The sequence below is a fragment of the Enterococcus sp. DJ147D b genome (assembly GCF_058216655.1).
In genome coordinates, this window is the sequence record NZ_CM177104.1 from 1,845,488 (window position 1) to 1,903,158 (window position 57,671).

Genomic DNA, 57,671 nt, shown 5'->3' on the forward strand with positions numbered 1-57,671 from the left:
AATTTTTTACTCAATTGTTTGCCTTTTGCTGTGAAAAAGTCAGCTAGTCAATAATTCGTTGATTTTATTTAAGGTTTTTCAATTACGGACAGTGAAGGACTCATCGAGTTTTATCAATTTTGTTTCTAATTTAGAATTCCGACTACTCTGCGCGCTCAAAAAAATAAATTTCTCTTTTTCCAACAAAAACTTTATCTTCCGCTAGAAACTCCTCAGCCAGTTTTTCTACAACAGATACATCGACTTCGTTATTGCCATGAAAATACACGTGCTCGACCGCTGGCAACTGCTTACTCACTGTCTGGATTTCAACTGCTGTAAATGGAAAATCAGCTAAAATAGTCGCTAATTCCTCAGCTATCCGTAAAACAATGTTGCTCTTCAAACCAAATCGTTCAACAAAAGCTTGGATAAGTTCAATCTTAAACATTGTTTCTTGTTTATTTGAGTACTCCTTCTTACTCATTCTCCCTCTGTTTAACCAAATGAAGGATGGGATAATTTTTTCCAAAACCATCTGTTTCATCTTCTGAAGCAATTGTAAATCCATGTTTCAAATAAAATGCTTTGGCGTTTTTATTTTGTGCATTTACGTCTATTTTTTGAATATTTTTATTTTCTAGTAACCAACTCAACACTTTACTGCCAAATTTTTTTCCAATAAATTCTGGATCGAGAAATAGCATCACTAACTCTTCATCCTGTGTACCGCTGAATCCTATCAACTGTTCATCCTCGTACCACAATAGTAATTCCACAGCATCCAAGTAATTTGGAATAGCTGCTTTATAAAATTCAAGATCTTTTTGTGATAAAAAATCATGTGTTTTTTTTACTGATTTTTCCCAAACTTCTAACACTTTAGTGTAATCATCTGGCACAGCTTTTTTATACTTCAACATATTTTTTCTCCTTATTTTAATAATATTTTTTGGTATTCTGAATGGATTATTTTTGTATCTATTTTCTCAAAGACATCTAGCTATTTGTTAATAATACGAATTATTTTCCGCTAAATTCTTATCTATTTTGAAGTATCAAATAAACATATAAAAAAAGCTAGCTAACCCAACTTTTTCTAACTTTAACTGAGTAAAAATTTTTTTGCCACAAGTTTGGCACAACAATAAAGAAAAACCGTTAGAAACAAACGTTTCTAACGGTTTTTCTACGTCACAGGAGGGATTCGAACCCCCGACCGTCCGCTTAGAAGGCGGATGCTCTATCCAGCTGAGCTACTATGACCTCACATGTTCATTACATGAATTAGCGCAACAAGGTAATTATAGAGAAACAAAAAGATTCTGTCAATAAGAATTCAGTTATTTAATTACAAAAATTTTTTTTTTAAAATTAACGAAATCATAAAACCCAAATTAAACTTTTTTTCTACCGATCTTTTTATGAAGAATCACATTCGAGAATTAGCTAAACTATTTTCATAAAAAGGCTGGGAATTCAACTGCCCAGCCAAGTAATTCTTTTATTTTAACACCAACAGTTTCTTAACTTTTATCGCTTATTCACCTTTGGTTAAGAAGACATCATCGGATTCTTTAGTAATCAGAATTACCCCATCACCCAATGGCAAGATGCTCGATGTTAGTTCCGGATGATTCATGACGACTTTTAGAAACTCATTTAACTTACGATGAATTGCCCGTTTTCCTCTTGGAATTTCTTCATCAGGTAGTAAAATTGTGCCACCTTGAAAAATATCATCTACCATCAGAACACCACCTTTTCTTAATAGACGCAAGCATTCCGGAAGAAATTCAATATATTTTGACTTTGCACTATCCATAAAAATGAAATCGTATGGACCCGTCAATGTTGGTAGAATTTCGGCTGCTTGTCCCTCAAGCAACGTTACTTTTTCCGTCAAACCAAGACGTTCATAATTTTTTTTTGCTTTTTCAATCATCACATCAAAACGATCAATCGTTGTGACATGGCCTACTTCACTAATAGAAGTTGCCATCAAACTAGATGAGAAGCCAATGGCAGCACCAATTTCTAATATATTTTCTGGTTTCATTTGACCAAGGAAAAATTTCAAAAAGAGTACCGTTTCATGAGGAATAACAGGAACGCCTGCCTCATGCGCCTCTTCTTCAAGCTGTCCTAACTCACCAGGTAATTTTTTTTGTTGTGTTCGCATAAAATCCAGTAATTCTTCCTTGATAACTGGACGATGCATCATTTCATTGCGCATACTTCTCCTCCTCTTTCCAACATTATACTTAGAACAAATTTATTGTACAAGTTACTAAAAGTTTTCTAGGCAAAAAAAGTTCGACAGAAATTCTGTCGAACGAAGTTCTTTATCAAATGATTCTACAATTTTTCTTTTTTCGAAATTCATCTATCGTGTTCCATGTCGTAGCTGCAGTTAAACAAATTGCCACGCCCCAAAATAAAAAATTCATTTTTGAGAAACTGTCTTTAGACAATAAAGCACCTATATAAGGAATTTGAAAAACTGGTTTTCCGATCACACTCCGTGGTTTTATCCTGCCTGATTCGACTTGTGTTTGTGTATCTGCTTTTGTATAAAAATATTCTTGGTTATCACCTACCGCAATCACACGCCGAGTTTTCACTCGCTCACCAGAATTTTCATAATAAGTGATCACATCACCAACTAAAATATCTTCCGCATTTTGTGGTCGCACATAGACGACGCTTCCATTTGAATACAACGGAGCCATATCTTTATCATTGATGATTTGTGGCGTCAAACCAAATAAATGTGGCAATAAAACAACGCACAAGATAATGGCTAAAAATAGAATCAATATGGTCGAGCCAACAAGAGTTATTTTTTTGTTAAAAGGCACCGTTTTCCACCTCATTTTTCTAATTTACTTAAGCAACAATATAATAACATAAAATTTAATCTATTTTTCTTTTTTATTAGAAAAATGATATTTAAAGCTTATAATTTTCCTTATTTTCTTAATTAAATATCGATTTATGTGTTATAAAAGCATTGACTACAAATAAAAAAAAGTTTAACCTAAATGTACTTCAATCAGAAAGGACCGCTACATATGATTCCTTTAAATAACACATATAATAAAAAAGATTTTTTTCAACAAAAATGAAATGGTTTTCCATAATAATATTATCCTTGTTATTTTTGTTTAGCATTAGCTATTTCTTCTATTTTATCCTTTCGCCAGCAGATAGTGATAAAACAAAAGAAATCCAACAAGCTTGGGATTTTTATTCAAAAGATGACCCTGAAACCCGCTACAATAGTGATTATTTGGAGAAAGTCCCACAAGTTTCTAAAAATGAAACGTTCGTGATGGAGACTACCTTAACAAGAAAACTCGACCAAGCGAATATTTTGTTAAAAGGAAATCATCAATGGATCAAAGTTCAATTAGATCAACAAGTTCTTTATGAACGAGCGGGCGACGCGACTAGCAAAAACCCTGGTTTATCATTAGCGGTCATTGATTTACCCGATAATTATGCTGGAAAGAAATTATCCATTGAAGTTACCTCTCCTTACGTAAATTTTGCGGGAATCCCACCAAAGGTTTATATTGGCACAGCCTCTTCAATGGTCACTTTCATCTTTTCTAAATCAGTCCCACAATTTTTGACTATGATTATTGCAATTTTATTAGCAGTTGGAACATTGATTATGGCGATTTATATCATGTACAAGCAGCAGCGGCTTGATCTTTCTTTGATCTTTTTAAGTTGCTTTGCATTAGTTGTTGGCTTTAGCGCAATGTCTGAAGATATTTTGAGTGGGTTGTTATTTGATCCAATCGTTCACTCTACTCTTTCGCATCTTTTTACCGTTATAAGTGCATTACTCCTGATTTCTTATTATGCGTTGCGCATGGAACGTTATCAACGACTGTTTGGCATTTGGTGCCTTCTTCAGATTTTCTTCTCTTTCTTGCCAATTTTATATGCGCTCTTCACACCAGAAGAGCTTCCTGAGATGATGCAATGGATCAGTATCATTCGAGTTTTCAGCACATTGGTAACTTCACTTGCCTGTATTGGTGAAGCATATCATGGAAATCGCTTTTTCGTTTCCTGTACGCCTTGGATCATTCTGATTGCAATTAGTCACTGCTACTTATTTATTCAAAGTACTTTGGGGAATTATGTCAGCACACTTAACTGGTCGACAATCCTTTACATGATTATTTTGTTAGTCATTGTGATTGACAATATTTCAGAACATATTCGTGCCGTAGATCAAAATATTCGAGAAGCGAATTTTTTGAAAACCAAAACAGATCTTCTTGAAGCACACTATGAATCTTTACGCACACATATGAAAGAAATCAGTACCCTTCGTTTAGACTTTTTAGATCGAATGACAACGATTCAAGCGATGCTACAAACCAGTCAACCAGAACAAGCAGAAAATTATCTGAATGAACTACTTGATGAAGCACAAAAGTTTGAAATCATGACTTCCCTATCGGGACATTCATTGACAAATTTGATTTTGGCACGTTACCAAGAAATCGCAAACAAACAAAGTATTGAGATCCACTTTAATGCCGAACTTCCAAGTGATCTATTTGTTCACGATGACGATTTGACCCAGTTATTGATTCATATCTTGGAGCATTCTTTCAGAGAATCGCATGCAATCGAAAATCCATTACAACGAAAGATTTTTCTTTCGATGCGTGTCAATGATGATGATTTAATTATTCATTGTGAACACAACGCACATTATGATACAAATATTTTTGACCGTGGAATAACAACTGAATTAGAAAGTCAAGAACGCTTTGATTTAATGATGATAAAACTTGTTACTGATAAGTATTCTGGTAAATTGACTCAAGAAAAAGATGAAATTTTTGATCGAGTGACGATTCAACTTTCTCGCATTTAAAAAATGCTAAAAAAAGCTTCCGGAAACAGGTTCCGGAAGCTTTTTTCTTATCGATTTGATCACTCTTTTAATAAAGTAATGAAAGCAAGTCTTCTGACTCGATTGCCCCAAAGTATTTTTTGACGTCGATTGCATCGACTGTTTTTTCTAATGAAGATTTCTCATATTTTTGACCAATCAACGCATGTTCAACATCAGCGATATTCCCTAAACCAAAAAAATCACCATAGATTTTTGCATCATCAATCAATCCATCAGCAACATCCAGATGAACTTCAATTGAACCAATTGGAAAACGTTTTTGACGTGAAAAATTGAAATCAGGTGATTTACCGTAGTTCCAATTCCAATTTCTGTAATAGTCTTCAGAAATTTGATTGATTTTTTCCCAATCTGCTTCGGTTAATTGATATTCTTTAATGTCGGCTTCAGACTCCACACCAAAAATTTTCAACAAGATTTCTTGACGAAACTCTTCTGTAGTCATTCCTTGTTTCTCTTTTGGCAAGAATGGTTTGATATTTGTTACGCGTGAACGAATAGATTTGATTCCTTTTGATTCAATTTTGTCTTTTTTCACTTTCAAAGCATTAACAACTTCATTGATATCAGAGTCAAACATAATCGTCCCATGGGCGAACATTCTACCACTTGTTGCATACATTGCGTTCCCAGAAAATTTCATTCCATCAATCACTAAGTCATTTCGTCCTTTTAACTCGGCGCCTGTAACACCTAATTCATGAAGTGCTTGAATGATCGGTTGTGTAACTTTTGCAAAATCGCGGAAAGAATTTCCATCATCAGGCATGATAAAACTAAAATTCAAATTACCAAGATCGTGATAGACAGCTCCTCCTCCACTTAATCGGCGAACCACATGGATTCCCTGTTCTTCAACATAGTCCCGATTGATTTCTTCAATCGTATTTTGATTGCGTCCGATAATGATCGAAGGTTCATTGATATAAAAAAGTAGAATCGGTTCATCCAATGGCATTTCTTGTAATAAAAATTGTTCAATTGCTAAATTTACTCTTGGGTCGTGGTTTTCATTCGGTACAAAAATCATGGTCGTCCTCCTAGATTTCAAATACTTTATCAACAGCTGCCAATTCAACGATCACATCTGGACCAGCAGCTTTTTGTGCTTCATTTCTTAGTTGTTCCAAATCGCCAAATTGAGGTAAATGTGTCAAAACAAGTTTTTTCACTTGTGCTGCTTGTGCCAATTCGCCAGACTCTTTTGACGTAAAATGCGCATGATGCCGTTCATTTCCTTCAAATAAATAAGTGTCTGCTAAAAATAAATCAGCTTCTCGTGCAAACGGAATAAAACTTTCCAAATAACCAGAGTCCCCAGTGAACACGAATACTTTTCCAGTAGCTTCCTCTACGATTCGCATCGCATAGCATGGAACTGGATGGATCGTCTTCATAAAAGTAATGAGAAACGGTCCCACTTTTAATTCTTCTGGTTCATAATAAGCCATTCCTTTTGAGACATTTGGCATACTTAATTCGGCAAAATGAAAAGCATCTTCTGTATGACCATAAATCGGTAATACTGCCTCTGGGTCTTTTTCAGGATGAAGTTGCCAATAGTACTGCAACACACCTAAATCTGCAATATGATCATGATGATAATGACTCAAGATCACCGCATCCAACTCCAGCGGTTCAAGATGTTCTTCCAGTTTGACTAACGTTGCACTTCCTGCATCAATTAGTAAATGGAACTTGTCAGATTGTAATAAATAACCGGTTGTTCCTTGATTTTGATAAGGATAGGCACCTAAACAGCCCAAAACCGTTAGTTTCATCGTACATTCCTCCTCAAAAACTTATCCTACCACAAAAGTAATCTTTTCGATGAATAAACTGCTTACACCTGTGCAAAATATTCTGCAGGCGTGCCTTTTTCATTTCTTGCATGATCATAAAATCCAGCGGCAGTTACGTTAACATAAGCAATGACCCATAATAATCCAAAGACCAAAGCCAACGCCCCTAAAATATACCAACCAACGAATGACAACTGCAATAAAATATAAGTGATCCAACGATCCTTCATCAAATACCAAGCATATCGAAGAGCTTGCATCACCGTTAATTCTGGATAATCAAATTTTGCCCAGACAGCAAACTGAAATAAGCCACCCACGATGTTCATTACGATAACTGAGACAAAAAGTAACAGTAACATGCCAAGAATGACACCAAAATCAAAAAAACCATTCTCCGTCACACTAACTGCTACTGTTCCAGATGAATTTAAAATCAGATTGGCATATGAACGAACACCAGACATTAAGATTGTCGGTAAAAAAATCAATGAATTAATCAACCAATTGACTACAGTATTCAATAAATGGATCAGCAACAATGGTACAAAGTATTCCTTTTGAAAAACAACTAATAATAGATTGATTTTTGCCTTCCCACCACGCATCACAAACAAAGCAATATACAAAAGCGAATAAGTAAATGCAAATAGTAAAAAATTATCTAGCAAAAAGCCGAGAATATTTTCTTGCGAACTCTCAGGAGCAAAAGAAGTAATATTCCCAAAAATCATATCAATGATACCTGAGATCAAGCCAGCCAAGAAGATTAACCCAGCATTAATGCCCCACTGTTCTTTTAACGCTGTACGCGCCTGCGCACGATAGTCTGAGATACTTACTGTTTTATCCATCAATTAATAGCTCCGAATCTTTTCAACAGTTTCATGATCGAGACGTTTGACTAATTCAGTCACCAATTTGACTGTATTTAAATAGTCATCTTCATGAATAACTGACGTATGGGAATGTAAATAGCGAACCGGAACAGTGATTGCAACGGAAGGAACACCATCTCTTGTTAAATGCATTTGACCTGCATCTGTTCCACCACCAGTAATGACTGTATATTGGAAAGGGATTTCCAGTTCTTCTGCCACATCGATCACAAAGTTCAATAATTTTTTATGTGGAATCATTGACGCATCAAAAATCAAGATTTGTGGTCCTTTTCCTAAAATAGAATCTGCTTCTTTCGGTGTCATTCCTGGTGTATCACCAGCTGTTCCCGTGTCTAATGCAAAAGCAATATCTGGATTCACCAAATGAGTACTTGTTCGTGCACCACGTAAGCCAACTTCTTCTTGAACATCACTCCCCGCAAATAAAACATTCGGATGCCCTTCTTTAGCTAAGTTCTCTAAAACACGTAAAGAAACAGCTGTGCCGATTCGGTTATCCCAAGCTTTAGCTAATAAAAATTTGCCACCATTCAATCGTTTATATTCAATATAAGGTGTAATCATATCTCCAGGTCGAATGCCCCACTCTTTGGCTTCCTTGTCACTGGTTGCACCAATATCAATAAACATATCTTTGATGTCATATGGTTTATTTCTAACTGCGGGGGTTAAAACGTGGGGCGGTTTTGAACCAATCACACCGTGGATCACATCCCCTGCTTGCGTTTTGATTTCAACTTGTTGTGCAAGCATGACTTGTCCCCACCAGCCACCAAGTGTTTGAAACTCTAGGAACCCTTTTTCTGTAATTTTTGTAACCATGAACCCTACTTCATCCATATGACCAGAAATAAATACTTTTGGCCCCCCACCAGCACCATGTTTTGCAATGACACTTCCTAAGCCGTCAAAGAAAATATCATCTGCAAATGATTGCGCGTATTCTTTGAAGACTTCACGCACTTCTTCTCCATTTCCAGGGACACCTTTAGCAGATGTCAATTTAATTAGTAATTCTTCTTCCTTTTTATCCAAATTCGTTCCCTCTTTTCTTATTTAGTAAACTAAATTATACCATTTCTCTATAAGAATGGAGAAAAAGGTTTTCAAGAAAATCGTACAAAAAAGAAAAAGGGGCATGACAATAGTCTTGTCAAACCTCCTTTTTTGTTCAAGAAGTAACTCCTTCAAAATAAATCTGAATTTCACAAAAAAATTGAGAAGCAAACTTCGAAAATCCATTCTTGTTTATTGAAGCTAGGCACTTCGTTCGCCACCTTACTCATGGTGTTATACAAACAACCTCTTCAACAACAAGTATTTTTTTCTAAACACGAGTAGCAATTTTTAGAAAAAGCATTTCTTGTTGCTTGGAGCTGAACGCTTGGTGCCACAACCTTTTTATAATACTTAATAATGAAACTCCATTAGTTTAACTTATCTGGTTCTTTTTGTTGCCACTCTTTACTATAAAAAGCATTATCCAACTTGTAATGGGTTGGCGCTTGCTTTTCTGCTAAAAACGGTGCAATTTTTTGGTCGGCAGCTAGCCAACCTTGCCAACCTAAATGAATCGTGTCTTCCATAAAGTAGGGTGTATTTGCTTGTTTGGTTAGATCAACAATTTGTCTAAATCCTTGACTGGTTAATTGGAATTTCACTTTTTTCGCAAATTGTTGTAACATCTCTTGAGACAATCCAGTGTAAGCACTCCATTTTTCATTCACCGGTGGAATGATAAACAGCACTTGCATTTTTTGTTTAGCAAGTTGTTCCAAGACTAACTGAAAATCAGAAAATTCTGGTGAATAACAATAATCCCAATTTGTCTGTGACTGCTTTAATTTTTCAATTTCTGGACGCACTCGACGCGTATAAAATTCATTTTTTAGTCCATATGGATTATTGTTCGTTGATTTTTTTCCAATTTTAGTGGCTAATTTTTTCAATTGTGCATCTTGATACACTTCTGGTAATTGTCCAGTTGCCTGATCAATTCGTTTTTGTTTTCCAACTAGACCAATTGGACTAAATAATTCATCTTCTCTTTTCAATAGTTGCCAAGCAGGATAAAGTTTCTTACGATTTTTCTCAGTAGGTAGCCGACCTGCTTTGATTTCTTGGAGCAATTCTGTCAGCGTTTGATTTTCTGTTACTTTAGGAAAGCTTAACAATCGACGAGCGACATAGCGATCAGCTGGTGTCACCTTTTTCAATCCAAAAAGCCAATCATAGGTTTGTAACTCTGAATAATACATATTGAAGTAATCTTTACTTACACCATTCTTAACAAACCATTGAGGAGAGATAATAAAAACTGCTTTCTTCCCTTTCAAACGACTTCCGGCAGATTGCATCAACATAAATTGACTAAATGATTGGGTACCTGGTGCGCCTAATAAAAAGGGCTCATAGTCACGATGATATTTTTTTGCTAAAACACTAGGATGAAAAGGACTGATTCGACTCAATTCACTTGAACCAAAAAAGGGGACATATTTTTCTTCGGCTAACGCTTCGTTTTTGATAGCGTCTCCCTTCAATAAATTACCAGACATTGAACTAGCTGCTTCATGAATAACTTTTGGATCATGTACATTCACACGAAAGGGCGAGATAAATAAGAAAACTAATAATGCGATTGCCAAAACAACTGGTCCAAATATAGCAAAAAGTTTCTTTTTCATCATTAATCCTTTAAGTTTTCTACTTGTGCAATAATCTTATTTGGAGTCGCCCACTCTTCCCGTACAAATTCAGAAACGGGTACTTGAATTCCTAACTCGCCATCTAATTCTACTAATAGCTGAACAGTTGCAAGTGAGTCAAGTAATCCTTCATCAAATAAATTCATATCACGATTGTTTCGAACCTCATCTGTCCCTGTAATATCTGTTAAAATTGTTAAAATTTGTTCTCCCATGTTTATTCTCTCCTTTTAATAAATGTCATTTTCATTTTTTCAATCAAAGATCAAGCAAAAAGTAAGGTATTTAAAATTCCTGAAAAAATCAATAAACCAAAACAGATTGCCTGAAATGTCAAGAAGACTGCAAATGCGTGTGTCATCTTGTTTGCAGGTAACTGACCTTTGTGCTTGCGCTTGAAACGAATCCACGCGTCGGTCAGGCAAATCAAAGTTGCATGGTAAATCCCATAAGCAATGTAAAACCAAGTTAACCCATGCCAGACACCCATGATTAGAAATAGCACAAAGTATCCAACATTAGAGGCGACGATTTTACTTTTAAAAACTTTATTCTTCATCAAGAAAAACATCAGGCGCATATAAATATAATCTCTAAACCAAAAAGATAACGTCATGTGCCAACGATTCCAAAACTCTTTGATATTCCAAGATAAAAACGGTTTGTTAAAGTTGATTGGTGTTTCATAGCCCATAAGATAACTCGTACCAATCGCAAACAAACTGTACCCAGCAAAATCAAAGAATAGGTACAAACTATAGACATACATGTAACCAAGTAACGCCCACGAAATCCCGCCATTATGAATCACCATATGTTTCAACTCTGGTTCGAGGATTTGCCCTAAGTAATACCCAATAATAAATTTGTAAAGAAAACCAACAAAAATGTTTTGGACACCTTTTCCTAACAGTTCAACATACTTTTCAACATTTGGTGCTTGCAATTCGTCTTTTTCAAACCGACGATAGCGGTCGATTGGTCCTGATGAAATAGTTGGAAAAAAAAGCAAAAATTGAATATAACGTAGCGGATGATACTCTTTGATCATGCCATCGCGAATCTCCATAATCATCTGAACGGATTTAAAAGTTAGATATGAAATCCCTAAAAATCCGATGAATGAAATTGGTTTGTTTGTCAGTAATGGCATGATTTTAGTAATCGTCAAAGGTGCAATTGCCAAAAATACTGCCAAGTAAAACCAACCTGTTTCATTCTTTTTCTGTCGATAGTTGAAATAAAGCCACACTAAAACGACTTGCCAGATAACATACCCAAACAAAGCCACTCCTTGCCGCCAATCTGCCCCACCAAAGCTAATGAATAAGAAAAAGAAAGTGACAATTGCTTGATAAATCGGTAATCGCTTGTTCCGCACGAGTAAAGAAAAAATGATCGGTGCTAATGCCACCAACAATAGCAAAAAGTAGAGTGGTTGCGCATAAGGAATCATGTGAGGGATCGTCATGTTGGATTCACCTCAGCAAGTAATTTCTTACGATCGATTTTATCGTTTGGCGTTTGTGGCAATTGTTCAAGATAGTTGATTTTTTGTGGAATCATGTACTCCATCACCGATTTTCCTAGCTCTTGCTTGATAGCTTTCGTCAACTGAAACGATGGCTCGATTTCTTGTTCTAAAACGATGAACGCTACCAACTGCTGAACCTTGGCTCCTTGATATTTAGGTACCACTACTGCTTGTTTAATAGTTGGATTCATTCCTAAATAATGTTCAATGTCACCAAGTTCAATTCGATAACCATGTAACTTGACTTGAAAATCCAAACGGCCTTCATATAAAAGCATGCCATCTGCAGTCAAACTTCCTGCATCGCCTGTTCGGTAGCTTGCCTGATTTTCATATTCAAAGAATGCTGCTTCCGTTTTTTCTGGGTTATTCAAATAACCTTTTGAAACGCTCGGCCCTGAAATAATGATTTCACCTGTTTCTCCAACTGTACAAGGCTGATCTTCTGCAAAAATCGTAACTTTTGTATCTGATTTCACTTTTCCAATTGGAATCCGTTCATACATATCCAACACCGCTTGCGTAACTTGAACACTGGAAATCGCAACTGTAGCTTCAGTTGGACCATAGGTGTTGTAAATTGCTGCGCTTGGGAATCGTTTCAATAACTCTTGCGCTGTTTTTTTCGTCAGCTCTTCTCCACAAAAAATAAATTGCTTCAACTCAGGAACATGCTGTTCATCAAATTGCGGTTCCATCAAACAAATATCCATGAAGGAGGGTGTCGAAACCCATGTTTCCAATTTTAACTGTGGCAAAGTCTGGAATAATTGCTTGAAATCTTGAATAATTGCTTTTGCCAATGGAACAAGTATTCCGCCAGAAACCAATGCAGGATAAATGGAGAAGACTGATAAATCAAATGAAAAGGGTGCTTGTGCTAAAAAACGCATGCCAGGATGGATAGTAAAATCAGTTAATGTCCATTCCACAAAACTTTTTAAATTATCGTGACTGATTTGAACGCCTTTTGGCTGTCCCGTTGTTCCTGAAGTAAAAATAATATAAAAGTTTTCTGTCATTTCTACTGGATGACTAGGCTGAAATGAAACTTTTTCCTCAACAATAGAAACAAACTCTTTTTTTGTTAAAACTGGCTGTTGATTCAACACTTCTGGCCACTCACCTAAACCTACAACCAAGGTCGGTTGCGCCACCATTAAAATGGCTTCGATTCGTTCTTGGGGTGTCTGCTCTTCAATTGGCAAATACGCGTGTCCCGCTTTGACAGCTCCTAAAAAAGCAACCAGCATTTCAAATTCTAAATTACCAAATACGACGATTGGTTCTCTATCATCTATATTGACTTCCAAATAATGTGCAAATGCATCAGATGCTGCTTTCAATTTTCCATATGTGTACTCTTCATGCGCTGTGCGATAAGCCACGCGTTCAGGCTCAGTTATGCCCCAGCGATCGATTGCTTCAATGATTGTGCTAACGTTCATGATGTCCCTCCTAAAACTCATTGTAGATAAAGGATCCTCCTTGGATATTTTTATAGTGATACAAATAAATCAATGCAAGGAATATCAAACCATAAAAAAGGGTGCGAATGAAAAATTTCCCCCAATAATTAACTTGAGGTTGTGCCCACCACTTCTTCATCAAAACACCTCCATATCAAACTTCTACAGAAATTTTAACGATTTTTCGTCTAAGGGAACATCTATCTAGCTTACGATAAGCGATTTCAGGCTAACACTTTTGTCACAAGATTGAAAAATAAGGATTCTGTACAAAGAAATAAATAGCAATTGACAGAAATTTTTTCATTTACTTCAAAAAAATTTAATTTTTGTCATTTCCCACACGAACAGTTTCTTCCTCTTCTTCTATTCGTCGAACAAAAAACAGCACTCCTACCGACTGTCCATCGATAAAAGTGCTGTGAGATTCGTTTTATATTTTATTCTTTGATAATTCGATAGTACCAACGACAAGTAATCACATAGAGCAACATATAGACAACTACTAACAATCCACAGACAAGATAAGCAAGCCAGTAATCCGCCGTCTTAATATATTGAGCGAAGACATTGATTGCAAAAACAGCATGTAAAATACCTAAAATCATTGATGGGAAAAAAGTAATCGCATTTTGACCATAGATCATCAAACTTACTCTTTTTTGTGGAATACCTAATTTCGTAAGTAAATGATAATTACCTTTTTCTTCCTCCGCTTCTGCTAACTGCCGGACCATTAAGATACTACCAGTCGTAATAACAACAATCATCCCAACAAATAGCGAAACAAACGTGTAACTACCCGTTTGACGATAAACTGAACGCATCTGTGGATACCTTGCTGTAAAATTCAAGCGCGCGGACTGCCCTGTTTCTTTACTTGTATCAGTAAAATCTTCCGTTGAACTATCCTCAAATCCCTCGTCATCTTCTGTCGTTTTTGCAACGATTTCTCCAGACAATTTTTGCTGCTCGATCTCATATTGATACTCAACAGAATGATTCCAATTAATTTCAACTTTCCGATCCAAAATCTCATTGATTGCTTCATTATTTCCACCAGTTACATTCCAATGAACAACTTGATACGCTGCGCCTTGCGTTGCTTGATAAATTTTTTCACTGACAATTAGCGTTGGGCCACTATAGCGCATCATGCTTTCACCTAGCATGTCCGGACGAATCGATTGGATTTTCAAAGCCGTTTGATTCGGTAGATAGATTCTTTTCCCGTAAATCGAGATATTTCTCACTAAAGACTGGATCTCATCCAATAATATAGTGTGGTTATCTGACTTCAACTGGATCTTTGGTAATCGAGGATTCATTTTTCGGAAGTTTTGATATTCTTTTTCTGTAATTAAATTTACCAATTGAAACTCTTGCCCGTCTTCTACCTGCCCTAAACGAAAATCATGTACACTTCCAACTACTTTATAGTTCAAAACCATTTCTTGGGTAATTTTTTGCTTTTCTTTGGCCAAAATCGGCGCAATAAACTCCGCTGTCTGAGCGTCCAATTGATAATCTGTTGCATTCTCAATATCCGTTGTATGAATAACTAAGGTAGCTAAAGAAGTTACACCACCAATAGTTGCTAAAGAAACACCTAAGATCAATGTAATCAAGGAACTTGTTCGCCACCCCTTCATCAAATGAATCTGTGTATTGCCAATCATCAACAAATTGATTCCACGGTAACCAATCCTCCATTTGCTCAAACTATTCAGTAAGAAACGTAATGAAAAACAGAAAAAGAGATACGTTCCAATCACACATAATAAAAAAATTAAAAATGGATAACTAAAAATCAAGCCAAACTGAGTACCATTTTCTACTAACCACGTTAAATACTCGCGAAAATGAATTGCGCCAAAATAACCGCTTGTCAATAGAAACAATCCGATGATGCCCAGCAAACGGTGTCTGGTTCGTAAACGCATTTTTTTACTAACTACTCGCTCTGCATTTCCAAAACTTTGGATCATTGGGTAACGCCAAATTTTCCAAGTAGAGTGCACCGATACAATCAAAATAATCAGAAAAAATACAACCAATGTATCAACGATGGACGACCAAGCAACAAAAAATGGACTATCGATTTGCATTCGCATCATTCGAACTAAAATCATTTGAAAAAGTTTTGAAAAAACAATCCCTAACAAAATACCTGTCACACAAGAGAATAGACCAATCACCATCGTCTCAATCAGATAGATCGAAGAAATTTGAAACTTACTTACCCCAAACAATTGATAGATACCAATTTCTTTTTCACGACGATTTAGAAAAAAACGATTCGCACTATAAACAAAAAATAGTAACACCAACGTAATCATAAACGTTCCAAAACCGAGTGCACCATCAATCGATCCGTCTTGACTCGCACGGCGAACTAACGATTGATCGTACGTCATCGAATTAAAAGAATAGTAAATCATGACTGAAAAAGTCAGACTAAAAAAATAAATCAAGTACCCCCGCGACTGTCTAAATAAACTTCTGGCAGCCAACTTATAAAGCATTGATCTTGCCACCTCCCCCGATTGTCGCTTGCATATCGATCACTTTTTCAAAAAATTCACTTCGCGAGCCGCGACGAACAACTTCAGAAAAAATCACACCATCTTTGATAAATAAAATGCGATTACAATAACTTGCGGTATAAGGATCATGAGTTACCATTAACACAGTTGCCTTTTCTTTTTGATTCATCAATGTTAAATAATTTAATAATTCTGTTGCTGACTTTGAATCAAGTGAGCCTGTTGGTTCATCTGCAAAAATAACTTTTGGATGAACAACTAAGGCACGTGCCGCCGCAATTCGTTGACGTTGCCCGACCGATAATTCATCTGGATAGCGTTTCATGATTTCTTCAATGTCTAGCAATTGTGCAACATGTAAGACACGCCGCTCCATTTCTTCTTTTGGCATCCGTTCCACTGCTAAAGGCAATAAAATATTATCTTTGGCATTCAATGTATCAACTAAGTTAAACTCCTGAAAAATAAAACCTAATTGCTTTCGTCTAAAATCACTAAGCTGACTACTCTTCATTTTAGTGATTTCTTTTCCTTCAATCGTGACACTTCCCATAGTTGGCAAACTGATCGTCGATAAGATATTCATCAAAGTTGTTTTCCCTGCACCACTTGGACCCATAATTCCTACGAATTCTCCTTCGTCCACAGTAAAAGAAAGATTGTCTAGTACTTTGACGGGCGCTAATTTATTTCCATAAATTTTACTGAGATGCTTCACCTCAATCATTCGTTCCATATGTTTGCCCTCCTAAAATATTCCTCACTACTTTTATTATACTTGCATCGTAGCATAGTCTTTTGTTTTTTTCTCTTTAGTTTTTGTCACTTTGAGTAAAAAAAATGTTTTTTTATTTTTTTTTTGCTTTTTTTATTCATTTTATAAATCCTGTGTTTGCACGTTTTCACTTTTTTTCACAAAGGAATATACACCATATATGGTATATTCACTTGTTTATACATCAAATAACCCCCTACATATAGTTGCCCGTTTTATTAATTTGTTTTATGATAGACAAGAAGAATTTAGTAGGAGTTGAGAAGATGAAGGTAAACTATAAAGAAATGCCAGCCAACGAAGTACAATCCCCCACAATCAAAATCATTAAACGTGATGGTCGTCACGTCGACTTTGATGAACAAAAAATCAATGAAGCATTAGTCAAAGCTGAGAAGAAAATTCATGGCTCTTTGTCTCCCCTTGCCTATGAACGGATTCAGTCAATCGTTGACTTAGTTGTCGCCGAAATCAAGAGCCGTTTTGTTGAAAATGTCAAAATCTATGAAGTTCAAAATATCGTTGAGCACATTCTACTTGAAAAAAATGAATATGAACTTGCTGAAGAATATATCCGTTATCGTACACGACGTGATTTTGAACGTAGCAAAGCAACTGATATCAACTTTTCCATTGAAAAATTGATCAACAAGGATCAAACAGTTGTCAATGAAAATGCGAATAAAGACAGTAATGTTTTTAATACGCAACGTGATCTGACTGCTGGAATCGTTGGTAAGTCAATTGGTTTGAAAATGTTACCTCCTCATATTGCCAATGCCCATCAAAAAGGCGATATCCATTATCATGATTTAGACTATCATCCATATACACCAATGACCAATTGTTGTTTGATTGACTTTAAAGGCATGTTAAATAATGGTTTTAAAATTGGGAATGCTGAAGTTGAATCACCAAAATCGATTCAAACAGCAACTGCCCAAATCTCACAAATCATCGCCAATGTAGCTTCTAGTCAGTATGGTGGTTGTTCGGCTGATCGCACAGATGAACTACTTGCGCCATTTGCTGAATTAAATTATCAAAAACATTTAAAAGATGCACAAGAATGGGTCGAAACAACAGAACGACAAGAAGCTTACGCCAAAGCAAAAACAAAAAAAGATATCTTTGATGCAATGCAAAGTTTAGAATATGAAATCAATACCTTGTTTACCTCTAATGGACAAACACCTTTCACCTCTCTTGGCTTTGGACTTGGTGAAAATTGGTTTGAACGTGAAATTCAAAAGGCTATTTTACAAATTCGAATCAATGGACTTGGAAGCGAAAAACGAACAGCCATTTTTCCAAAACTCATTTTTACACTCAAAGCTGGCGTGAATCTTGCGCCAACGGATCCAAACTATGATATTAAAGAATTAGCTTTGGAATGTGCAACCAAACGGATGTACCCAGATATTTTAAATTATGACAAAATTGTTGAACTAACAGGTAGTTTCAAAGTCCCAATGGGTTGTCGCTCATTCTTACAAGGATGGAAAGACGAAAATGGAACAGAAATCAATGTGGGGCGCATGAATCTAGGTGTAGTCACGCTAAACTTACCTCGAATTGCAATGGAAGCAAAAGGAAGTCAAGAAAAGTTTTGGCAACTATTAGCTGATCGTCTTGAAATCATGAAGGATGCCTTGGTTTATCGCGTAGAACGTTGTAAAGAAGCTATCCCTGCAAATGCGCCAATTCTATATATGTACGGGGCTTTCGGTAAACGTCTTTCACGTACAGATGCTGTGGATGAACTCTTTAAAAATCGTCGGGCAACTGTGTCCCTTGGCTACATTGGATTGTATGAAGTAGCCTCTGCTTTTTACGGTGGCGAATGGGAAACAAATCCGGAAGCAAAAGAATTCACTTTAGCTATTCTTAAAAAGTTAAAAGCCAATGCAGATCATTGGGGCGATGAATATGGTTATCACTTTAGTGTCTATTCAACACCAAGTGAAAGTTTGACCGATCGTTTCTGTCGTTTAGATACGGAAAAATTTGGTCTCGTCGATAATATTACAGATAAAGAATATTACACAAATAGTTTCCATTATGATGTTCGCAAAAATCCAACACCTTTTGAAAAACTTGATTTTGAAAAAGATTACCCACAATATTGTTCTGGTGGGTTCATCCACTACTGTGAGTATCCAATGTTGCAACAAAATCCAAAAGCATTGGAAGCTGTTTGGGATTTTGCTTATGACAAAGTTGGCTATCTTGGAACAAACACACCAATTGATCATTGCTATGAATGTGGTTTTGAAGGTGATTTTACCCCAACAGAACGTGGCTTTGAATGTCCTGAATGTGGTAACCATGATCCAAAAACTTGTGACGTAGTGAAACGGACTTGTGGTTATTTGGGTAATCCTCAAGCTCGCCCAATGGTTCATGGACGTCATAAAGAAATTTCTTCTCGTGTAAAACACATGAAGTAATCCACTAACTTAGTGTAAAACTGAAAGTTGTGATAAAAGTCAAATTACTTTTTGTCACAACTTTTTTGATAAGCACTTTTCTACTAACACTTAAACTGCTTTGTTAGCTAGAGTACAAGAACTTATATTATAGGAGAAAGAAGTGTTTTGATGAGAAATCCAAAACCAAAAGAATGGTTAGCTGAAGAGTATAGTCAAAATTATATTGCTGACTATAAAGCATTTAATTTTGTCGATGGTGAGGGCGTCCGGAATAGTTTGTACGTCAGTGGTTGCCTATTTGCTTGCGAAGGTTGTTTCAATAAAGCAGCTCAAAATTTCCACTATGGGAAACCATTCACTCAAGAACTAGAAGAAAAAATAATTGAAGATCTACGCCATGATTATGTTCAAGGTTTGACTCTGCTTGGTGGTGAACCTTTTTTGAATACAGATGTTTGTTTGCAAGTTGTTCGCCGAATCCGTCAAGAGTTTGGTCATGCGAAAGATATCTGGTCTTGGACTGGTTATACGTTTGATGAATTGTTACAAGATTCTGAAGACAAGTTAGCTTTGTTAGCAGAAATTGATATCTTAGTCGATGGTCGTTTCGATCTTTCTAAACGTGACTTGAAGCTACAATTTCGTGGAAGCAGTAACCAACGAATTGTCGATGTTCAAAAATCTTTAGCACAAAAGAAAGTAGTTATCTGGGAAAAATGTTTCGATGCTACTCAAACATACGAACAGATCAAAAAACAAGACCTAATCTAACAAAAAGAACACCCGCTACTAAAATTGATCATTCAATCAATTCTGGTAGTGGGTTTTTGTTTTTCTAAATTGAATCTTTAAAAAATATTTTCTGAAAGATAAATTCTGAAAGGTACTGAATCAGTCCTTCCCAATTTTTTTCATCATAAATATTATTAAAATAAAATCGTTCTGCCTTTACCTCTACACCTTCGTAAACATCAGAAATAATCAAGTCTGCTTCTTCTGGATCTTCGACAATTCGTAAAATATCCGCATTAAAAACTTCTTGGATACCATTCTTAATCAAATAACCATTACCAATTGCTCCATTATTCATCACAAATACCTTGACGTGAGGTGTTGATGTATTCAAATCATAAATATAAAAAAGCAAGTGAGCCAGTTGTTCACTCGCTAATGTGGATAATTGTGTAAATTCCTGATAGCTGGTAATGAAATGTATTAGTTTATGCCGAAAAAGTTCAAAATTGCGATTTTCCTTAACTATTCGTTCATTTTTCTGAATCGAATTTTCAAAATATTCGTCTACTTCCATGTGAATATGTTTACAGTAAATAAGAAAACATAGCAATAAGTAATAAGATTCATCATACATTTCTTTCCGATACTCAAAGCCAAACTGTTGATGAAAATCATTTAATATATTCTCTGTCAATCGAGCAACTGTTAATGCTGATTGCTGATAATCTTTGACAATTTTTCGTCTCATTTCTGGTGTATCAACATCAAAAACCAATCCTCGAATAAAAAAACTCAAAGCCATTGACTCTTTTACTAATGTAGCTTCATCTACTCGGAATCCCCCTAAATTCAAAAGGTTTTCGCCACGATAAAAAAATTGAATATCTACCAGATATTCTTCTGGTACATCTAACTCTTTTTTTCGATTGGTAATCCGAAAACAAGTAATTGCCTGTATCATTCTGATTTTCATTTTTTGTGAGAAAGTCAGATTTTTCTTGATTCCCATATTCTTCTTCAAGTACTCAATATCTAGAAATTCTGGAAGTACACGCGGTGAAAACGGATTTTCTGTACTCGTTTTAAAAACATTCCAGTAAATCAGATAACAGAAGTAGCGAATACCAAATTCACTACCTTCTAAATTACCAAATTCACTTAAATAAATCGTTCCATCAAATTTTTTTAAAATCAATTTGATCATTGATAAGCTTTTATAAACATGTGGTGTACTGAGATTCAAGTCAATTGATAATTGATCCACCGATAAGTAACTTTTAGAAAAAAGTGCTGTTAAGACTTGGAAAAGTGAACTTTCTTTGATATATAAAATTCTTAGTTGATCAATCGTGTACCCAATCGTATATTCAATTGAACGCGTGATCATTAGATTACCAAACGAATTGTATTGGATCATCACACCCATTTGGAAAATCGTCTGCAAATCATTTTCTAACTCATTCATATAGCGTCTAAATGTCGTTTTGCTCAAGAAAAACTCGTTCATTATTTCTTCTTCTGTTCGACCATTCTTAGAAAAGAGTAAAAATTTATAGATTGCTAGTTTTCCTTCATTTTTTTTATTCAAAAAAAGCTCATACATGTTTATCTCCTCCAAGTACCATTTATTCTAACAATTCTCAAGTAAAGTTTTCCTCGATAATTGTTAATATCCGGGCAGAAGAGTGCCCGTCTCCATACGGGTTTTTAGCTGTTGCCATTTCATCATATGCTTGTGGATCTAAGATCAACTTTTCTGTTTCTAGTAAAACATTCTCTGTCTCAGTTCCTATGATTTTTAAAGTACCCGCAGCCACTCCTTCTGGGCGTTCCGTTTCTTGGCGTAAAACTAAAACAGGTTTCTGTAATGAAGGAGCTTCTTCTTGTACACCACCTGAGTCTGTTAGAATCAAATAACTTCTAGCAGCTAAATTATGAAAATCAACCATGTTCAATGGTTCGATGAGATGCACTCGTTCCACATCAGCTAAATATTGCTCAGCGATTGACTGAACTTTTGGACTAAGATGTACAGGAAACACCACTTCAAACTCAGGATGGCGTTCTACTAATTGTTTGATTGCTAGAAAAACGTTGACCATCGGTTGTCCTTGATTTTCTCTGCGATGCATCGTCAATAAAATAAACTTATGATCTGTATTTAACTTTGTTAAGATTTCGTGGGTATAGTCTGGTGTAATAGAGTAGCTCAAAGCATCAATCACTGTATTTCCTGTAACAAAAATACGATCAGCTCGATGATTTTCTTTTAGCAAATTTTCTTTACTTACATTTGTTGGAGTAAAATAAAAATCACTTAACACATCGGTTAGTTGGCGATTCATTTCTTCAGGAAACGGACTATATTTATCCCAAGTTCTCAAGCCGGCTTCTACATGCCCAATTGGGATTTGATGATAAAAAGCAGACAAGCTAGCGGCAAAAGTCGTTGTTGTATCACCATGGACTAAAATGATATCCGGTTGTTCTATCATTAGTATACTGTCTAATTCAGTAATAATTCCAATAGTTATATCTGCTAATGTCTGATTTTTATTCATCAGAGCTAAATCATAATCTGGTTTTACTTCAAATACTGATAAAACTTGATCCAACATTTCCCGGTGTTGCCCAGTAACAACAGTAATTCCTTTAAATTTTTCTTGATGCTTTTCGATTTCTTTTACAATTGGTAACATTTTGATTGCTTCGGGACGTGTACCAAAAACGGTCATGATTTTAATCAAATTTAACTTCCTTTCTAAATTGACAAATAAAAAAAGCCTAGTAGTAAAACAACTACTACAAGAAATTCTAAGTTTTTTATCCATTTTTTCTTCATTCAGCAGCCTCCTCTTTTGTTCGATCGAATGTTGCCTTATGAACTGTTTTATTCCATTTATTTTGTGGTTTGAACCATGTACAAAATCCTACTAGCTGGGCAGCCATGTAAGTAATTGAATTATAAATAAAGGCAATAACTAAGCGGATGAAAAAAATAATTTTTTTGATGATTCCCTTTTCATCTGCAAAATATTCTTTTGCTTCTTCAGAAAAATAGACGATTGGGATAATCAAGAAATTCAATGCTTCAATGCTCAACCAGAATGTTAATAGCGAAAATAAATTTGGCAAGTATTCTAAAATTCGTTTGTCAATCAAACTTAAAAATAAAATCACTAGCATTGCTACCGGTCTCACCATAGAATAAGAATAAAAAAGTGTTTCTACTTTACTTAAGAGTTCAGTTAAACTTTTTGATTTGAAAAGTGAAAGAATCTGTCGCCAAGTTGTTGTAAATGCAACATACCAGTGTCCTTGTGCCCATCGTGTTCGTTGATGATGGCTTGCAATCAAGGAGTCAGGCTTTTCATCGTGAACAACCGCAAAGTGATTCCAACCGCTGCGTTTCCCGGCAATCGAAAGTTCAACTTGTAATTCAAAATCCTCCGTATAGCTTCGCGGATTCCACCCATGTTCTGCTAAATAATTGGTATCAAGAATAAACCCTGTCCCGCCAATAGCTGCATTCCATCCTAATAAATAGTTTGCTGCTTGAACAGCACGATTTGTAATAAAATACACTGCAGCGTAGCCAGAAGCTGTAATCGAAGAACGAACGTTTTTCATGCCTAAATATCCTTGAATAACAGTTAATTCTGGATAAGCTATAATCTGTGAATTCATTTCTCTTAAGTAATTTGGATCAACAATATTATCGGCATCAATAAATGCAATGTAATCATAAGATTTCCAATGGTTTGTTTCTACATATCGAGCAATTGCATGTGGCTTACCTCGTGGATCTTCTGGTCCAGAAACATTTTCAAAAACAGTTGCTCGTGGATAAGATTGGACGACATCAATCGTTTGATCTGTACAGTTGTCCGCAATCACTACGATATCAAATAATTTTGGGTCATAATTCTGATCTACTAAGCTTTTGACCGTAGGACCAATCACAGCTTCTTCATTATGAGCAGGTACGACGAAGACAAATCTCTTTTGATCTAGTACTAATTTATAGTCACGTCTTGGTTTTTTTAACCCGAAAATGGAGAGCGTGGTAAAATAAATCAAGTTGGCAAAAACAATAATGACCATGAAAATTGCTAGCCATTTCATTGGTAAAAACGCATAATTTGGTAGGTTAAACATTCTTTCTCCTCTTTCTTTTCATAGAAAAAGAGTTGTGACAAACGTCTTGTCGCAACTCTGCGAATAAATCTTTTTATTCATTTTATTAGCTAAAACTGTGAACAGTCATTGCTCTACATCGACACATAAAATCCTTTTTATCCACATGCTTACTTATTTCATATACTGAATCTCTATAAACATTTGCTTGTTTCAGCAAGAAATAGAGCAAGACAATTCAAAAATAAGGAAATATTTTTGAATTGTCCGGCTTACTTCTACTATATGGTTACTTCAATTAGTCTTAAAATAACTATACTAGTGGATGTGTGAAAACTTCAGTTCCATCTTCTGTTATTAAGGAAATCGTATAATCATATTGACTTTGATCACGGAATTCGATTGGGATGATTGCTTGGAATGTATCATCAGCAGCAACACCGGTCGGAACTCCCCATGAATCTGGTGCAGCTTCGAGTTCTGCTTTTTGATAGACTTCTTGACCTTTTTTATCAGTAATCTGTAATTTTTTAGTTGTGCCTTGATGCGCAACGTTCATGAAGTAACCATCAAAAACTAATTGATCTTCATCATTCCAATATTTATTAAACAAATGAACTTCTTCTGTCTCACTTGAAGTTGACACATTGAAACCTGGAGTGTTATTGATGACACCCGGTTTGATGGTATTTTGTTTTAACGTTACTTGTTCTAAATCATTGAAATCATTATGGATAGGACCCATTCGTGTCATTTGTGGTTTGATTTGTAATGGTAATTCGTCCATTACTTGTCCATCAATTGTCACGCGCATACCAATCGTGTAATTTCCAGCTACTAATTCACCTAATACATCATTGTCGACAATGACTTGATACCCATTGTATCTCGCTGGGTCGTACCAGTTATGGTTAGCTGCTGGCATTTCTTTGACGATTTTACCTGATTCATCGTAGATTAATCCTTGTTTTTGAATATGAGAAGCATCAGATAAATCCCAATCTTCATTGTCAATCTTCCCTTCAAAAACTAGACCATAATTACGCCAATACCCCTTGTCAAATTCAGAAATCGTAGGATGTTTGATGGATTGAACGACTTGTTCAACTGTTTTACTTGATTTATCTTCTTTACCTGCTTGATGACCAACGACTTGGACGGCTACTTTGTCTCCTTCATTTAAGGTCGTGCCTTCTGGTAAGTCCATGCTGAATTCTTTGCCAGCTTCCACTTTGATCGTTCCGATTTCTTTGTCGTTCAGTGTCGCTTTTAGTTCATACGTGCGTCCTGCTTCAACATCTTGTTCGTTTACGTTCCCTGTCAATTTTGTATCTGTTGTTTTGACTTCGTTCAACGTTGGCGCATTTACTTGCCAGTCTGACCAGTTGGTTCCATCAACTACAGTTTGTTTCGCTTGTTCACTCACTTTGTCTTCTTTACCTGCTTGGTGACCAACGACTTGGACGGCTACTTTGTCTCCTTCGTTTAAGGTCGTGCCTTCTGGTAAGTCCATGCTGAATTCTTTGCCAGCTTCCACTTTGATTGTTCCGATTTCTTTGTCGTTCAGTGTCGCTTTTAATTCATACGTGCGTCCTGCTTCAACATCTTGTTCGTTTACGTTCCCTGTCAATTTTGTATCTGTTGTTTTGACTTCGTTCAACGTTGGCGCATTTACTTGCCAGTCTGACCAGTTGGTTCCATCAACTACAGTTTGTTTCGCTTGTTCACTCACTTTGTCTTCTTTACCTGCTTGATGACCAATGACTTGGACGGCTACTTTGTCTCCTTCATTTAAGGTCGTGCCTTCTGGTAAGTCCATGCTGAATTCTTTGCCAGCTTCCACTTTGATTGTTCCGATTTCTTTGTCGTTCAGTGTCGCTTTTAATTCATACGTGCGTCCTGCTTCAACATCTTGTTCGTTTACGTTCCCTGTCAATTTTGTATCTGTTGTTTTGACTTCGTTCAACGTTGGCGCATTTACTTGCCAGTCTGACCAGTTAGTATTATCAACGATCTTCCATTGATCTACTTGACTGACTTTGTCCTTCTCGCCATCTTCATGTCCGATGACTTTTGCTGTTAGGACATCATTTTCTTTTAATGGCTTATCTAAAGAAATATCTAATTGAGCTCCTGATGTTGAAATAGCTTTAGTTGCTATCTTTTCACCATTCAATGTAAGTTCCATATCATAGCTACGACCATTGAAACGGTTTTGCGATGGGATTTCGACAACAACAGAGGTATCACCTTCTGTCGTTTCACGATCGATTTTAGGTGCATTTACTTGCCAATTCTCCCAAGTATTTTCTGATTCTTGGTTTTCCTTAACAACAGTTTTCACATGTGCACTTTCTTTAGGGATGACCGTTCCGTTACTTCCTTCGATTGGCTCATTTCCAATAATGTAAGCTTCGATTGTTTGTCCTTTAACTAGCTCGTCACCGAAAATCGGTGCACGATATTCATTACTTTCACCGTCATAATCATGACTATACACTTCTTTACCATCAACCAATACTTTCACAGTATAGTAACGATTTTTTTGTAAGTTTTGATTAGGTAGCAATCCACTGATTAATGTTTCTTCGTCATACGCATCATTGATAGTTGGTGCTACCACTTTCCATTGGTCCCAAGGAATAGAATCTTTCCCAACTGTGTAACGTGTCGCACTAGATTCTTTACGATCTTTCACACCATTTCCATTAGGTTGTGTTTCATTTCCAACTACATAGGCTGAAATCGTATCGCCATTTTTTAAACCATATCCAGATAAATCAGCATCCCAATTGCCGGTCGCATCCATTTGGATATTTGATTTGATCGTAGAACTTCCTTTTTTTAAGGTAACGCTATATTCTGTCTCATGTTCATTACTTATATCTTGCTTTCCATTACCAGAAAAATGCTCATCATCTTCAGTTTTCAAAGAAGTAGGTTCTACGGGATCCTCAATCCATGAACCACGTTCAAATGGATTGCCATCTCCCCATAAGCCCCATTGATCTAAAATTGTTTCTGAACCGCCCCAGTTCCATCCTAATCCCCAGTCAGCAGAAGCAGAGTTGACAGAAAAACGATACATTGATTTTCTTTCAACTACTTTTTCAGTATCTGTATGCCATTTACCTAAATCAATTCGTAAATCAACATTTTGATAAGCGGTGATACTTGCAATTGCTTTTTCAGTTTTCAAAACGATTGCTTGTAGATCCTGATCGTAGTATGCAGTTTCTTGGCTATAAAGATTACCTAAACTTGGTTTCTTTTCCCAAATATCTTCAATATCGCGACGATGTGTCCCAATTCCACTGGTTGGATTCGTTTTTACTTCTCCGTGGATATATTGTTTATAATTAGGTGTGCTGAAAAACTCAGAAGCAATCTCGGGATCGATTTTAATCACAGTTTTTGTTTGTGTACCGATACCCACTTGTAACATCGATTTTGAGCCAGTAGAGATATTTAACATTCCTCCACCAGTAATCGTCACATTATTGATATAGTTCTTATATCCAGTGCCGACACTAATTCGTGGTGATACTTCAGTTGCATTTTGTTTTGTAGTCAATCCATCTGTAGGAATGGTATTGCTGGTTTCTTGTGCATTGATCTGAGTTGGCAAGATCAATGCTGAAAATAATAGTCCAGCAATCAATGCTTTTCTTTTTTTATGTTTGAACATTTTTATTTTTTACCTTCTTTCCTTTTGCTAAGACATATTTTATCTTCATTTCTTTTTGATAATTATTTTAATTCATAGAAAATCAACACAAAAAAAAATAATTCATTTTTTAGTACATAGCAGAAATACTGCTAACAAGTGACTAAGCCTAGTCTTTCAGCTAATTAATTCATCAAAATGTACTAATTCTTGACAATCTATCCATTCAAAACAGCTTTCCTGAAAAAAACGGGTCAAACGTCGATCGACCATTTCAATCGTTGAATAACTTCGAGGTAACGCAATTTTTTTATACAATTCTTCTTGTGTGTTTTTTCTTTTCACTTTCACACAATAAATGGTTATATCTGGTAAAAAATAAGACACTTGCCTTTCGCTTGCTTGTGATTTGACCCATTTGTAATCTTGAAGATCCATGATTGTATCAAACTTATGATTAAAGAGGTATGCCACTTCTTCTTCATCTTTTTTCAATACAATCTCAATTTCATTATTTAAATATGTTGTTACATTCCCATAAGCTGGTCGTGTATCAAATAAAATATATTTATTACATCCGTCAATTTCTGCCACAAAACATTGGAGATCAATGACTTGCACTTGGACTCCCCCCTTTTTTCGAAAGTATACTAGGAAATCATTTCTCGTATTATTTTTTACCTATCTATTTTTTGACAAAAATAGATAAAATGAAGTAAATATCTACCCGCAGTACGCGTGTTTTTTTCGTTCCAACCTCTTTCGTAATTGACACTGACTAAAGTCATCAACAAAAAAACAAGGAACCTTTTAATAATCAAAAAGGTTCCTTGTTTTATTCAGTATATTCAGTAGGTCATCAAATAACAGGTTGCTTTGGCCAAGCGTCTTGATACGGATGCCCAGTTAATTCTTCTACGACATTTTTTGCTTCTGGTGTAACTGTTTCTTTCAATCCGCCTTCTTCTAAGCGATCGATTTCTTGTTTCAATACTTCGTGTGTTTCACGATTCAATTTGAATGTTAGTGCCATCACTAACGCGCAAGAAATCAATATAACAGGGGCAATAAAGAAAATCAATGCGATTCCCGTTTGAATATGATGTGGTGTATTCGTAAAGTTCGTCATCGTTTTTGAATCAAAGCCAATTTCTGCTAATAAAATCCCAGCAATCCAAGAAGCGAATGCACCCGTTGATTTTCTAAAGAACGTCATCACTGCTGCATAGATGCCCGCGCGATCGCCTCGTGTCATCATGCGGTCAACATCTGGAATAAATGGAAAAACATTCCATGGTGTAAATTCTAAAATTGCGCGCGCACATTGATAAAAAACTGAAATGATTACTAAGACCCAAAAAGCATTTTGGATATGGAGTGCCCATGTTAAGAAATAACCAACCATAGTAATGATGATCGTGATGTAGCTAAGTGTAAACAAATAGCGAGGTCCATGTGTCAACATCAATCGTGCAGCCACTAATGTTGCAACGATACCAAAAATAGAAAGTGCTTGGAGTGTCCAAGGTGTATCTTCTTTCACACCATGAATACAACAAATAATAAAAGTTGGTAGCAAAGTAGAATAAAAATCTTTTCCGGTAAATGACAATAAATAAATACCTAGATGTTGGCGAAATGCACGATTCTTAAAGGTTGAAAAATAATCTTTGACTGTTTTTTTCACGAATTCACCTAAAGATAATTTTGGCTGGCTCTCTAACTCTGCTAAAAATTCTGGTGTCAACGGACGTTCCCAAGTAGTTCGGTAAGAAACAAAAATAGCGACAACAAAAATCACCGTCCAAATGATTCCAGTAATAAGATAGGCATTCGGATTTTTCATGTGCTGCAACGCTGCTAACACTAAGAAAACAAGCGCTGTCCCAGTGGCAGAAATAAACATGCGTGAACTAGATAAAATCGTACGGAGGTTGTAATCAGTGGTCATTTCCGTTGGCAAAGTTTCCCATGGGATCAAAACCATAGCAATTGCAAGTTCGATGGCTACATAAATCACTAGATAATAAACCCAGCTATCTGCTTGAACCCAGAATAATGGAAATAAAACTGTGAACAAAATTCCGCCTAGTAGAATAAAGAAATGACGTCGGCCAAAATGTTGACCTAATTTTGTTCGATAAAAGCCATCCGTGATTGCACCAAAGAATAAGGAAAACACCGCGTCAATAATTCGACCAATCCCTGTGATTGCTCCAGCAAACGCCGGATTGATTCCTTGGCTCAACACGAAAGCAAAAATGACTCCTGAAACGATATTATTCCAACCGCCGCCCATCAAATCAGTCAATCCATAAGCCACTCCACGACCAATTGTAATCTTTTTAGGTTGGTAAACCCACTGTTTTTTCTTATCCATTTCTCTTCATCCACCTTCCGTCAGCTTTCAAAAAAACCAAAATATTCATGCGCATTGTCAAAACAAATATCTTTGACGATTTGTCCCAAATATTCATTATCATCAGGTAAACGACCTTGATCGACCCACTCACCTAGGAGCTGACATAATACGCGACGGAAATATTCATGACGTGGATAACTCAAGAAGCTGCGAGAATCAGTCAACATTCCAGTAAAATTAGCCAATAAACTTTGTTGCGCCATAATGGTTAATTGATTGCGCATTCCTTCACAAGTATCGTTAAACCACCACGCACAACCAAGTTGAAGTTTTTGAATGATTTCCCCTTGGAAACTTTGCATAGCAGTTGCTAGTGGTAACCAGTCATTTGGATTCAGCGAGTATAAAATCGTTTTTGGTAACTGGTTTGCTTCTTCAACTTCTGCAAATAATTTTACGATATTTTTTGTCAGTCCACTTTGATCTCCCATCGAGTCACCACCAACATTGATTCCGATTTCTCGTTTCATTTTCGTTGAATCATTTCGAAAGGCGTTCATGTGCATTTGCATCGTCCATTGACGTTGATAGTATTCTCCCATCAAATGTTTTTGGATTGCTGTTGTAAATTGAGCAACTTCAGTTCTTGTAAAGTTCGTTTCTCCAGTTAATGCACGTGCTAAAATGACATCTAATTCTTCTTCTGTTGCTGAAGCATATACAAATGTATTTAATCCTTGATCTGCTAAACGTCCGCCCATTTTATGGAAAAAGTCGATTCTTCTTGATAAAGCAGTTGTTAAATCTGAAAATGTGTGAATTGGTATCTGGGCGCTTACACCTAATTTATCTAAGTATTCACGATATTCTTCTGTAGTAATTGCCCAAGTGTTGTCAGGACGAAAAGTTGGCAATACTTTAAAAGAATTATGTTCTTGTGCCAATTTTGCATGATACTTCAAGTCGTCAGCAGGATCATCGGTCGTGCAAATTGCCTTGACTTTCATCATTTTTAATAATTCTTTTGGACGATATGCGTCTGTTTGAATTTTTTCATTTGCTTGTCGCCAAATCTCTGGTGCATTCTTTTGATTAATGATCAAGTCAATCGAAAAATATCGACGTAATTCTAAATGCGACCATTCGTAAATTGGGTTACCGACTGCCTTCTCAATTGTTTTAACAAATGCCAAAAATTTTTCATAATCATCCCCGTCGCCACTAATCAGTTCTTCAGCCACACCATTTGCTCGCAACAAGCGCCATTTATAATGATCGCCTGCTCCTTTGTCATTGAGCCAGACTTGAGTTAAATTTTCATACTGTTGATTTTCAAAAATAGCTTTTGGCTCTAAATGGCAGTGATAATCAATAATTGGTTCCTCTTTGGCATATTGATGGAATAACTTGCGTCCTACTTCATTTGTTAATAAAAAATTTTCATCTAAAAACATAGTTAAGCGCTTCCTTCTTTTTATTTTTTATTCAGAGGCTGAACTTGAAACTTGCTCAGCCTCCTTCATTATTACTGTTGAAATGAATCGTTTAGAATTATTTCTGTTGCTCTTTTTCTAAAGCTTCCCAAATGCCATTCAAATACATCGCTCCAAGTGCCCGATCGTATAAGCCATAACCTGGCCGTCCCGTTTCTCCCCAGATCATGCGTCCATGGTCAGGACGGATATAGCCAGTAAACCCGTTATCATACATTGCTTTTAAAATTTGATACATATCTAATGAACCATATTCTGACTTATGTGGTGCTTCATAGAAATCTTTTCCCTGAATAAATTTAATGTTACGAACATGTGCAAACGGAATTCGATCTCGTTGACAAAACTCTGCCATGATTTCATAAACATTATTTGCTGGATCTTCTGCAATGCTGCCTGTACATAACGTAATCCCATTTGCTGGGCTATCTACTACCCGACAAATCCAGTCCAAGTCCTCCCGATTTTTCACGATTCGTGGTAAGCCAAAAATCGAATAAGGTGGATCATCTGGATGAACAGCCATTTTTATTCCAACTTCTTCACAAGTTGGGATAATTGCTTTCAAGAAATAGGCAAAGTTTTCACGCAATTTTGTTTCATCCACCTCTTTATAAGCTCGCAGTAATTCTTTTACTTTGGCCAACCGTTCTGGTTCCCAACCGGGTAATTCAAAATCATTGCTTGAATTTTCCACTTTTTTTATGATTTCCTCAGGATCTTCTGGAATGTCTGCTGCGATATATGCTAATGTTGAAGAGCCATCTGGCAAGCGATAATCAAGATCTGATTTTACCCAGTCAAAAACCGGCATGAAATTATAGCAGATTACTTCAATACCGAATTCAGCTAAATTACGAATCGTTTGTTGGTAATTTGCAATATATTTGTCTCTACTTGGTAAACCAATCTTGATATCATCATGAACATTCACACTTTCAATTACCTTTAATGTTAATCCTGCTGCTTCAATTTCTTCTTTCAATGCTTTGATTCGTTCTTTCGGCCATACATCTCCAACGGGGATATCCATAAGCGTTCCCACAATGCCTTTCATCGCTGGAATTTGGCGAATCTCTTCTAATGTAATTTTTTCTTCTTGTGAACCATACCATCTAAACGTCATTTCCATGATTATCTTCCTCCGAAATTTGTTAAGTAGGTACGAATCGTTTTTCTCACTGCTCCAGGACCTACTAACATTTCTGCTACGATTTGTTCGATTTTTTCACCAAGTCCAACTTCATATAAATTTGACCCAAAAATAGTTTCATTGGCTAGAATAGTTGCAACACTGTGATGGATCACTTCCGCAGATTGTTCACCTAAATGAAGACTTCTTAGTTGCTCCTGTAATTCAGGTAATAGTGGGTCAGAGCTTGGTACAAATGTATTTCCTTCATCATCAATTGCTAACAAATAACGCAACCAAGCAGCAATCGCTACTGGAATAAATACAAGTGATTGTGTAGCTGATCTCTCTGCATACTTTTTAATTGTTTCGCCAAACCGAATCGCTACTTTTTGGGAAGTATCACTTGCAATTCGTTGTGGTGTATCTGGAATATTGGGATTAGGCAAACGTTTTTCAATCACCTCATCAATAAATTCTTTGGGATCAATTATTTTTGGATCTTCTACTACTGGTAAGCCTTCTTGATACCCAATGGCTTTGATCAATCCCACAATTTCTTCATCTTCCATCTCAGCTGCAATTGATTGATAACCAAGTAAACAACCAGTGATGGCCATAGCCGTATGAAGTGGATTCAAACAAGTGGTGACTTTCATCACATCTGCTTTATCAACAATCTCTTGACTTGTAAGGATAACGCCCGCCTTTTCTAAAGCAGGACGTCCATTCGGAAAGTGGTCTTCGAGCACTAAATAATGGACAACTTCGGTATTCACAAACGGTGCGATATTCGTATGTTTTTCTGTTTGGATCATTTCCATATCAACAAAACCGAGTTTTTCAAGTTCCGTCTGTACAACTTTTGCAGGGTTTGGTGTAATACGATCAATCATGCTCCAAGGAAAAGCTACTTTTTCAGAATCAGTTAAATACTCGATAAATGCTTGAGATACAAAGCCTTTTTCTCGCCATCCTTGTGCAATTGTCAGCACACTATTTTGGAATCGCTTTCCATTTTGTGAAAAATTGTCCGTGGAAATCATGGCAATTGGTAATTTTCCCGCTAAAAATCGTTTGTGTAATAAAGCCGTCACGATACTTATCGTATGTTGCGGAGCTTCAAGGCCATTTTGAATATCCGCTTCTACTACAGGAAAAAATTCCCCAGAAGCATCTTTCAAGTGATACCCTTTTTCGGTAATCGTAAAGGTCGTAAACTGTAGGGCCGGATTTTCAAAATATTGAACGACTTGTGCAAAACTTTCTTTCTCACTAGGATGACAAAAGAAAGCATCTGCTGTCGCAGCTAAAAGCTTCTTATCTAAGGTCCCATCATCATGCATGATAACTTCTACTACATCACTGTGAAACGGTTTGTAAGCCTTATCAATTACTTGTTTATCGAAAGTTTCACAAACAACAATACCAGCAGTTAATTCTTTTGCATCAGCTAATCGCTGTGCAATTTCTGCATGAAATCCACGATATAAATTTCCACCACCAAAATGAAGCCACACTGGCGATTTTTTTCCTTTTTTCTTAACTTCATCAACATCATAAGTAGGAATAGCGATGCCAACTTGTTTTAATTCCGTTACTGATTTTTGCCAATCTTTTAAGTCAATCACAGAATCCCTCCCAAAACTGATATATCAGTTAATTTGATACTTGCATTATATTCGCCAATTTCGGCTTTGTCAATACGTCAATTTTATTTTTTTCACCTTACTAATAAAAAAAATAGCAAATACTAATATATCAGAATAACTCAAATAAGAGAAAGCACCTCGCATATAGTGTGCTTTCTCTTATTTATAATCAATCATTCATTCCCATAAAGGCAAAACTATATTTTCATAGGTCATAGGATCCAAGTTAGTGAGTGTTATCCCTAACAACCGAATGCCTTTCTCGACACCAAGAATTTCTTCCCAAATCAAACTGGCCTGATAATAAAGTGCCTCTTTTTTATAAATGTATTCTGGTAAGGTTATCCGTTTCGTAATTGTTGAATAATCAGTATAGCGAACTTTTAATACGACTGTTTTCCCATGTTTTTGGACTTTTCTCAGTGCTTCTTCTACTTTCTCTGCTAGCTGTCGAAGCTGTGCTAAGACAGCTTCTTCTGTCTGGAGTGGCTGACCATAGGTATGTTCTTTGCCAACTGATTTTCGCTCTCGCGTAACATTTACAGGCGAATCATGAATCCCACGAACCTTTCGATAAAGGGAATACCCCATTTTCCCAAAATTTTGAATCAATTGCATTTCACTCATCTCATATAAATCTGCACCTGTAAAAACTCCTAACTCATTCATTTTTGGCACTGTTTTTTTTCCAACTCCATGAAACTTTTCTATTGGTAATTTTTTTAGAAAAGAGACAGCCTCTTGAGGTGTCACCACAGTAATTCCACGTGGTTTTTGAAAATCAGAAGCCAGTTTTGCCAGAAATTTATTATAGCTAACTCCTGCCGAACAAGTTAGATGAACTGCTTCCCAGATATCTGCTTGAATCATTCGAGCAATTTTAATTGCTGATTTACAATTCACTTTGTTTTCTGTCACATCTAGATACGCTTCATCGATACTAACTGGCTCGATGACTTCAGTGTATCTCCGAAAAACTTCACGAACAACTTGAGATACTTCCGAATATTTTTGATGATCACCAGGTTTAAAAATGGCTGTTGGACACAATTCAAATGCTTTTTGTGCGCTCATCGCTGAATGAATCCCATATTGTCTCGCTTCGTAATTTGCCGTTGTCACGACACCTCGACCACCAGTATCACTGGGATGGCGAGCAATCACTAATGGGTGCCCTCTAAATTCTGGATGATCGCGTTCTTCAACCGAGGCGAAAAAAGCATCCATGTCGATATGGATGATCTTTCTTGATGTATCATTATGTAAAGGAAACTGTAGTTCCATTGGTATTCACCTCGATCTTATTCTCATTGTTATTATAGTCGAACTTTTGTTCCCTATCAAGCTATTCTAATTTAACTTTGAGGTTTTAAAAAATGTATGATCATTGATAAATGGGTATGCCATTCGTTTTGCATAATCATAAGATAGTTCGACTTATTCAACAAAAAATCGTCCGTGTATTTTGTTTCATGTAAAAAAATATCTATTTTTAAAATTGAATTTCTTCTACACGAATCGTTTTCATATGTACACTAAGTCACCATTCAAAAAAGGAGCAAAACATGGTTCTGTTTCGCTCCTTAAGCTTTTGTGTATTGGTTATTGAATTTGCTACTATTCATCTAATTCATGAAATTGTCGATAAACTTCTTGCTTTTTCAGGTGATTTGCCGCAGCTATTTTCTTAATAGCAGCATTTGGCTTCTCACCAGTTGCAATCAAGGCTTCTACTTGTTCTCTCAAAGAGATTTGAATAACTTCCTCTGCTTCAGTCAAACTACCATCGTCGCCAGCGACCATCAAGCAACATTCACCTTTGATTTGATTTTCTTTTAGATACATTAATAGTTCGTCTACATCTCCACGTAGATATTCTTCATGAATTTTAGTTAGTTCCCGACATAACACCACTTGACGATTTCCAAGTACCACGCGTATATTTTCAAGTGTAGCACTTACACGATAAGGTGATTCATAAAAAATAAGTGTTGCTGTTTGAGGCTTTAATTGCATCAATATTTCTTTTTGTTCCTTCTTTTTTCTTGGTAAAAACCCATAAAATAAAAACGGTTGTGGTTCGAGACCAGAAGCAATCAAAGCAGTAATACCTGCTGTAGGGCCGGGTACTGATACGACTGGGATTCCTTCTGCAATACATGCAACAACTAATTCATGACCAGGATCACTAATAGAAGGCATTCCCGCGTCACTTACTTGGGCAATGCTTTGTCCTGTTTTTAATTGTTCAAGTAAGTATGGAATTCTTTCTTTGTAGTTATGTTCATGCAAACTTTTCTGTGGTGTTTCTACCTCAAAATGATTTAATAATTTTTGTGTATTACGTGTATCTTCACTTGCTATCAAGTCTGCTTCTTGTAACAGACGAACACTTCGGTAAGTCATATCTTCAAGGTTACCAATCGGTGTGGGAACAAGATATAAAGTTCCTATACCTGAATGATCCTTAAAACTTTTTTGGTTATACATTTCCTGCCTCCTTAATAAAAAAGAGCGAAGACACAAGTCGACTGACTCACATCTTTGCCCTAACATAGATAAATTTTAAATATTACCGTCCACTTTCACGATAAATAACTTCCAAGCAAAACGCACACGGCTCATCATTTTCGCGACGTGAACCGTATAAGTCATAACAAACATGAAAACCTTCTTCATAAATTTTTTCTAAATTCATCCGGGATTTCGATAATTCTTGTTTGACACTTTCAGCGGGTGCTTCGGCTACTTGATTCAGCTCACGCAAATGTTCACGCAGACGTTGGTTTTCCATCTCAAGCGTGGTATTTTTTTCGACGATTTCATGAAGTGCATGCTTCATTTCTACTAATTCAGTTAAGGTATTTCGTAATTCTGATTCTAGCTGGTTTAAACCGTCATATAAAGATCGCTTATCCATTCATCTCACCTACTTGAATGAAGTCTTTTAGTTCATCCCATTCATACTCCACTGGATTTTCTCGTCCCGTCAACCGAACTTTTACCATTCGGCTAAGTAGATTTAATCCTACGACTTTCCCTTTACCATCAGGTGTTTCAATCATTTTCCCAAAGTCAGGGAGTTCTTTTTTTGCTGCCTCGTACTCTGCGCTCTCATATTGCAGACAACACATCAAACGTCCACATAAGCCAGAAATTTTTGTTGGATTCAAAGAAAGACCTTGATCTTTCGCCATCTTGATCGAAACCGGTACAAAATCTCCTAAAAATGTCGAACAGCATAATGGTCGACCACAGGGCCCAATTCCACCAATAATTTTTGCTTCATCACGGACACCAATTTGGCGTAACTCGATCCTAGTCCGAAAAATACTTGCTAACTCTTTCACCAAATCCCGAAAGTCAATTCGTCCATCAGCAGTAAAAGAAAAAATCATTTTGCTGCGATCAAAAGTATACTCCACTTTCACGATTTTCATTTCTAGTTCATGTTCACGTGCTTTTTGTTTAGCGATTTTCAGCGCTTCGGTAGCATCTTGTTGATTTTTTTGTTCTTTTGCTAGCTCGGTAGCCGAAGCTTTATGCAAAATTGGTTTGACTTCTTCTGGTAAATCTTGGGAATCAAGTTCTCGTTTGGGAATGGCAACTGTTGCAATATGTAAGGTTTGTTGAGATTCGACTAACACCTTATCATTATAAAAATATTCAGAATCCCCTGGCGCAAAATAATAGATATGCCCAGCATCTCTATAACGGACGCCTACTACTTCTACCATTTCCAACCTCCTTGGTTACTCAGCTATAATTAAAAATCGTTTGTAAAACGAACTGTTCAGCTACTGCTTGAAAACTCACGTTACTACGTAATTTTTGTTCAGCAACTAAAATGCGTTCAATGATTTGATTGGCTTTTTTTGTTTTGCTTGATTCTTCAGTAGCAATTGCTTGCTTTTGTGCTTCTTGGAAATAAAATAACAAAATTGAAAGTGCCATAAACTGTTGATTTTTTTCCTTAAATACTTTAGTCAATTTCTTTTGGACATAGATAAATGCTTGAGGATCTTGCTTTTGTAGATAAGTGAACCACTGATAAATCGAGTCCTTAGCCTCATTAAACCATTCATCTTCTGAGATTTCAACTGCTTTTCGTAAACTGTTGGTTAAGAATGCTAAAAGTTTCGCTTTTTCCAATGGAATTTGTTCTTCCTGTAATTTGTGAATTAAAACTTCTTTTGAAAGTTCTTGAAAATGTAAAACTTGGCAACGTGATTGAATCGTTGGTAAAATCCGACCAATCGCATCCGTTTCTAAAATTGCTAGAAAATCACCCGGTGGCTCTTCTAAAAATTTAAGTAGACTATTTGCCGCGCTAACGTTCATTTTCTCTGCTTCCTTGATCAAGAAAACTTTCTTTTTTGATTCATAGCCACTTCGACTAAATTCTGTTTGTAAACGACGAATTTGATCGACCTTGATTGTTTGCCCTTCAGGTTCGATCACTAATACATCTGGATGTTCATTATTTTGAATTCGCTGGCAGTTATTGCAAATACCACAAGGCCGGTTATCTACTAAGTGTGTACAAAATAGATGTTGGGCCAACCAAATACCCATTTCATGTTTACCCGTTCCTTTTTCGCCCTCAAAAAGATAAGCATGAGCGAGGCGCCCATGCTCAAAACTTCGTTGAAGTTGTTGATAAACGAAATGTTGCATTTGAGCCAGTTTTACTAACTCTTCTTGTTTCATAGCTCCTCCTAAAAGTGATGGAATCCTTCGACAGGTAAAACAAAGACTGTTGCTCCGCCAACTTCCACCTCTACTGGGTAAGGAACACCACCATCCATAGAAATATCCAACGTAACTGGTGTTGAAACAAATTGTTTACGAGATTCACAAGTCTTTTTGATAATTTCAAGTGCTTCGTCTACTCGTTCATCCTCAATCCCTACAATAAATGTGCTATTGCCGGCTTTTAAAAAGCCACCAGTTGAAGATAATTTTGTTGCGCGAATATTGGCATCAATCAGTTCATTCGATAAACGGTTACTATCTTTATCTTGGATAATAGCTAAAATAATTTTCATACACAGTCACCTTCCTAATTTTCAAAAAATTGTGGATATTTCTCAATAATGGCATAATAACTAGCCTGAAGAACTTCTTCAAAACTTAATCTTGCATCAATTTTATGAATACGTTCTGGGTATTCTTCTGCAAGTTTTAGATACGCATGACGAACTCGTTGATGAAACTCAAGTCCCTCAGAATCTAATCGATCAATTTGATTCTGACGATTTTTTTGGATACGACGCAATCCTGTATCAGAATCAACATCCAGATATAGAGTAAAATCAGGTGTCAATCCTTCAGTCGCGAACTCATTCAAGCGAGCAATTTCGCGCATTCCAATACGTCGTCCAGCTCCTTGATAGGCAAGTGAACTATCCACAAAACGATCACAAAGAACAATGTTACCTTCTTCTAAAGCTGGCAAAATCTTTTCAATTAGATGTTGTCTTCTAGCCGCTGCATAGAGAAGTGCTTCTGTTCGTTCATCCATTCGTTCGTTTTTAGGATCAAGAATAACTTGGCGAATTTCTTCCGCAATTGGAATGCCACCAGGTTCTCTTGTTTGAATCATTTCTGTTTTTGCGACTTTTTTCAATAGAGGAAATAATTCCTTCAAGATACTTGTTTTTCCAGCACCATCTGGTCCCTCAATTGTAATAAATAGTCCGTTCACATTTTTGCCTCCATCTCTCGTACTACATCTTCATTGTAGCTGAAATTCAAATTATTTCAAAAAATTACAGCTCACGCCGTCCTTCTACTGCTTTTAACAACGTAACTTCATCTGCATACTCGATATCTGAACCAACAGATAATCCATGTGCTAGTCGAGTAACTTTGATACCAGCAGGTTTGATCAAACGAGATAGATACATCGCAGTTGCTTCACCTTCCGTTGTTGCGTTTGTTGCTATGATGACTTCTTTTACTTCATCGTTATGCAGGCGTTGCAATAAAGAGGAAATATTGATGTCTTCTGGTCCAGTTCCTTCAGTTGGCGATAACACACCATGAAGAACATGATATAAACCATGATACTCGCGCATTTTTTCCATTGCCATCACATCTTTTGGTTCTTCGACTACTAAAATAATACTACGGTCGCGTGACGGATCTTTACAAATTTCGCAAGGGTCTTCTTCAGTAATGTTTCCGCAAATGCTACAAAAGTGCAAATCACGTTTGACACTTAACAACGATTTGGCAAATTCATTGACTACTTCATCTTTCATATCGATTGTAAAAAATGCTAAACGTGTAGCTGTTTTTTGACCAATCCCAGGAAGTTTCATATAGCTGTCGATCAGTTTGGCAATTGGTTCTGGATATTGCATAATCATTACTCCTTCACGAAAAATTAGAATCCAGGCATTCCTTTGGTATATTTACCCATTGTTTTTTCAGTTTCTGTGTCAATTTTCGTTAAGGCATCATTGATAGCCATCACTAACAAGTCTTGCAACATTTCTGGATCCTCTGGGTCTAGGATTTCTGGTTTGATTTCAACGTCTTTCATACGTCGATCCCCAGTGAAAGCAACTTTAACTAATTCATTTGTAGCCACTCCTGTAAATTCTTTTTCGTTCAACGCATCTTGTGCCTGAACCATTTCTTTTTGCATTTTTTGTACTTGTTTCATCATGCCTTGCATATTTCCCATTCCACGCATCATTGTACATCTCTCCTTTGAATTTTAATCATCAATAATTGTTACTGAATCTGTTCCAAAAAGCTCCTCTGCTTTTGTTACCACAGTTTCCGTTGTTTCTGGTTCTTGTGGGATCAGTTCGATTTCTTCTTCATCTGTTTCTGGAACAAAAGAATTCATCTGACCATTGTCTTTACTTTGGATCAAATAATTCTTACGCAATTCTGGCCAGCTTTCTCGTGTGATATACACAGTATCTGGTGCATAATCATGAATCATTCGACTCAAATTATTGTGGATTGCTAATTGTAACTCATCGTCATTTGTCGCTCGTTGACAAACGATTTCGTAGTCAAAAGCAATGACCATACTTTTTGGTCCAGCTGCCACTGGTTCGCTTGCTTTCAACATTGCTCGTTGTGTAACCGACAAGCTCATCAATAAATCATCCCAAACTTCTTTGACCTGATTCAGATCTTGACGCGTTGCTTCTTTTAATACTTGATACACTCGTTCAGTCGGTACACGATAAGAACTCGCTTGTTTTTTATGCACGGCTTGTGGCACAGGTTGACTATTACTGGCTGTACCATGATTCTTTTTGAGTTCTTTTAATTCTTTTTTCAACGTGGAAACTTCTTGCTGAAGCTTCTCGACTGCTTGGCTTTCGGCTGGTTCTCCCTGAGACAATGGGCTCAGGCTTGTTGCTGGTTGTTTTTGCGCTAACTTAACAGTTGCGACTTCCAAATAAATCGTAGCGCTATTGGTAAAACGAATTTCATTTTGTGTTTCACTTAATATTTTGATCATTTGGAAAAGCTGTTCTGCTTTTATTTCTTGTGAAAGACTAACAAAAGTTGTAGTTAACTGACTTGTTTTCTCTGACACTAATTGAGGTGCTTGCTGATACATCAACAAATCACGACAATATTGCAATAGATCCTCTAAAAAGCGACGGGCTTCTTTCCCTGCAGCTAACATCTGTTCCAAAGCATTCAATGCTTGCGCAACATTCTGTTCGACACAAGCACTTAAATAATCATCCATCATTTCATATGTTAAGCTACCAGTCACCTGCATTGCATCGTTTAGCGTAATCGTCCCTTCACTAAAGGAAATTGCTTGGTCTAAAATGCTTAAGGCATCACGCATTCCACCTTCAGCTGAGCGTGCGATGACGCCTAATGCTTGCTCTTCATAAGAAATATTTGATTCATTTAAAATAAATTCCAAATGCTCAATAATATCAGATGCATTGATCCGCTTAAAATCAAATCGTTGTGTACGAGAAATAATCGTTGCAGGGATTTTATATGGTTCTGTCGTTGCCAAAATAAAAATGACACTTTCTTTTGGCTCTTCCAGTGTTTTTAATAACGCATTAAAAGCCCCTGTCGAAAGCATATGGACTTCATCAATAATATAAACTTTATAAGTTGCCTTCGTAGGTGCGTAGTTGGCGCGATCTCGAATAAAACGGATTTCTTCCACACCATTATTACTTGCAGCATCGATTTCAATTACATCTTCTTGTGTTCCAGCTGTAATTGATCGACACATCTCACATTCATTACAAGGTTCACCATCTCGACTGTTCGGGCAATTGATTGCTTTGGCAAAAATTTTTGCTGCACTCGTCTTACCAGTTCCACGAGGTCCAGTAAATAAATACGCATGAGATGTTTTATGGGAAACGATAGCATTTTTCAATGTCTGTGTAACAGCTTTTTGGCCTACAATGTCATCGAAGCGTTGTGAACGCCAGACACGGTAAAGTGCTTGGTATGCCATATAGATCCCCCTCTTAAAAAAATTCACTATTATTTATTATACGTGATTTTATTAAAAAAAACTACTCTACTCATCGGCTTTTTCCAAGAGAAAACGTTCATTCCCGCAAAAGTTCTTTAAGACTTTTGGCTGACAGCATTTTCATTTCCCTATGGTATAATAAAGAAAATAATTTAAGCTGTTTCTTTAGCTATTTATCTAAGGAGGAATTTTTTATGGGATTAATTAAAGCTGCAACAAGTTCGGTTGGTGGTGGATTAGCTGATCAATGGCTTGAAGTCATCGAACCAGATAATATGAGTGACACAACTGTTATGACAAAAGGTGTCAAAGTTCGTAAAAACGACAAACGTGGGTCAAATCGGAAAGGAACAGAAGATGTTCTAACCGATGGAACAGTTGTTCATGTCTATCCAAATATGATGATGCTCCTTGTTGACGGTGGAAAAATTATTGATTACACAGCTGAAGAAGGCTACTACACTATCAAAAATGATGCTGCACCTTCTATGTTTAATGGCTCATTAAAAGATGCAATTAGTGAAACATTCAGTCGCTTTAAATTTGGTGGCGTCACACCACAAAAACAACAAGTCTTCTATATTAATTTACAAGAGCTAAAAGGAATCAAATTTGGAACAACTTCACCATTAAACTATTTTGATAATTTTTATAATGCCGAATTATTTTTACGTGCGCATGGTGCTTACTCTATCCACATCACGGATCCAATTTTATTTTACACAAATGCCATTCCAAAAAATAAAACGCAAGTAGAAATTGCCGATATCAATGAACAGTATCTAGCAGAGTTTTTAACTGCTTTACAATCGGCGATCAACCAAATGTCAGCAGATGGTCAACGAATTTCTTACGTACCATCAAAAAGTTTGGAATTAAGTAAATACATGGCTTCTGCTTTAGATGATTCATGGCGTGAACTACGTGGAATGGAAATCGTTTCTGTAGCAGTCGCAAGTATTTCTTATACCGATGATTCTGTCAAACTAATCAACATGCGAAATGAAGGTGCTATGCTTGGGGACCCAAGTGTTCGCGAGGGCTATGTTCAAGGTTCGATTGCTCGTGGGATGGAAGCTGCTGGGAAAAATGAAGGCGGCGCAATGACTGGTTTTATGGGTGTTGGTATGGGAATGAATGCTAACAGTGCCTACCTTGCTCAAGCTGCACAAAATAATCAAGAACAAATGAAGCAACAGCAAGCAGAAAAACAAAACCAGCAAGCTGCAACAGGAAATGCTGATACTTGGACTTGCCCCGTTTGCGGCACGGAAAATACTGGGAAGTTCTGTTCTAACTGTGGCACAGCTAAGCCTGCCCCTGCTGCACAACCAAAGCTAGAGATGAAATGCAGTGAATGTGGTGAAATTGTTGATCTTTCCAATGGTATTCCAAAATTCTGTCCTCATTGTGGCAAGCCGTTTAAAGGAGTACCTTTGGACTAAAGGAAAGGGTGTAGCCAATGGATGTCATTACACATAAATGTCCAAACTGCGGCAGTCCTTTAACTTTTGATCCTAAAGACCAAAAATTTCATTGTGACTACTGCCTGAGCATATTTACAGAAGAAGAAGTGAGCCTTTACGAACAACAGCAAAAAGAAGCTCGCAATATTGGTTCAGCATCTGATACAGCTAATGAACCAAAAAATACAACTGGTGACTTTACCTTCACGGCACAAGAACAACTAGATAAAATGGATGACACTGAACGTCAAGCTTACGATGAAGCTGTTGGTACTACCGAGGCAATTGATCAAGAAGCAAAAGAAAAAGCTCCCGCTATGGAACTATTTCTTTGTCCAAGCTGCGGGGCTGAAATCGTGACTGATGCAACAACAGCCGCGACGTATTGCTACTATTGCCATAATCCAGTTGTTTTGTCAGGACGCTTGAGTGGTGAGTTTTTACCAAATAAAGTTCTTCCTTTTGCAATCGAAAAAGAGGAAGCAACTAAACAATTTTTAGCTTGGACAAAGAAAAAATGGTTTATTCCTAAAGCATTCTTTAATTCTGAACAAATCGACAAACTAACTGGTGTTTATTTTCCTTACTGGTCAACGGATGCCGAATTAGAAGGAGATTTTCAAGCAAATGGAACTGTCTTACGAGTCTGGCGCGTCGGCGATATTGAGTATACCGAGACAAAACAATTTGCTGTCCACCGTGAAGGAAAACTTTCTTTTAAAGAATTAGTCAAGAATGCTTTATCTAAAAATACTCAACAAAAAATGGTCGAAGGTGTCCAACCTTTCCCACTGAATAAAGCAATCGACTTTAAAAACCAATATCTCGCTGGCTTTCAAGCAGAAAAACGCGATATCGAATATCAAGCGATTCGCTCAGAAGTTGAAGCAGAGTTAAAAGAGTACTCCGAAAAACTTTTACGCGAAACAGCCGCTGGTTACACAACTTTAACTGGCGTTCGTAGTTCTGTTGCGATCAACGATCAGAAAAATAATTATTTATTACTTCCGGTCTGGTTGGTAACCTATCGTAGTCGTGATTCAAAAAAAGTTTACTATTATGCAATGAATGGTCAAACTGGGAAAGTTAGTGGTGTCCTACCTGTCAGCAAAAAGAAATTGGGTCTTACATCACTTGGTATCTTTACTATTACTGCTATTTTGTTGATGATTGTGGGGTATTTGATATGAAAAAACAACTTTCAATTTTCTTTTTCGTTTTAATTGGCTGTTTTTTCCCGCTCATTGCGCACGCTGAAACCCCAACGGTCAATGATGAAGCTGGCTTGTTTACAGCAGAACAAATTCAATCATTAGAAAATCAAGCGAAGCCAATCAACGAAAAAATCAAAGGTGAAGTCTTAATCGTCACAACAACAAATAACTCTGATGAGCCACGAGACTTTACAGATGATTACTTGAGAGAGGCGGTTGGGAATAATGAAAATGGTTCTGCCCTATTGTTAGATATGGGACAAAGAGAAATTTACATTTCGACCTCAGGTAACATGATTGATTATTTAGATGATAATCGGATTAAATCAACGCTTGATGAAGTTTATAATGGCATGTCCGATCAAAATTACTATCAAGCTGCGACTGCTTATCTCACTAAAGTTGCCGATTATGTCGAAGCAGGTGTTCCAGGTGGCCACTATCGAGTAGATGAAGAAACCGGAAAAATCACTCGTTACAAAGTCTTGACTCCTGTCGAGATTACACTTGCTCTTATTGTTGCTTTGGTATTAAGCCTTGTCTTTTACTTTGTAACAGTTTCTAAATATCAATTAAAATTTGGTTCCTACAAATATCCTTATCGTGAAAATTCAAGCATCAAATTAACGGATAAAACTGATCGTTTAACAAATTCTTTTGTCACTACTAGACGAATCCCTAAAAGCCCACCACCTGGAAGTGGCGGTGGTGGCGGAAGCACAACCCATTCAAGTGGTGGTGGTACTTTTGGCGGTGGTGGAAGAAGCTTTTGATTTATTATCCGCCAAAGAAAAACTCCTCAAAATCGAATCGATCTTGAGGAGTTTTTTTAGTTGAAGTTAGCCGTACTCACACATTGTGCAGCCAACTGATTTTTCCAAATAACTAATGCAGCTTTCGTAGTATGAATCGTCTCAGACGCAAGCAAAACTTCGTAACCTTTTAACTGTTCGAGAAAAACGTGTCTCACTGTCGCCTGTTTTTCCAACAAGCTACCATTAATCCCCAAACAAAATCCTGAGGTTAACTTCATTTTGTCTGCTAGTTGGATAACCTGAGTGGCTAATAATTCACCCGTTTGTTTTAGTAATTCTGACACACGAATATCATCTTGTTCGTAGCTTGAACAAAATGCTGCTACGCTAGCAATTTCGCCCTTCTTTTTTTGATAAATTATTTTTACCAAACTCATCACATCCTCCGCACCAAAAAAAGCCAATAAATCGTTAGCAAAAGGTGACAATGTTTTTCCTTCATCAAACTCTGCTAGAACTAATTTAATCGCAGCAATTGCTAAGTGATAAGCAGAACCTTCGTCCCCCAATAATTGTCCCCAGCCACCTACACGATACCATTGGTTTTCTTTCAGTCCAAAAAAAGCTGAACCTGTCCCCGCAATTGCTAAAATACCTGGTTGAAAGCCCACCTTAGCTAAATAACTGAACTGTGCATCATTATATAAATAAACAGGATAATCAAAGTAAGTTAACTCTTTCTGAAATTTTTCTCGTAACCCACCACCATCAATACCGGCAATGCCTAACGCAATCAATTGACAATCTACTCTTCCCAATCTGATTAGCAATTCATTCATTGCTCGAAAAATATTCTTTTTTGCTTGCTCATAAGAAACAAGTAGGTTTCCAAAACCCTCGATTGTCTCTCCCAAAACATTTCCTTCTAAATCATAAGCAATCGCATGCGTTTTTGTACCTCCACAATCAATCCCAATGACGTACTTCATCGCTTCTCCTACTCTACTTTTTGTGACTTTCTTCTTGCCTCTCTTTGTTCAGCAATAAATGCTTTATACCAATAAAAACTATCTTTTTTATAACGATCATAGGAGCCATTTCCCTGATTATCTGCTTCAACGAAAATAACGCCGTAACGTTTTTCCATTTCGCAGCTCCCCGCTGAGACAATGTCAATGATTCCCCAAGCAAAGTATGCTAGAACATTTACTCCTAGTTGTTCTGCCTCTAAAATTTGTTGAAAATGCTGCTTAAAATACTCGATACGATACGCATCATGGATACCATCAGCTTCTTTCACATCTCTTGCACCCAATCCATTTTCAGCTATCATTACAGGTTTTTGATACCGATCGTAAACTTTTAGCAGGGTGGTCTTCAATCCAATTGGATCAATTTGCCAACCCCATTCACTTGCTTTTAAATAAGGATTTTTTGTCGTCGCTACCAAATTTCCAGCCGTTTGCTGTTGACTTTCCTCTACTGAACTAATACTCGAAGAATAGTAAGAGAAAGAGACAAAATCACAAGTATTTTCTTTTAAAAGCTGGCGATCTGCTTCACTGATTTCAAAATCGACGTCGTGCTCTAAGAAAAATTTATTCATATAATAAGGATATTCTCCTCTAGCTAAGACATCCATACAAAACCATTGATTGATTTGTTCATCTAAAACTAATTGTAAATTATCCTCAGGTTTTGGTGTTAATGGATAGTAGCAAAAACAAGAAATCATTGCACCAAATTGACCTTTGACTTTCATTTTTTTCCCTAGAGCAATAGCTTGTGCACTAGCAATAAACTGATGATGTAAACTTAAAAAGATATCATTGTACGCATATGCATCCTTTTCTGGTTTCAATAATCCTGTACCATTATAAGGACTGAAATACCCTGCATTGATTTCATTGAAGGGTAAATAATAATCAATCAACTCACCCCAGTGATTAAAAATAACTGTGACTAATTTCAAATAATGGTCAATTGTCTTACGGTTTTTCCATCCACCTTGTTCTGTTACTAAATGAAGTGGCAATGCATAGTGATTAATTGTCAAAAAAATTTTTATTTTTTTGTTGATTAACTCTTTAAAAATAGCATCGTAATACTTTATTCCGTCCTCATTAGGAATTTCTTCATCTCCGTTTGGGAATAGGCGTGACCAACTAATTGATAATCGGTAAACATCCAGGCCTAACTCATTGAGTAACGCTAAGTCTTCAGTTGTCCGAACCTCTCCGTTGGATCCTTTTCTGAACGGATAAAAAATTTGATTCTCCTCCACCGCTTGTTCAACAGTCTTCTTGGTTAATAATCGAGTAGCTACTGTCGCATTCGATGTTTTTTCTAAATAAGGTCGACAGTCTTGAGTATCTATCCCTCGTTTTTTGTAACCGCCTTCATATTGACTAGCAGCAGTAGCTCCGCCCCATAAAATTTTTGTCATTTTCCTCCTCCTTTGTATTCGCTTTTATCATACCATCTAAGAAATGCGTTTTCAAACATATAAAAAAATAAAGAAATTTCAATTCCAATAAGAAACAAAATTACAAAAAAATAAAAAATATATTGATTTTTAATTTCTTAACTGTATACTAAAAAAGAAGAGATCCGTAACTGCTCTTTTTTGTTACTATATTTTGTAAGCGTTTAATTTTTTTGTTGAGAGGAGGTATTTTTATGCAGAAAGAAACGAATGGACCATCGCACATTCACTTTGGTGTGAAAACAGCTGGATTGCTTTTGCTTGCTTGTATTTTTGGTGGTATTTTTATTCCTTATTTATTTTACTTGGCAAACTGGAGTATCAATCTTGGTGTTATGCTTTTTTTACCCATTAGTTTAGCGACAGTTTTAGCGATGAATCCATATTTCATCCAAACAAAACGAGGATTTTGTAAGGGCTTTTTTATCACTTTTGGTATCTCATTAATTATTTTAGAAATTTTAGCATACATTTGGATCTATCAAGGAATTATTTTTTAATTGACTTTACTTAAAGGAGTGTAAACTATGTTAACAGCTTTCACTAATTTTATTGAGTTACATCTAGCTGGACCAATGGCAAAAATTGCTAATCAACGACACTTACGAGCAATTCGTGACGGGATTATTGCAACGTTACCTTTGATTATTGTTGGTTCTTTCTTTTTGATCATCGCCTTCCCACCCCTACCACAATCATGGGGCATTTATCAGTTTTTATCTTCTAATGCCGCAACAATTTTATTACCTTATCGTATGACCATGTACATCATGTCACTTTATGCAACATTTGGAATTGGTGCTAGCCTTTCAAAAACTTACAACTTAGATGTTGTTTCTGGCGGAATTCTGTCAACCATCGCTTTTCTATTAACTTTTGTACCTGTAAATATTCCTTTAGAGGCTGCAGAAGCTGCTGGAACTTCTGGTTTTGTTTTGCCAATGGCAAATCTTGGCGGTGGTGGTATGTTTGTCGGTATCATCACGTCGATTTTTGCTGTTGAGGTCTATCGTTTAACAGACAAATCCAAATTCAAAATCACTATGCCAGATCAAGTGCCACCTGCAGTAGCTCGTTCCTTTGAATCATTAACGCCAACATTAATCGTTATCCTAGTGATTTCTACTATCAGTTATTACATTGGCTTTGATTGGCATTCAGCTGTTTCGAAAATCGTTAGTCCTTTGATCAGTGCGACCGATACACTTCCAAGTGTACTTCTATTGATCTTTATGATCACTTTCTTCTGGGCTTTCGGGATTCATGGTGTTTCAATTATTGGCTCACTAGCACGTCCTTTATGGTTACAAATCTTAGAAGCTAACACTACGGCAGCAGCTGCTGGTGAAACTTTACCAAATATCGCGGCTGAACCTTTTTACCAATGGTTTATCTGGATTGGTGGATCTGGTTGTACAATTGGACTCGCTATCTTGCTCGCCTTTACTGCCAAATCTAAGTATGCTTCAAAACTAGGAAAAGCAATTATTACACCGTCGATTTTCAACATCAATGAACCAGTTATTTTTGGTGTGCCAATCGTGTTGAATCCAACGTTAATTATTCCATTCATTTTAACTCCGATGGCTTGTGCCACTATTGCTTGGTTCGCAACTAGATTAGGATTTGTAAGTGCAGTTACAATCACTGCTCCTTGGACTTTACCTGGTCCAATTGGAGCATATCTTGCAACTGGTGGCGACTGGCGTGCAGCAGTTTTAAATTGCCTATTGATTGTTTTATCAGTCGTAATGTACTATCCATTTGTGAAAATTTATGACAAAAATGAACTGGCAAAAGAACATGCTCTAGAACAAGAAAAAAGTGAAGCTGAAGAATTAGTTTCAACAACCGTTGTTGAAAGCAAATAATAAGTCAAATAACTACGTTAGCAACAATAAAAAGGGGAAGACAACTAATTGTCTTCCCCTTTTTATTGTTGTATAAACTAGGGTATGTTCCTAACAACAATTTAAATAGTGATTTTTAGAGTATTATTGCTTGAAACTAAATGAGTTGTGGCACAACCTTTTCCTCGGTGTTCTCCAAGCATCTCCTCGATATAGCTTACATTCATTTCAAAACATGAAAAACTATTTTGAATGCTTGCTCACTATCTATTCGGAGCTAAACGCTTGGAATCACAACCTTTTTAAAAAATAATATTATCTTCCAGCAGTTCCATATTCGTAATGATCAGATGATGATCCTGAACCGCAATGATACCCTTATCTTTTAATTGTTTCAAAATACGACTAACACTACTTGCCGTTGAAATACCACAAAACTTAGCAATTTCTTCATTCGTAATTGGAAAATCAATCAATAAGCCTTCCGGTGTTCGCACACCAAACATGTCATACAATTCATATAATTGTGTACAAACTGCGCCCAATTTCCCATTTAGTAGCATTTGTTGCATTTTTTTCATGACACTCAATAAGCGAAAACGATAAAATTCTTTTACATGATGCTGCAAATCAGGATTATTGTTGATGTCCTCCCAAAACTTCACCCGATTCACACGATAAAATTCCGCATACTCTGATTCAACTCGAATATTGTACGGTGAATCAATAAATTGTGAATATTCATCTTTAATTAGAGATACCACTTCTAAATCATTGACATATCTTAGATTGAATTCTCTTCCGTCATTGGAGATCACGCTCGCTTTCACGATTCCCTCTTTTAAGATATAAGTGTAACAATCTTCGACACCTTCAAACGTTAAATACTTGTGATACCCCTTTCGTATAATTGGAATATTTTTACTCGTTACATACTCCGCTAGTGCTCTGTTATCCAATCATGCTCCCCCATCCAAACATTTATCTAAAAAAATAATACAAGATTTCCAAGATTTTTAAAGTTCATAGGTATTTTACTAATGATAGTAACATTTGTTAAGTACCTTTTTGTATAACCAAGTTCATTTTCTTCATTTTTTTTCTTCGCTATACTCCGTATGTAAAAAAAATTACTGAATCGAGGTCAAAAAAAATGCAATTTTGGATGAACACTATTATTAACCGATTAGAAACAGCTTACCGCACAAGATTTGATATGAAAGCTTCGTTAGTTTTCCTAAATGATGCTTATCAAAACTCAATTGAGTTGATTAAATCTGTCGAAGAAACACCAGATGAAGAATGTCAAGAATTCTTACAATTATTTATGGAAACACGTGATTTATTTATCCAACAACTTGTGGATCGCTATCCATCGAATTATCACGATGTTGAAGTTCAAATCGAAAAATTAAAAGCATATTCATATGTACATTAAGGGGAATTAGCAAAACAAATGGAAGACAAATTATTCAACAAACATTTTATTGGTATCACACTTATTAACTTTATTGTTTATCTCGTTTATTATTTATTGATGGTCATTATCGCAGTTATCGCTCAGGACAGCTTACACGCTAGCTTAAGCCAAGCTGGATTTGCTTCTGGTATTTATATCATTGGTACTTTGCTTGCTCGTTTATTGATGGGGAAACAACTTGAATTGATTGGCCGGAAAATGACTTTACAAGGTGGTGCAATTTTTTATCTGTTGACTACCATCGCTTATCTTTACATGCCTTCCATCGGAATTCTTTACCTTGTTCGTTTTTTAAATGGTTTTGGTTATGGAACAGTATCAACTGCAACAAACGCAATTGTGACGGCCTATATTCCAATGGACAAAAAAGGGGAAGGAATCAATTATTATGGTTTAAGCACTAGCTTGGCCGCTGCAATTGGACCATTTTTAGGAATGATCTTGTTGAATATGACTGATTTTCATTTCATTATTTGGTTCACGATTATCTTGGTTTTCTTAGTCACTATCGCTTGTCTCTTCTTCCCAGTCAAAAATATTGTGTTGTCAACTGAACAAAAAGAACAATTGACTTCATGGACAGTTGATAGCTTCATCGAGAAAAAGGCGTTGTTTATTACAGGAATTGCCTTTTTGATGGGCTTGTCTTACTCTAGTGTCTTGTCCTTTTTATCTTCTTATACGCAAGTGATCCATCTAGTTAGCGCTGGTTCATTCTTCTTTGTTGTCTATGCCTTGGTGATCACCTTTACTCGCCCGTTGACAGGTCGCATTTTTGATGCGAAAGGTGAGCAATATGTTATGTACCCTAGTTATCTTTTCTTAACTGCTGGTTTATTTTTACTTAGTGCAACAACGAATAGTTTCATGTTGCTTCTTGCAGGAGCCTTCGTCGGACTTGGTTATGGAACATTTATGTCTAACGGACAAGCAGTTTGTTTAAAAATCGTTCGTGAACATCGAATCAGTATTGCATTATCTACTTACTTCATCGGATTAGATTTGGGATTAGGCGTCGGTCCTTATATTATGGGTACCTTGAAATCATTCACTTCATTCAGAGGACTATACATTATTTCTGGAATCATCCCATTGATTTGTACCTTCCTTTATTTCGTCAATAAACGGAAAAAGAAAGCTGTAGAAGAAGTCTCTAGTTTTTAAAAAGGCATTAATAATCGTATGAGGAAAATGCTTGTATTGAGAAAAAACATTTTTTAAACTCTTGTTTTCTCACTATTTAATAAATTAAAAATAAAAAACGAGACAAGGAATAGTATTCCTTGTCTCGTTTTTTATCTAACTAGTTTGCTTACTCTACTCACTTATTTTCTTGAGATGTTCTTCCTTAAGCGAATAATAGTTTTCCATTTGTTTTTGCCACTTCTCTTTATCAGCCCGATTGACTTCACGAATCACTTTTGCTGGGTTTCCACCAACGATCGTATGATCTGGTACATCTTTGGTAACGACTGCACCCGCAGCAATAATCGAATCATTACCAATCGTTATCCCTGGTAGCAGCACACTGTTTCCGCCAATCCAAACATTATTTCCCACAGTAATCGGTAAACCAAATTCTAAATCAGTTATACGAATATCCGCATCTGTTGGGTGACCTGCGGTAAAGAAACTGACTCGCGGTCCCACCATGACATTATCCCCAATTTTTATTTTATTCACATCTAGAAAGATGCAATCCATGTTTGCGTAAAAATTTTCGCCAATTTCCACATGGCGACCATAGTCGACATGAAGTGGTGGGTTAACATAAATATGTTCACCCGTTTTGCCAAAGAGTTCTTTTTCCAACGCCACGATTTTTCTTGTTTCATCAATAGGTAATTGATTGATTTTTTGTGCTAGCTTTTGTCCATTAATCGAGCGATTTTCCGGAAAAATACCTGATGCTTGATAAAGTTCACCAGCTAACATTTGCTCGTAATCAAAATCTTTTACCATTCGCATCCCCACCTTTTTTATTCGTAATCAGTCAACCAAATCTGTCGTTAATTCAATCAAATTTCCTTCTGGATCTTGGATTACTGCCTCATAGTAGCCATCTCCTGTTGTTCGCGGTCCACTCAGTAAAGGATAACCATCTTGGACAAGCTGGTCAGTGAAACGGTCCACCTCTTGTTTCGTCCCTACCGCCATCGCTAAGTGTGCATACCCTAGATGATCTGTGACTCGATTTGCTAGATGCGGTTTCGTTGTCAATTCTAAGCGACTTCCTGAATCAAAACTTAAAAAGTAAGATTGAAATTGTGTTTTTGGATTACGATAGCGTTCACTGCTTGTTGCATGAAAATATTTTTCGTAAAACGTTCTCATTTTTTCCAAATCTTTCGTCCAAATAGCTAAATGTTCAATGTGCATTCCTCTTCATCTCCTAAAACCAGTCATTTTTAACCTATTTGTTTCTGCTATTTTACTCGTCTTCACTTTATCAAATTCCTTTTCGGTGCAACCAAAATGAATAGATCGTTGGGATCAAAATAACAATCACAATAATTGGTAGCATCAAAAATTCCCATGAAACAAGACCTGCAAGTAACATCACAATACCACCTGCGATAAATATTTTGGCCCCAAGTCGATTTGTTTGTACCCAATTTTTTTCACTGCTCAATGTCCAAGGTAAACGAATACCCACTGTATAATTTTGTGGGACAGCAGTTAAAATCACTCCTGAAAAAATAAAGATGATCCCGATAAATGCGGCAGGGCTAATTTTCATCAACCATGTTACCTGATTACCTAAAGCATAACTGATCGTTAACGCTTGAACAAAAAGGGCAATCAGTGGAATGATTCCTAAAACACCATAAATAATCCAGCGTTTTGTCACCTTTTGCTTTGGATCATTCAACACAAAAAAGGCAACTAATAATTGTACACCCGCGAGAAGAAGTGGTAAGCCAATCAATGCAAATTCTTTTGAACTCCAACCATTCGCTTGCCAATTCAAATCAAAATGTGTGGCAACTTGATTTGGAATTTCTTTCCAAAAAATGGCACTTGCCACAAGCGGTAGCAGGGTAATAATCACCGAGATTGCAATTGCTCCACGATATTTTTTCATTTCAGAACACGTCCTTTTTCCTCTTAATTATTGTAAGGGATTCTGTTGATTCTTCCTCTTTCTAAGTGTACCTGTTCCCGGGCAAACTGCCAACTTTTTGTCTGGATTATCCGAAAAAGGATAGATTTTTTGGTAAAAAAAAGAGCGAAGCTTAGTTTCTTTCGCTCTTTACCTAAAAAGTCATTCACGTTACCAACTTCATCTCTTCTTAAATATGATGGGTTTTCTTAAAAGATAGTTGGTACCAGTCCACCATCCATACGTAAAGCTTCTCCAGAAAAACCACCTGCAATCGGACTAGACACATACGCTACAAATGAACCAATTTCTTCTGGACGTATCAATCGTTGAATTTGCGACAATGGGCGATGATGTTTCATAAAATCTTGCTCTTTTTGTTCTTGAGTGAATCCTTTTTCTGCATACATTTCATCTAACATCTCTTGGACACCTTCTGTCAGTGTCGATCCCGGCATCACTGTATTAACAGTTACTTTTGTTCCAACTGTCAGTTTTGACAAACTTTTTGCTAATGACAGATTCATCGTTTTTGTCATACTGTATTGTGGCATTTCCCCTGAAGGCATGATTGCTTCTTCACTAGCAATAAAAATGATCCGCCCAAAATTTTGCGTTAACATTTTTGGCAAATAATATCGTGCCAACTTATTGCCAACCATAACATTCGTATCGATAAATTGTTGCCAAACCTCATCCGTAATTTCAAAATAATCCATTGGTTTAAAAATCCCCATGTTATTCACTAAAATATCAATTTCTGGAAATTCAGTAAATAAGGAATCTAATGCTTGACCGTCAGTTAGATCATGCGCTGCTCCCTGCACTGAAGTTTCCTCGTAACGTTCTTGTAGCTCCTTAACTACCTCATTAACTACTTTAGGATTTCGACCATTAATGATCACATTAGCACCTTCTTGAGCAAGTGCATTCGCGATTGCTTTACCAATTCCTTTCGTTGAACCTGTAATAAGTGCCGTTTTATTTTTTAATTTTAAATCCATGTTATTTCCTCCTTCAATCGTTAAAAGTCTATACTGTTTCTTTCATTCGAACTTTTACTCCTTTTGTTCGTAAAGTATCAACGTGCTGTTCCCCCCAGCTACACAAATTATCAAGAACCTCACTCAATGTTTCTCCGTACTCATTTAATGAATATTCAACTTTTGGTGGCACTTGATTATAAACTTTGCGATCTACAATACCAGCTTCTTCTAATTCTCTTAATTGTTGAATCAACATTTTTTGACTAATTCCAGTGATCTGTCTTTTTAATTCACTCGTCCGTAAACATCCATGTCTTAAATTACATAAAATAATTGGTTTCCACTTCCCACCAATCACATCCATAGTTGCTTCAACACCAATATTATAAATTTTTTCTTCCATTATTCGTTCCTTTCCCCTTATATAATCAATAGTTACTAAAAGGTTACTATATAACTTTAAAGTAGGTACTATACACAACACCACCACAATTATATACTAAACACCAAGAATAACAAGGAGGAACAAACAAATGATTCAATCGCTATCAGATAAAGTAGTTCTTAACAATGGTCAAAAAATTCCCGGATTAGGATTAGGTGTTTTTCAAATTCCCAATGAAAAAGTAACCGAAGTGGTGAAACAAGGGATTATTAACGGTTATCGTCTCATCGACACAGCTCAAATTTATGGAAATGAAGAAGGGACAGGAAAGGGAATTAAAGAAGGGTTAGCCGCAACGGGCCTAACTCGTGAAGATTTATTTATTACTTCCAAAATTTGGAACGCTCATCTTTCACAAGAAGAGGCACTGGAATCTTTCAATGAAACATTGACTAAGTTGCAATTAGACTATTTAGATTTATTTTTGATCCATTGGCCAGGGAAACACGCGTTCAAAGATTCTTGGTTAGCTTTAGAAAAATTGTATGATGCTGGAAAAATCAAATCGATTGGCGTAAGCAATTTTGAAGTGCATCATTTAGAAGAATTAGCCACATTTTCTAAACTCACTCCTGCTCTAAACCAAATTGAGCTTCATCCAAAATTGGCACAGCATGAATTGCGTGCATATGGCGAACAACATAATATCAAGATTCAAGCATGGTCTCCTTTGATGCAAGGTCAACTATTAACTCATCCATTAATTACGGAAATTGCTGCTAAGCATCAAAAAACACCAGCACAAATCATCTTACGTTGGGACATTCAGCAACAGATTCTTTTAGTCGTTAAATCTGTTCATGAAGAACGAATGCGCAGCAACGCTGACATATTTGATTTTCAATTGGATGATCAAGATATGGAAAAATTGAATGCTTTGAATGAAGGTCTTCGCAGTGGCCCTAATCCCGATGAATTTGATTTTTAATAAAAGAACAACTTAGTTCATCTATTAAAATCACCAGTTCTTACTGGTGATTTGTTTTTTGATAGAAGACATCCATTCATCGATGATTTACAAAAAAGAGCTATGACAAGATTTTTGTCATAGCTCTTTTACGTAAATAAGTTTAAGTATCTGCTTGTCACTCTTTTATTTCAGCAACTCTTTCATTCCATA

Annotated in this window: 53 protein-coding genes, 1 tRNA gene and 1 pseudogene (1 of these 55 cut by a window edge); 11 read left to right on the plus strand and 44 right to left on the minus strand. The window is 36.4% G+C overall.

Translation table 11 applies throughout. The features are described from left to right. Positions 1-142: 142 nt before the first annotated feature. The 5 genes from AC4BD1_RS08725 to AC4BD1_RS08745 all read right to left on the minus strand — a co-directional run bounded on the left by AC4BD1_RS08725 (position 143) and on the right by AC4BD1_RS08745 (position 2,840). Positions 143-466 carry a DUF1697 domain-containing protein gene (locus tag AC4BD1_RS08725; protein WP_490485488.1) on the minus strand — a complete coding sequence of 108 codons (324 nt, stop codon included), beginning with the start codon at positions 464-466 and terminating at the stop codon, positions 143-145. Further along, positions 459-902, minus strand: a complete 444-nt coding sequence (locus AC4BD1_RS08730) for a GNAT family N-acetyltransferase (protein WP_490485489.1) — start codon at positions 900-902, stop codon at positions 459-461. The genes AC4BD1_RS08725 and AC4BD1_RS08730 overlap by 8 nt, the downstream gene beginning before the upstream one ends. A gap of 269 nt (positions 903-1,171) precedes the next feature. Then, positions 1,172-1,245, minus strand: a tRNA-Arg gene (locus AC4BD1_RS08735). Positions 1,246-1,519: 274 nt separating this feature from the next. Further along, entirely contained in the window at positions 1,520-2,215 is a 696-nt protein-coding gene (locus tag AC4BD1_RS08740; RefSeq protein ID WP_490466302.1) for an O-methyltransferase, read from the minus strand. A 112-nt stretch (positions 2,216-2,327) separates the two neighbouring features. Beyond that, positions 2,328-2,840, minus strand: coding sequence for a signal peptidase I (locus AC4BD1_RS08745; RefSeq protein ID WP_347401433.1), 513 nt, complete (start codon positions 2,838-2,840; stop codon positions 2,328-2,330). 213 nt (positions 2,841-3,053) lie between these two features. Here AC4BD1_RS08745 and AC4BD1_RS08750 point away from each other — a divergent pair. Further along, a pseudogene (locus AC4BD1_RS08750) lies at positions 3,054-4,885 on the plus strand (hypothetical protein). Between the two features lie 67 nt (positions 4,886-4,952). Here AC4BD1_RS08750 and lplA read toward each other — a convergent pair. The 11 genes from lplA to AC4BD1_RS08805 all read right to left on the minus strand — a co-directional run bounded on the left by lplA (position 4,953) and on the right by AC4BD1_RS08805 (position 16,624). Beyond that, positions 4,953-5,957 (minus strand): lipoate--protein ligase, encoded by a 1,005-nt coding sequence (gene lplA, locus AC4BD1_RS08755; RefSeq protein WP_490466303.1) that lies wholly within the window; start codon positions 5,955-5,957, stop codon positions 4,953-4,955. A 10-nt stretch (positions 5,958-5,967) separates the two neighbouring features. Next, complete coding sequence (locus AC4BD1_RS08760) at positions 5,968-6,708, minus strand: MBL fold metallo-hydrolase (RefSeq protein ID WP_490466304.1); 741 nt, start codon at positions 6,706-6,708, stop codon at positions 5,968-5,970. Between the two features lie 62 nt (positions 6,709-6,770). Beyond that, positions 6,771-7,583, minus strand: a complete 813-nt coding sequence (locus AC4BD1_RS08765; protein ID WP_490466305.1) for a DUF975 family protein — start codon at positions 7,581-7,583, stop codon at positions 6,771-6,773. A gap of 3 nt (positions 7,584-7,586) precedes the next feature. Continuing rightward, complete coding sequence (locus AC4BD1_RS08770) at positions 7,587-8,666, minus strand: M42 family metallopeptidase (RefSeq protein ID WP_490485490.1); 1,080 nt, start codon at positions 8,664-8,666, stop codon at positions 7,587-7,589. A gap of 392 nt (positions 8,667-9,058) precedes the next feature. After that, positions 9,059-10,318 (minus strand): D-alanyl-lipoteichoic acid biosynthesis protein DltD, encoded by a 1,260-nt coding sequence (gene dltD, locus AC4BD1_RS08775; RefSeq protein WP_206907614.1) that lies wholly within the window; start codon positions 10,316-10,318, stop codon positions 9,059-9,061. Between the two features lie 2 nt (positions 10,319-10,320). Next, positions 10,321-10,554 (minus strand): D-alanine--poly(phosphoribitol) ligase subunit DltC, encoded by a 234-nt coding sequence (dltC, locus tag AC4BD1_RS08780; protein WP_206907612.1) that lies wholly within the window; start codon positions 10,552-10,554, stop codon positions 10,321-10,323. Positions 10,555-10,604: 50 nt separating this feature from the next. Further along, positions 10,605-11,810: a D-alanyl-lipoteichoic acid biosynthesis protein DltB gene (gene dltB, locus AC4BD1_RS08785; protein ID WP_490485491.1), complete on the minus strand. Its 1,206-nt coding sequence runs from the start codon at positions 11,808-11,810 to the stop codon at positions 10,605-10,607. Further along, positions 11,807-13,321 carry a D-alanine--poly(phosphoribitol) ligase subunit DltA gene (gene dltA, locus AC4BD1_RS08790; protein ID WP_490466307.1) on the minus strand — a complete coding sequence of 505 codons (1,515 nt, stop codon included), beginning with the start codon at positions 13,319-13,321 and terminating at the stop codon, positions 11,807-11,809. The genes dltB and dltA overlap by 4 nt, the downstream gene beginning before the upstream one ends. Positions 13,322-13,331: 10 nt before the next feature. Beyond that, on the minus strand, positions 13,332-13,481 hold the full coding sequence (locus AC4BD1_RS08795; RefSeq protein ID WP_206907609.1) for a teichoic acid D-Ala incorporation-associated protein DltX: 150 nt from the start codon (positions 13,479-13,481) through the stop codon (positions 13,332-13,334). A gap of 301 nt (positions 13,482-13,782) precedes the next feature. Further along, a complete protein-coding gene (locus AC4BD1_RS08800) occupies positions 13,783-15,867 on the minus strand; it encodes an ABC transporter permease (RefSeq protein WP_490485492.1) in 2,085 nt (694 codons plus the stop codon). Continuing rightward, positions 15,857-16,624: an ABC transporter ATP-binding protein gene (locus tag AC4BD1_RS08805; protein WP_490466309.1), complete on the minus strand. Its 768-nt coding sequence runs from the start codon at positions 16,622-16,624 to the stop codon at positions 15,857-15,859. The genes AC4BD1_RS08800 and AC4BD1_RS08805 overlap by 11 nt, the downstream gene beginning before the upstream one ends. Positions 16,625-16,929: 305 nt before the next feature. Between AC4BD1_RS08805 and nrdD the strand changes: the two genes are divergently transcribed. Together nrdD and nrdG are read left to right on the plus strand one after the other, a co-directional pair. Beyond that, positions 16,930-19,113: an anaerobic ribonucleoside-triphosphate reductase gene (gene nrdD / locus AC4BD1_RS08810; RefSeq protein WP_206907605.1), complete on the plus strand. Its 2,184-nt coding sequence runs from the start codon at positions 16,930-16,932 to the stop codon at positions 19,111-19,113. A gap of 150 nt (positions 19,114-19,263) precedes the next feature. Beyond that, on the plus strand, positions 19,264-19,866 hold the full coding sequence (gene nrdG, locus AC4BD1_RS08815; RefSeq protein WP_206907603.1) for an anaerobic ribonucleoside-triphosphate reductase activating protein: 603 nt from the start codon (positions 19,264-19,266) through the stop codon (positions 19,864-19,866). 64 nt (positions 19,867-19,930) lie between these two features. Here the strand turns inward: nrdG and AC4BD1_RS08820 are convergent, their stop codons facing one another. The 19 genes from AC4BD1_RS08820 to dnaX form a co-directional block, all read right to left on the minus strand. Further along, positions 19,931-21,433 (minus strand): helix-turn-helix domain-containing protein, encoded by a 1,503-nt coding sequence (locus AC4BD1_RS08820; RefSeq protein ID WP_490466310.1) that lies wholly within the window; start codon positions 21,431-21,433, stop codon positions 19,931-19,933. 37 nt (positions 21,434-21,470) lie between these two features. Then, a complete protein-coding gene (gene wecB / locus AC4BD1_RS08825; protein WP_490467308.1) occupies positions 21,471-22,565 on the minus strand; it encodes a non-hydrolyzing UDP-N-acetylglucosamine 2-epimerase in 1,095 nt (364 codons plus the stop codon). 103 nt (positions 22,566-22,668) lie between these two features. Then, positions 22,669-23,988, minus strand: a complete 1,320-nt coding sequence (locus tag AC4BD1_RS08830) for a glycosyltransferase family 2 protein (protein ID WP_206907597.1) — start codon at positions 23,986-23,988, stop codon at positions 22,669-22,671. A 292-nt stretch (positions 23,989-24,280) separates the two neighbouring features. After that, the gene (locus tag AC4BD1_RS08835) at positions 24,281-27,655 is read right to left on the minus strand and encodes a hypothetical protein (RefSeq protein WP_490485493.1); all 3,375 of its coding nucleotides are present in this window, start codon (positions 27,653-27,655) and stop codon (positions 24,281-24,283) included. 156 nt (positions 27,656-27,811) lie between these two features. Continuing rightward, a complete protein-coding gene (locus tag AC4BD1_RS08840; RefSeq protein WP_490466312.1) occupies positions 27,812-28,255 on the minus strand; it encodes a hypothetical protein in 444 nt (147 codons plus the stop codon). 238 nt (positions 28,256-28,493) lie between these two features. Next, positions 28,494-30,014 carry an MFS transporter gene (locus tag AC4BD1_RS08845; RefSeq protein WP_490466313.1) on the minus strand — a complete coding sequence of 507 codons (1,521 nt, stop codon included), beginning with the start codon at positions 30,012-30,014 and terminating at the stop codon, positions 28,494-28,496. 20 nt (positions 30,015-30,034) lie between these two features. Further along, a complete protein-coding gene (uxaC, locus tag AC4BD1_RS08850) occupies positions 30,035-31,450 on the minus strand; it encodes a glucuronate isomerase (RefSeq protein ID WP_490466314.1) in 1,416 nt (471 codons plus the stop codon). Positions 31,451-31,547: 97 nt separating this feature from the next. Continuing rightward, the gene (uxuA, locus tag AC4BD1_RS08855; RefSeq protein WP_490466315.1) at positions 31,548-32,621 is read right to left on the minus strand and encodes a mannonate dehydratase; all 1,074 of its coding nucleotides are present in this window, start codon (positions 32,619-32,621) and stop codon (positions 31,548-31,550) included. Positions 32,622-32,623: 2 nt separating this feature from the next. Beyond that, the gene (locus tag AC4BD1_RS08860) at positions 32,624-34,252 is read right to left on the minus strand and encodes a mannitol dehydrogenase family protein (protein WP_490485494.1); all 1,629 of its coding nucleotides are present in this window, start codon (positions 34,250-34,252) and stop codon (positions 32,624-32,626) included. A 198-nt stretch (positions 34,253-34,450) separates the two neighbouring features. Continuing rightward, positions 34,451-35,557: a DNA polymerase IV gene (gene dinB / locus AC4BD1_RS08865; RefSeq protein ID WP_490466317.1), complete on the minus strand. Its 1,107-nt coding sequence runs from the start codon at positions 35,555-35,557 to the stop codon at positions 34,451-34,453. 333 nt (positions 35,558-35,890) lie between these two features. After that, positions 35,891-36,763, minus strand: coding sequence for a 16S rRNA (cytidine(1402)-2'-O)-methyltransferase (gene rsmI, locus AC4BD1_RS08870; RefSeq protein ID WP_490466318.1), 873 nt, complete (start codon positions 36,761-36,763; stop codon positions 35,891-35,893). An 82-nt stretch (positions 36,764-36,845) separates the two neighbouring features. Next, positions 36,846-37,193 (minus strand): DNA replication initiation control protein YabA, encoded by a 348-nt coding sequence (locus AC4BD1_RS08875; protein WP_067480400.1) that lies wholly within the window; start codon positions 37,191-37,193, stop codon positions 36,846-36,848. Further along, positions 37,186-38,010, minus strand: a complete 825-nt coding sequence (locus tag AC4BD1_RS08880; RefSeq protein WP_206911015.1) for a PSP1 domain-containing protein — start codon at positions 38,008-38,010, stop codon at positions 37,186-37,188. The genes AC4BD1_RS08875 and AC4BD1_RS08880 overlap by 8 nt, the downstream gene beginning before the upstream one ends. Positions 38,011-38,029: 19 nt before the next feature. After that, positions 38,030-38,983 (minus strand): DNA polymerase III subunit delta', encoded by a 954-nt coding sequence (gene holB / locus AC4BD1_RS08885; protein ID WP_490485495.1) that lies wholly within the window; start codon positions 38,981-38,983, stop codon positions 38,030-38,032. A gap of 8 nt (positions 38,984-38,991) precedes the next feature. Then, positions 38,992-39,321 (minus strand): cyclic di-AMP receptor DarA, encoded by a 330-nt coding sequence (darA, locus tag AC4BD1_RS08890; RefSeq protein WP_067480388.1) that lies wholly within the window; start codon positions 39,319-39,321, stop codon positions 38,992-38,994. A 14-nt stretch (positions 39,322-39,335) separates the two neighbouring features. Continuing rightward, positions 39,336-39,980, minus strand: a complete 645-nt coding sequence (gene tmk, locus AC4BD1_RS08895) for a dTMP kinase (RefSeq protein WP_206911011.1) — start codon at positions 39,978-39,980, stop codon at positions 39,336-39,338. A 64-nt stretch (positions 39,981-40,044) separates the two neighbouring features. Further along, a complete protein-coding gene (recR, locus tag AC4BD1_RS08900; protein WP_067480382.1) occupies positions 40,045-40,641 on the minus strand; it encodes a recombination mediator RecR in 597 nt (198 codons plus the stop codon). A gap of 23 nt (positions 40,642-40,664) precedes the next feature. Next, positions 40,665-40,979, minus strand: a complete 315-nt coding sequence (locus tag AC4BD1_RS08905) for a YbaB/EbfC family nucleoid-associated protein (protein ID WP_206911009.1) — start codon at positions 40,977-40,979, stop codon at positions 40,665-40,667. A gap of 21 nt (positions 40,980-41,000) precedes the next feature. Then, positions 41,001-42,746 carry a DNA polymerase III subunit gamma/tau gene (gene dnaX, locus AC4BD1_RS08910; protein WP_490485496.1) on the minus strand — a complete coding sequence of 582 codons (1,746 nt, stop codon included), beginning with the start codon at positions 42,744-42,746 and terminating at the stop codon, positions 41,001-41,003. Between the two features lie 215 nt (positions 42,747-42,961). Between dnaX and AC4BD1_RS08915 the strand changes: the two genes are divergently transcribed. The 3 genes from AC4BD1_RS08915 to AC4BD1_RS08925 are packed head-to-tail and all read left to right on the plus strand — an operon-like array spanning position 42,962 to position 46,220. Beyond that, positions 42,962-44,212: an SPFH domain-containing protein gene (locus tag AC4BD1_RS08915; protein ID WP_490485497.1), complete on the plus strand. Its 1,251-nt coding sequence runs from the start codon at positions 42,962-42,964 to the stop codon at positions 44,210-44,212. Positions 44,213-44,229: 17 nt separating this feature from the next. Continuing rightward, positions 44,230-45,423 (plus strand): TFIIB-type zinc ribbon-containing protein, encoded by a 1,194-nt coding sequence (locus tag AC4BD1_RS08920; RefSeq protein ID WP_490485498.1) that lies wholly within the window; start codon positions 44,230-44,232, stop codon positions 45,421-45,423. Further along, on the plus strand, positions 45,420-46,220 hold the full coding sequence (locus AC4BD1_RS08925) for a TPM domain-containing protein (RefSeq protein WP_490466324.1): 801 nt from the start codon (positions 45,420-45,422) through the stop codon (positions 46,218-46,220). The genes AC4BD1_RS08920 and AC4BD1_RS08925 overlap by 4 nt, the downstream gene beginning before the upstream one ends. A 56-nt stretch (positions 46,221-46,276) precedes the next feature. Here AC4BD1_RS08925 and AC4BD1_RS08930 read toward each other — a convergent pair whose 3' ends face one another. Beyond that, positions 46,277-47,191 (minus strand): N-acetylglucosamine kinase, encoded by a 915-nt coding sequence (locus tag AC4BD1_RS08930; RefSeq protein ID WP_206910998.1) that lies wholly within the window; start codon positions 47,189-47,191, stop codon positions 46,277-46,279. Positions 47,192-47,199: 8 nt separating this feature from the next. Continuing rightward, on the minus strand, positions 47,200-48,648 hold the full coding sequence (locus AC4BD1_RS08935; protein WP_206910995.1) for a glycoside hydrolase family 1 protein: 1,449 nt from the start codon (positions 48,646-48,648) through the stop codon (positions 47,200-47,202). 233 nt (positions 48,649-48,881) lie between these two features. Between AC4BD1_RS08935 and AC4BD1_RS08940 the strand changes: the two genes are divergently transcribed. After that, positions 48,882-49,187, plus strand: coding sequence for a hypothetical protein (locus AC4BD1_RS08940; protein WP_490466327.1), 306 nt, complete (start codon positions 48,882-48,884; stop codon positions 49,185-49,187). Positions 49,188-49,214: 27 nt separating this feature from the next. Beyond that, the gene (locus AC4BD1_RS08945) at positions 49,215-50,558 is read left to right on the plus strand and encodes a PTS sugar transporter subunit IIC (protein WP_206910989.1); all 1,344 of its coding nucleotides are present in this window, start codon (positions 49,215-49,217) and stop codon (positions 50,556-50,558) included. 281 nt (positions 50,559-50,839) lie between these two features. Here the strand turns inward: AC4BD1_RS08945 and AC4BD1_RS08950 are convergent, their stop codons facing one another. Further along, positions 50,840-51,496: a Crp/Fnr family transcriptional regulator gene (locus AC4BD1_RS08950; protein ID WP_067480351.1), complete on the minus strand. Its 657-nt coding sequence runs from the start codon at positions 51,494-51,496 to the stop codon at positions 50,840-50,842. A gap of 194 nt (positions 51,497-51,690) precedes the next feature. On the opposite strand from AC4BD1_RS08950, the gene AC4BD1_RS08955 reads away from it, so the two are divergent. After that, a complete protein-coding gene (locus AC4BD1_RS08955) occupies positions 51,691-51,975 on the plus strand; it encodes a hypothetical protein (protein ID WP_067480348.1) in 285 nt (94 codons plus the stop codon). A gap of 18 nt (positions 51,976-51,993) precedes the next feature. Beyond that, a complete protein-coding gene (locus AC4BD1_RS08960) occupies positions 51,994-53,181 on the plus strand; it encodes an MFS transporter (RefSeq protein ID WP_206911213.1) in 1,188 nt (395 codons plus the stop codon). Between the two features lie 153 nt (positions 53,182-53,334). Here the strand turns inward: AC4BD1_RS08960 and AC4BD1_RS08965 are convergent, their stop codons facing one another. The 5 genes from AC4BD1_RS08965 to AC4BD1_RS08985 all read right to left on the minus strand — a co-directional run bounded on the left by AC4BD1_RS08965 (position 53,335) and on the right by AC4BD1_RS08985 (position 56,509). Further along, complete coding sequence (locus AC4BD1_RS08965; RefSeq protein ID WP_206907491.1) at positions 53,335-53,979, minus strand: sugar O-acetyltransferase; 645 nt, start codon at positions 53,977-53,979, stop codon at positions 53,335-53,337. Positions 53,980-54,006: 27 nt separating this feature from the next. Then, the gene (locus tag AC4BD1_RS08970) at positions 54,007-54,396 is read right to left on the minus strand and encodes a VOC family protein (protein WP_206907493.1); all 390 of its coding nucleotides are present in this window, start codon (positions 54,394-54,396) and stop codon (positions 54,007-54,009) included. A 70-nt stretch (positions 54,397-54,466) separates the two neighbouring features. Beyond that, positions 54,467-55,102, minus strand: coding sequence for an SdpI family protein (locus tag AC4BD1_RS08975; protein WP_490485499.1), 636 nt, complete (start codon positions 55,100-55,102; stop codon positions 54,467-54,469). A 227-nt stretch (positions 55,103-55,329) separates the two neighbouring features. After that, a complete protein-coding gene (locus AC4BD1_RS08980) occupies positions 55,330-56,124 on the minus strand; it encodes an SDR family NAD(P)-dependent oxidoreductase (RefSeq protein ID WP_490466328.1) in 795 nt (264 codons plus the stop codon). A 28-nt stretch (positions 56,125-56,152) separates the two neighbouring features. Beyond that, positions 56,153-56,509, minus strand: a complete 357-nt coding sequence (locus AC4BD1_RS08985) for a winged helix-turn-helix transcriptional regulator (protein ID WP_271015685.1) — start codon at positions 56,507-56,509, stop codon at positions 56,153-56,155. A gap of 130 nt (positions 56,510-56,639) precedes the next feature. Between AC4BD1_RS08985 and AC4BD1_RS08990 the strand changes: the two genes are divergently transcribed. Next, entirely contained in the window at positions 56,640-57,479 is an 840-nt protein-coding gene (locus AC4BD1_RS08990; RefSeq protein ID WP_206907501.1) for an aldo/keto reductase, read from the plus strand. A 165-nt stretch (positions 57,480-57,644) separates the two neighbouring features. On the opposite strand, the gene AC4BD1_RS08995 is transcribed toward AC4BD1_RS08990, so the two are convergent. After that, positions 57,645-57,671, minus strand: partial view of an endo-beta-N-acetylglucosaminidase gene (locus AC4BD1_RS08995; RefSeq protein ID WP_490485500.1) — the 3' end only. 2,817 nt of this gene lie beyond the right edge of the window; only the last 27 of its 2,844 coding nucleotides appear in the window; the start codon falls outside the window, past its right edge — the gene reads right to left on this strand; the stop codon is at positions 57,645-57,647.

What these genes read in the sequence shown, in the direction of transcription:
- AC4BD1_RS08725 (WP_490485488.1), bottom strand. Translation starts at nt 466, where the DNA reads ATGAGTAAGAAGGAGTACTCAAATAAACAAGAAACAATGTTTAAGATT.
- AC4BD1_RS08730 (WP_490485489.1), bottom strand. Translation starts at nt 902, where the DNA reads ATGTTGAAGTATAAAAAAGCTGTGCCAGATGATTACACTAAAGTGTTA.
- AC4BD1_RS08740 (WP_490466302.1), bottom strand. Translation starts at nt 2,215, where the DNA reads ATGCGCAATGAAATGATGCATCGTCCAGTTATCAAGGAAGAATTACTG.
- lplA (WP_490466303.1), bottom strand. Translation starts at nt 5,957, where the DNA reads ATGATTTTTGTACCGAATGAAAACCACGACCCAAGAGTAAATTTAGCA.
- AC4BD1_RS08760 (WP_490466304.1), bottom strand. Translation starts at nt 6,708, where the DNA reads ATGAAACTAACGGTTTTGGGCTGTTTAGGTGCCTATCCTTATCAAAAT.
- AC4BD1_RS08765 (WP_490466305.1), bottom strand. Translation starts at nt 7,583, where the DNA reads ATGGATAAAACAGTAAGTATCTCAGACTATCGTGCGCAGGCGCGTACA.
- dltD (WP_206907614.1), bottom strand. Translation starts at nt 10,318, where the DNA reads ATGAAAAAGAAACTTTTTGCTATATTTGGACCAGTTGTTTTGGCAATC.
- dltC (WP_206907612.1), bottom strand. Translation starts at nt 10,554, where the DNA reads ATGGGAGAACAAATTTTAACAATTTTAACAGATATTACAGGGACAGAT.
- dltB (WP_490485491.1), bottom strand. Translation starts at nt 11,810, where the DNA reads ATGACGATCCCTCACATGATTCCTTATGCGCAACCACTCTACTTTTTG.
- dltA (WP_490466307.1), bottom strand. Translation starts at nt 13,321, where the DNA reads ATGAACGTTAGCACAATCATTGAAGCAATCGATCGCTGGGGCATAACT.
- AC4BD1_RS08795 (WP_206907609.1), bottom strand. Translation starts at nt 13,481, where the DNA reads ATGAAGAAGTGGTGGGCACAACCTCAAGTTAATTATTGGGGGAAATTT.
- AC4BD1_RS08800 (WP_490485492.1), bottom strand. Translation starts at nt 15,867, where the DNA reads ATGCTTTATAAGTTGGCTGCCAGAAGTTTATTTAGACAGTCGCGGGGG.
- AC4BD1_RS08805 (WP_490466309.1), bottom strand. Translation starts at nt 16,624, where the DNA reads ATGGAACGAATGATTGAGGTGAAGCATCTCAGTAAAATTTATGGAAAT.
- nrdD (WP_206907605.1), top strand. Translation starts at nt 16,930, where the DNA reads ATGAAGGTAAACTATAAAGAAATGCCAGCCAACGAAGTACAATCCCCC.
- nrdG (WP_206907603.1), top strand. Translation starts at nt 19,264, where the DNA reads ATGAGAAATCCAAAACCAAAAGAATGGTTAGCTGAAGAGTATAGTCAA.
- AC4BD1_RS08820 (WP_490466310.1), bottom strand. Translation starts at nt 21,433, where the DNA reads ATGTATGAGCTTTTTTTGAATAAAAAAAATGAAGGAAAACTAGCAATC.
- wecB (WP_490467308.1), bottom strand. Translation starts at nt 22,565, where the DNA reads ATGACCGTTTTTGGTACACGTCCCGAAGCAATCAAAATGTTACCAATT.
- AC4BD1_RS08830 (WP_206907597.1), bottom strand. Translation starts at nt 23,988, where the DNA reads ATGTTTAACCTACCAAATTATGCGTTTTTACCAATGAAATGGCTAGCA.
- AC4BD1_RS08835 (WP_490485493.1), bottom strand. Translation starts at nt 27,655, where the DNA reads ATGTTCAAACATAAAAAAAGAAAAGCATTGATTGCTGGACTATTATTT.
- AC4BD1_RS08845 (WP_490466313.1), bottom strand. Translation starts at nt 30,014, where the DNA reads ATGGATAAGAAAAAACAGTGGGTTTACCAACCTAAAAAGATTACAATT.
- uxaC (WP_490466314.1), bottom strand. Translation starts at nt 31,450, where the DNA reads ATGTTTTTAGATGAAAATTTTTTATTAACAAATGAAGTAGGACGCAAG.
- uxuA (WP_490466315.1), bottom strand. Translation starts at nt 32,621, where the DNA reads ATGGAAATGACGTTTAGATGGTATGGTTCACAAGAAGAAAAAATTACA.
- dinB (WP_490466317.1), bottom strand. Translation starts at nt 35,557, where the DNA reads ATGGAACTACAGTTTCCTTTACATAATGATACATCAAGAAAGATCATC.
- rsmI (WP_490466318.1), bottom strand. Translation starts at nt 36,763, where the DNA reads ATGTATAACCAAAAAAGTTTTAAGGATCATTCAGGTATAGGAACTTTA.
- AC4BD1_RS08875 (WP_067480400.1), bottom strand. Translation starts at nt 37,193, where the DNA reads ATGGATAAGCGATCTTTATATGACGGTTTAAACCAGCTAGAATCAGAA.
- AC4BD1_RS08880 (WP_206911015.1), bottom strand. Translation starts at nt 38,010, where the DNA reads ATGGTAGAAGTAGTAGGCGTCCGTTATAGAGATGCTGGGCATATCTAT.
- holB (WP_490485495.1), bottom strand. Translation starts at nt 38,983, where the DNA reads ATGAAACAAGAAGAGTTAGTAAAACTGGCTCAAATGCAACATTTCGTT.
- darA (WP_067480388.1), bottom strand. Translation starts at nt 39,321, where the DNA reads ATGAAAATTATTTTAGCTATTATCCAAGATAAAGATAGTAACCGTTTA.
- recR (WP_067480382.1), bottom strand. Translation starts at nt 40,641, where the DNA reads ATGCAATATCCAGAACCAATTGCCAAACTGATCGACAGCTATATGAAA.
- AC4BD1_RS08905 (WP_206911009.1), bottom strand. Translation starts at nt 40,979, where the DNA reads ATGATGCGTGGAATGGGAAATATGCAAGGCATGATGAAACAAGTACAA.
- dnaX (WP_490485496.1), bottom strand. Translation starts at nt 42,746, where the DNA reads ATGGCATACCAAGCACTTTACCGTGTCTGGCGTTCACAACGCTTCGAT.
- AC4BD1_RS08915 (WP_490485497.1), top strand. Translation starts at nt 42,962, where the DNA reads ATGGGATTAATTAAAGCTGCAACAAGTTCGGTTGGTGGTGGATTAGCT.
- AC4BD1_RS08920 (WP_490485498.1), top strand. Translation starts at nt 44,230, where the DNA reads ATGGATGTCATTACACATAAATGTCCAAACTGCGGCAGTCCTTTAACT.
- AC4BD1_RS08925 (WP_490466324.1), top strand. Translation starts at nt 45,420, where the DNA reads ATGAAAAAACAACTTTCAATTTTCTTTTTCGTTTTAATTGGCTGTTTT.
- AC4BD1_RS08930 (WP_206910998.1), bottom strand. Translation starts at nt 47,191, where the DNA reads ATGAAGTACGTCATTGGGATTGATTGTGGAGGTACAAAAACGCATGCG.
- AC4BD1_RS08935 (WP_206910995.1), bottom strand. Translation starts at nt 48,648, where the DNA reads ATGACAAAAATTTTATGGGGCGGAGCTACTGCTGCTAGTCAATATGAA.
- AC4BD1_RS08940 (WP_490466327.1), top strand. Translation starts at nt 48,882, where the DNA reads ATGCAGAAAGAAACGAATGGACCATCGCACATTCACTTTGGTGTGAAA.
- AC4BD1_RS08945 (WP_206910989.1), top strand. Translation starts at nt 49,215, where the DNA reads ATGTTAACAGCTTTCACTAATTTTATTGAGTTACATCTAGCTGGACCA.
- AC4BD1_RS08955 (WP_067480348.1), top strand. Translation starts at nt 51,691, where the DNA reads ATGCAATTTTGGATGAACACTATTATTAACCGATTAGAAACAGCTTAC.
- AC4BD1_RS08960 (WP_206911213.1), top strand. Translation starts at nt 51,994, where the DNA reads ATGGAAGACAAATTATTCAACAAACATTTTATTGGTATCACACTTATT.
- AC4BD1_RS08965 (WP_206907491.1), bottom strand. Translation starts at nt 53,979, where the DNA reads ATGGTAAAAGATTTTGATTACGAGCAAATGTTAGCTGGTGAACTTTAT.
- AC4BD1_RS08970 (WP_206907493.1), bottom strand. Translation starts at nt 54,396, where the DNA reads ATGCACATTGAACATTTAGCTATTTGGACGAAAGATTTGGAAAAAATG.
- AC4BD1_RS08975 (WP_490485499.1), bottom strand. Translation starts at nt 55,102, where the DNA reads ATGAAAAAATATCGTGGAGCAATTGCAATCTCGGTGATTATTACCCTG.
- AC4BD1_RS08980 (WP_490466328.1), bottom strand. Translation starts at nt 56,124, where the DNA reads ATGGATTTAAAATTAAAAAATAAAACGGCACTTATTACAGGTTCAACG.
- AC4BD1_RS08985 (WP_271015685.1), bottom strand. Translation starts at nt 56,509, where the DNA reads ATGGAAGAAAAAATTTATAATATTGGTGTTGAAGCAACTATGGATGTG.
- AC4BD1_RS08990 (WP_206907501.1), top strand. Translation starts at nt 56,640, where the DNA reads ATGATTCAATCGCTATCAGATAAAGTAGTTCTTAACAATGGTCAAAAA.